The 57671-nt window shown below is 38.0% G+C and carries 60 protein-coding genes and 1 tRNA gene (2 of these 61 running past the window's edge); 45 read left to right on the top strand and 16 right to left on the bottom strand.

The features are described from left to right. The 15 genes from GO621_RS06060 to GO621_RS05990 form a co-directional block, all read left to right on the top strand. Window positions 1–689: the final stretch of a BatA domain-containing protein gene (locus GO621_RS06060; RefSeq protein ID WP_157565138.1), read on the top strand. 1372 nt of this gene lie to the left of the window's left edge; the window shows 689 of its 2061 coding nt (coding positions 1373–2061); the start codon falls outside the window, past its left edge; its stop codon occupies window positions 687–689. Window positions 690–718: 29 nt separating this feature from the next. Further along, window positions 719–1975, top strand: coding sequence for a dihydroorotase (locus tag GO621_RS06055; protein ID WP_157565137.1), 1257 nt, complete (start codon window positions 719–721; stop codon window positions 1973–1975). Between the two features lies 1 nt (window position 1976). After that, window positions 1977–2648: a hypothetical protein gene (locus tag GO621_RS06050; RefSeq protein WP_157565136.1), complete on the top strand. Its 672-nt coding sequence runs from the start codon at window positions 1977–1979 to the stop codon at window positions 2646–2648. Window positions 2649–2661: 13 nt separating this feature from the next. Continuing rightward, a complete protein-coding gene (locus tag GO621_RS06045; RefSeq protein WP_198170151.1) occupies window positions 2662–3246 on the top strand; it encodes a DUF4199 domain-containing protein in 585 nt (194 codons plus the stop codon). A 52-nt stretch (window positions 3247–3298) separates the two neighbouring features. Beyond that, entirely contained in the window at window positions 3299–4249 is a 951-nt protein-coding gene (locus GO621_RS06040) for a glycosyltransferase family 2 protein (protein ID WP_157565229.1), read from the top strand. 155 nt (window positions 4250–4404) lie between these two features. Continuing rightward, complete coding sequence (locus tag GO621_RS06035) at window positions 4405–4791, top strand: hypothetical protein (protein WP_157565134.1); 387 nt, start codon at window positions 4405–4407, stop codon at window positions 4789–4791. Then, window positions 4772–5290 carry a helix-turn-helix domain-containing protein gene (locus GO621_RS06030; RefSeq protein ID WP_157565133.1) on the top strand — a complete coding sequence of 173 codons (519 nt, stop codon included), beginning with the start codon at window positions 4772–4774 and terminating at the stop codon, window positions 5288–5290. Before GO621_RS06035 ends, GO621_RS06030 begins: the two co-directional genes overlap by 20 nt. A gap of 1 nt (window position 5291) precedes the next feature. Continuing rightward, window positions 5292–5789, top strand: a complete 498-nt coding sequence (locus GO621_RS06025) for a hypothetical protein (protein WP_157565132.1) — start codon at window positions 5292–5294, stop codon at window positions 5787–5789. Between the two features lie 146 nt (window positions 5790–5935). After that, entirely contained in the window at window positions 5936–6904 is a 969-nt protein-coding gene (locus GO621_RS06020; protein WP_157565131.1) for a glycosyltransferase, read from the top strand. A 3-nt stretch (window positions 6905–6907) separates the two neighbouring features. Beyond that, window positions 6908–7624: a hypothetical protein gene (locus GO621_RS06015; RefSeq protein WP_157565129.1), complete on the top strand. Its 717-nt coding sequence runs from the start codon at window positions 6908–6910 to the stop codon at window positions 7622–7624. Window positions 7625–7628: 4 nt separating this feature from the next. Beyond that, entirely contained in the window at window positions 7629–9131 is a 1503-nt protein-coding gene (locus GO621_RS06010) for a GH3 auxin-responsive promoter family protein (protein ID WP_157565127.1), read from the top strand. A 72-nt stretch (window positions 9132–9203) separates the two neighbouring features. Beyond that, window positions 9204–10364 (top strand): 1-deoxy-D-xylulose-5-phosphate reductoisomerase, encoded by a 1161-nt coding sequence (locus GO621_RS06005; protein WP_157565125.1) that lies wholly within the window; start codon window positions 9204–9206, stop codon window positions 10362–10364. A gap of 30 nt (window positions 10365–10394) precedes the next feature. Then, window positions 10395–11720 carry an RIP metalloprotease RseP gene (gene rseP / locus GO621_RS06000; protein WP_157565123.1) on the top strand — a complete coding sequence of 442 codons (1326 nt, stop codon included), beginning with the start codon at window positions 10395–10397 and terminating at the stop codon, window positions 11718–11720. 13 nt (window positions 11721–11733) lie between these two features. Continuing rightward, window positions 11734–12255: a Fe-S protein assembly co-chaperone HscB gene (hscB, locus tag GO621_RS05995; protein ID WP_157565121.1), complete on the top strand. Its 522-nt coding sequence runs from the start codon at window positions 11734–11736 to the stop codon at window positions 12253–12255. A 9-nt stretch (window positions 12256–12264) separates the two neighbouring features. Beyond that, window positions 12265–12344 (top strand) — tRNA-Leu (locus tag GO621_RS05990). 713 nt (window positions 12345–13057) lie between these two features. Here the strand turns inward: GO621_RS05990 and GO621_RS05985 are convergent. Next, complete coding sequence (locus GO621_RS05985) at window positions 13058–14134, bottom strand: YeiH family protein (protein ID WP_232335600.1); 1077 nt, start codon at window positions 14132–14134, stop codon at window positions 13058–13060. 1 nt (window position 14135) lies between these two features. Between GO621_RS05985 and GO621_RS19190 the strand changes: the two genes are divergently transcribed. Further along, complete coding sequence (locus tag GO621_RS19190) at window positions 14136–14261, top strand: hypothetical protein (protein WP_262884983.1); 126 nt, start codon at window positions 14136–14138, stop codon at window positions 14259–14261. Here the strand turns inward: GO621_RS19190 and GO621_RS05980 are convergent. Together GO621_RS05980 and GO621_RS05975 are read right to left on the bottom strand one after the other, a co-directional pair. Then, complete coding sequence (locus GO621_RS05980; RefSeq protein WP_157565119.1) at window positions 14247–15707, bottom strand: phytoene desaturase family protein; 1461 nt, start codon at window positions 15705–15707, stop codon at window positions 14247–14249. The genes GO621_RS19190 and GO621_RS05980 overlap by 15 nt on opposite strands. Window positions 15708–16212: 505 nt before the next feature. Next, window positions 16213–16581 (bottom strand): response regulator transcription factor, encoded by a 369-nt coding sequence (locus GO621_RS05975; RefSeq protein ID WP_157565117.1) that lies wholly within the window; start codon window positions 16579–16581, stop codon window positions 16213–16215. A 677-nt stretch (window positions 16582–17258) separates the two neighbouring features. Here GO621_RS05975 and GO621_RS05970 point away from each other — a divergent pair. After that, entirely contained in the window at window positions 17259–17441 is a 183-nt protein-coding gene (locus tag GO621_RS05970) for a CsbD family protein (RefSeq protein WP_157565115.1), read from the top strand. Window positions 17442–17497: 56 nt separating this feature from the next. Here the strand turns inward: GO621_RS05970 and GO621_RS05965 are convergent, their stop codons facing one another. Next, entirely contained in the window at window positions 17498–18055 is a 558-nt protein-coding gene (locus GO621_RS05965; protein WP_157565113.1) for a Uma2 family endonuclease, read from the bottom strand. A gap of 37 nt (window positions 18056–18092) precedes the next feature. Here GO621_RS05965 and surE point away from each other — a divergent pair, with 37 nt between their 5' ends. Further along, entirely contained in the window at window positions 18093–18869 is a 777-nt protein-coding gene (gene surE / locus GO621_RS05960) for a 5'/3'-nucleotidase SurE (protein WP_157565111.1), read from the top strand. 1 nt (window position 18870) lies between these two features. On the opposite strand, the gene GO621_RS05955 is transcribed toward surE, so the two are convergent. Next, on the bottom strand, window positions 18871–19437 hold the full coding sequence (locus GO621_RS05955) for a hypothetical protein (protein ID WP_157565110.1): 567 nt from the start codon (window positions 19435–19437) through the stop codon (window positions 18871–18873). Between the two features lie 75 nt (window positions 19438–19512). Here GO621_RS05955 and GO621_RS05950 point away from each other — a divergent pair, with 75 nt between their 5' ends. The 10 genes from GO621_RS05950 to GO621_RS05905 all read left to right on the top strand — a co-directional run bounded on the left by GO621_RS05950 (window position 19513) and on the right by GO621_RS05905 (window position 34283). After that, the gene (locus GO621_RS05950; protein WP_157565108.1) at window positions 19513–19776 is read left to right on the top strand and encodes a hypothetical protein; all 264 of its coding nucleotides are present in this window, start codon (window positions 19513–19515) and stop codon (window positions 19774–19776) included. A gap of 3 nt (window positions 19777–19779) precedes the next feature. Further along, entirely contained in the window at window positions 19780–20889 is a 1110-nt protein-coding gene (gene lpxB / locus GO621_RS05945) for a lipid-A-disaccharide synthase (protein WP_157565106.1), read from the top strand. 170 nt (window positions 20890–21059) lie between these two features. Continuing rightward, window positions 21060–23747 carry a TonB-dependent receptor gene (locus tag GO621_RS05940; protein WP_157565104.1) on the top strand — a complete coding sequence of 896 codons (2688 nt, stop codon included), beginning with the start codon at window positions 21060–21062 and terminating at the stop codon, window positions 23745–23747. A gap of 287 nt (window positions 23748–24034) precedes the next feature. Next, entirely contained in the window at window positions 24035–24616 is a 582-nt protein-coding gene (locus GO621_RS05935) for an RNA polymerase sigma factor (protein ID WP_157565102.1), read from the top strand. A gap of 101 nt (window positions 24617–24717) precedes the next feature. Beyond that, complete coding sequence (locus GO621_RS05930; protein ID WP_157565100.1) at window positions 24718–25764, top strand: FecR family protein; 1047 nt, start codon at window positions 24718–24720, stop codon at window positions 25762–25764. A 147-nt stretch (window positions 25765–25911) separates the two neighbouring features. Next, window positions 25912–29325: a SusC/RagA family TonB-linked outer membrane protein gene (locus GO621_RS05925; protein ID WP_198170150.1), complete on the top strand. Its 3414-nt coding sequence runs from the start codon at window positions 25912–25914 to the stop codon at window positions 29323–29325. Window positions 29326–29342: 17 nt separating this feature from the next. After that, entirely contained in the window at window positions 29343–30896 is a 1554-nt protein-coding gene (locus GO621_RS05920) for a RagB/SusD family nutrient uptake outer membrane protein (protein ID WP_157565099.1), read from the top strand. A 112-nt stretch (window positions 30897–31008) separates the two neighbouring features. Further along, window positions 31009–32085: a glycoside hydrolase family 43 protein gene (locus tag GO621_RS05915; RefSeq protein WP_157565097.1), complete on the top strand. Its 1077-nt coding sequence runs from the start codon at window positions 31009–31011 to the stop codon at window positions 32083–32085. Between the two features lie 19 nt (window positions 32086–32104). Further along, window positions 32105–33166: a glycoside hydrolase family 43 protein gene (locus tag GO621_RS05910; RefSeq protein WP_157565095.1), complete on the top strand. Its 1062-nt coding sequence runs from the start codon at window positions 32105–32107 to the stop codon at window positions 33164–33166. 37 nt (window positions 33167–33203) lie between these two features. After that, window positions 33204–34283, top strand: a complete 1080-nt coding sequence (locus GO621_RS05905) for a glycoside hydrolase 5 family protein (protein WP_232335599.1) — start codon at window positions 33204–33206, stop codon at window positions 34281–34283. A gap of 87 nt (window positions 34284–34370) precedes the next feature. On the opposite strand, the gene GO621_RS05900 is transcribed toward GO621_RS05905, so the two are convergent. From GO621_RS05900 to GO621_RS05855, 10 genes are all read right to left on the bottom strand, one after another. Further along, window positions 34371–34529, bottom strand: coding sequence for a hypothetical protein (locus tag GO621_RS05900; RefSeq protein WP_157565093.1), 159 nt, complete (start codon window positions 34527–34529; stop codon window positions 34371–34373). 24 nt (window positions 34530–34553) lie between these two features. Further along, window positions 34554–34748 (bottom strand): hypothetical protein, encoded by a 195-nt coding sequence (locus tag GO621_RS05895; RefSeq protein WP_157565091.1) that lies wholly within the window; start codon window positions 34746–34748, stop codon window positions 34554–34556. Window positions 34749–34939: 191 nt separating this feature from the next. Continuing rightward, window positions 34940–36148, bottom strand: coding sequence for an MFS transporter (locus GO621_RS05890; protein WP_198170149.1), 1209 nt, complete (start codon window positions 36146–36148; stop codon window positions 34940–34942). A gap of 126 nt (window positions 36149–36274) precedes the next feature. Beyond that, window positions 36275–38179 (bottom strand): DUF294 nucleotidyltransferase-like domain-containing protein, encoded by a 1905-nt coding sequence (locus GO621_RS05885; protein ID WP_317163395.1) that lies wholly within the window; start codon window positions 38177–38179, stop codon window positions 36275–36277. Beyond that, on the bottom strand, window positions 38166–38873 hold the full coding sequence (locus tag GO621_RS05880; protein WP_198170148.1) for a 3'-5' exonuclease: 708 nt from the start codon (window positions 38871–38873) through the stop codon (window positions 38166–38168). Before GO621_RS05880 ends, GO621_RS05885 begins: the two co-directional genes overlap by 14 nt. A gap of 260 nt (window positions 38874–39133) precedes the next feature. Beyond that, window positions 39134–39424, bottom strand: a complete 291-nt coding sequence (locus GO621_RS05875; protein ID WP_157565089.1) for a hypothetical protein — start codon at window positions 39422–39424, stop codon at window positions 39134–39136. 159 nt (window positions 39425–39583) lie between these two features. After that, window positions 39584–39889, bottom strand: a complete 306-nt coding sequence (locus tag GO621_RS05870; RefSeq protein WP_157565087.1) for a Dabb family protein — start codon at window positions 39887–39889, stop codon at window positions 39584–39586. A gap of 109 nt (window positions 39890–39998) precedes the next feature. Beyond that, entirely contained in the window at window positions 39999–40268 is a 270-nt protein-coding gene (locus GO621_RS05865) for a DUF5615 family PIN-like protein (RefSeq protein WP_198170147.1), read from the bottom strand. Further along, a complete protein-coding gene (locus GO621_RS05860; protein WP_157565085.1) occupies window positions 40265–40489 on the bottom strand; it encodes a DUF433 domain-containing protein in 225 nt (74 codons plus the stop codon). The genes GO621_RS05865 and GO621_RS05860 overlap by 4 nt, the downstream gene beginning before the upstream one ends. Window positions 40490–40525: 36 nt before the next feature. Next, window positions 40526–41998, bottom strand: a complete 1473-nt coding sequence (locus tag GO621_RS05855) for a glycine--tRNA ligase (protein ID WP_157565083.1) — start codon at window positions 41996–41998, stop codon at window positions 40526–40528. Between the two features lie 70 nt (window positions 41999–42068). Here GO621_RS05855 and GO621_RS05850 point away from each other — a divergent pair, with 70 nt between their 5' ends. From GO621_RS05850 to GO621_RS05805, 10 genes are all read left to right on the top strand, one after another. Further along, window positions 42069–42308, top strand: a complete 240-nt coding sequence (locus tag GO621_RS05850; RefSeq protein WP_157565082.1) for a DUF433 domain-containing protein — start codon at window positions 42069–42071, stop codon at window positions 42306–42308. Then, complete coding sequence (locus tag GO621_RS05845) at window positions 42305–42661, top strand: DUF5615 family PIN-like protein (RefSeq protein ID WP_157565080.1); 357 nt, start codon at window positions 42305–42307, stop codon at window positions 42659–42661. The genes GO621_RS05850 and GO621_RS05845 overlap by 4 nt, the downstream gene beginning before the upstream one ends. Window positions 42662–42754: 93 nt before the next feature. Continuing rightward, the gene (locus GO621_RS05840; RefSeq protein WP_157565078.1) at window positions 42755–43462 is read left to right on the top strand and encodes an ATP-binding cassette domain-containing protein; all 708 of its coding nucleotides are present in this window, start codon (window positions 42755–42757) and stop codon (window positions 43460–43462) included. Between the two features lie 220 nt (window positions 43463–43682). Continuing rightward, entirely contained in the window at window positions 43683–44135 is a 453-nt protein-coding gene (locus GO621_RS05835) for a hypothetical protein (protein ID WP_157565076.1), read from the top strand. A 99-nt stretch (window positions 44136–44234) separates the two neighbouring features. Then, window positions 44235–44957, top strand: coding sequence for a gliding motility-associated ABC transporter permease subunit GldF (gene gldF, locus GO621_RS05830; RefSeq protein ID WP_317163394.1), 723 nt, complete (start codon window positions 44235–44237; stop codon window positions 44955–44957). After that, window positions 44951–46642, top strand: a complete 1692-nt coding sequence (gene gldG, locus GO621_RS05825) for a gliding motility-associated ABC transporter substrate-binding protein GldG (protein WP_157565074.1) — start codon at window positions 44951–44953, stop codon at window positions 46640–46642. The genes gldF and gldG overlap by 7 nt, the downstream gene beginning before the upstream one ends. A gap of 36 nt (window positions 46643–46678) precedes the next feature. After that, on the top strand, window positions 46679–47803 hold the full coding sequence (gene dnaN, locus GO621_RS05820; RefSeq protein WP_157565072.1) for a DNA polymerase III subunit beta: 1125 nt from the start codon (window positions 46679–46681) through the stop codon (window positions 47801–47803). 79 nt (window positions 47804–47882) lie between these two features. Next, window positions 47883–48578 (top strand): DUF4397 domain-containing protein, encoded by a 696-nt coding sequence (locus GO621_RS05815; RefSeq protein ID WP_157565070.1) that lies wholly within the window; start codon window positions 47883–47885, stop codon window positions 48576–48578. A gap of 61 nt (window positions 48579–48639) precedes the next feature. Then, a complete protein-coding gene (locus GO621_RS05810; protein ID WP_157565069.1) occupies window positions 48640–49350 on the top strand; it encodes a DUF4397 domain-containing protein in 711 nt (236 codons plus the stop codon). A gap of 61 nt (window positions 49351–49411) precedes the next feature. Beyond that, a complete protein-coding gene (locus GO621_RS05805) occupies window positions 49412–50068 on the top strand; it encodes a DedA family protein (protein WP_157565067.1) in 657 nt (218 codons plus the stop codon). Window positions 50069–50193: 125 nt separating this feature from the next. Here GO621_RS05805 and GO621_RS05800 read toward each other — a convergent pair whose 3' ends face one another. Continuing rightward, complete coding sequence (locus GO621_RS05800) at window positions 50194–51156, bottom strand: zinc dependent phospholipase C family protein (RefSeq protein ID WP_157565066.1); 963 nt, start codon at window positions 51154–51156, stop codon at window positions 50194–50196. 220 nt (window positions 51157–51376) lie between these two features. Between GO621_RS05800 and GO621_RS05795 the strand changes: the two genes are divergently transcribed. The 7 genes from GO621_RS05795 to rny form a co-directional block, all read left to right on the top strand. Continuing rightward, window positions 51377–52069, top strand: a complete 693-nt coding sequence (locus tag GO621_RS05795) for a DUF4397 domain-containing protein (RefSeq protein ID WP_157565064.1) — start codon at window positions 51377–51379, stop codon at window positions 52067–52069. 117 nt (window positions 52070–52186) lie between these two features. Beyond that, window positions 52187–52441, top strand: coding sequence for a 30S ribosomal protein S20 (gene rpsT, locus GO621_RS05790; protein WP_157565062.1), 255 nt, complete (start codon window positions 52187–52189; stop codon window positions 52439–52441). A 101-nt stretch (window positions 52442–52542) separates the two neighbouring features. After that, window positions 52543–53241, top strand: a complete 699-nt coding sequence (gene radC / locus GO621_RS05785; protein ID WP_157565060.1) for a RadC family protein — start codon at window positions 52543–52545, stop codon at window positions 53239–53241. 122 nt (window positions 53242–53363) lie between these two features. After that, window positions 53364–55763 carry a phenylalanine--tRNA ligase subunit beta gene (gene pheT, locus GO621_RS05780; RefSeq protein WP_157565058.1) on the top strand — a complete coding sequence of 800 codons (2400 nt, stop codon included), beginning with the start codon at window positions 53364–53366 and terminating at the stop codon, window positions 55761–55763. Window positions 55764–55910: 147 nt separating this feature from the next. Then, on the top strand, window positions 55911–56201 hold the full coding sequence (locus tag GO621_RS05775) for a hypothetical protein (protein WP_157565056.1): 291 nt from the start codon (window positions 55911–55913) through the stop codon (window positions 56199–56201). Window positions 56202–56223: 22 nt separating this feature from the next. Continuing rightward, complete coding sequence (locus GO621_RS05770) at window positions 56224–56517, top strand: cell division protein ZapA (protein ID WP_157565054.1); 294 nt, start codon at window positions 56224–56226, stop codon at window positions 56515–56517. A gap of 193 nt (window positions 56518–56710) precedes the next feature. Next, a protein-coding gene (gene rny / locus GO621_RS05765; protein WP_157565052.1) for a ribonuclease Y crosses the window boundary here: on the top strand, window positions 56711–57671 show its 5' portion. 602 nt of this gene lie beyond the right edge of the window; only the first 961 of its 1563 coding nucleotides appear in the window; its start codon is at window positions 56711–56713; its stop codon lies off the right edge, out of view.

The raw sequence follows: 57671 nt of genomic DNA, 5'->3' as shown, positions 1-57671 counted from the left end.
TTAAAAAATACTACGAATTGAGTTCCAATCAGCGTAATTTGAGAAATAATTTGCTGGAATTGCCCGGAAGAACGGCTTTTTTAAGTGTTTACAACAGCGGCAAGGGCAAAGTTTACCTTGCTGCTGTTCCGCCGGATGAAAGTTTTAGCAACCTGCAACATCACGCGCTTTTTGTGCCTTTACTGTTCCGGATGGCTTTATTAAGTGGGCACAATCAGCCTTTGTTTTATACTTTAGGCGACAACGAACAGATGGAAATTGCACCGGTCACCAAAATAGACGAGCAGCCGTTGCACCTGCAAAAAGGACAAATTTCGCTTATTCCCGATGTTCGCCAGGTTAACGGAAATACGGTTCTTTATCTCGCAGACCAGGTTCGGGAAACAGGAAATTATCAACTGACAAGAAAAGACAGTGTGTTAGCGCAAATTGCTTTTAATGATAACCGGCAGGAATCAGACCTGGATTACCTGACGGACCAGGAACTGGGTAACTATTTTTCTGCCATAAAAACAGTATCGTATTTGCCTGCCGGAGGATTATCTTTAACAAAGCAAGTGGCAGAAGTAAATTCGGGCGTGCAGTTATGGAAACTTTGCCTAATTTTGGCGCTGCTGTTTCTGGCTGCCGAAGTGCTGCTGATCAGGTTTTATAAAGTAAACCGCCAACAAGCAAAGCTGGCAGTTTAGTTTTAAAATGTACACAAGCGTTAAAATCAATGAATCTGCTCTTTAAATCTGTTACAATTGCTGATCCGAATGCTGTTTTTAACAGACAAAAAACTGATGTTTTGGTAAAAGACGGAAAAATTGCCCGCATTGCAACGGATATTCAAACTGATGCAGAAATAATAGATGGAAAAGGTTGTTATTTGGCGCCAGGTTTTTTTGATTTAAACTGCAATTTCGGCGAATTAGGGCTGGAAACCAAAGAAGATATGCAAACCGGAACGCTTGCAGCATCAGCCGGTGGTTTTACCGGCGTAGCTTTAATGCCTAACATGCAGCCGGCTGTTCATTCTAAATCCGAAGTACAATATCTGCTCAACCAATCCCGCGGAAATTTGGTAAATGTATATCCGCTTGGCGCTATCTCTCATAAAACGGAGGGAAAAGATCTGGCAGAACTTTACGATATGTACAGTTCCGGAGCTTTGGCTTTTACAGATGGAAACCGGCCGGTACAAGATGCAGGTTTGATGGAACGTGCCTTATTATATGCACAAGGTTTTGAAGGTTTGATTTTTTCTTATCCTGAAGACCTTTCCATCGCTGGAAAAGCAAAAGTGCACGAAGGCGTCGTGAGCACTTTATTAGGAATGAAAGGTATTCCGGCATTGGCAGAAGAACTGATGATTTCCCGAGATTTATATCTGGCCGAATACACCAATTCCAAACTTCATTTTACAACCATTTCTACCGCGCAGGCAGTAGAACAAATTCGCAACGCAAAAGCAAAAGGGTTAAAAGTTACCTGCGATGTGGCCGCACATCATTTGGTTCTTACGGATGAAGCTTTAATGGGTTTTGATAGTTTATATAAGGTAAAACCACCTTTGCGTACCCAGGAAGATGTGGACGCGCTATTGCAAGGTTTGCGTGATGGAACGATAGATGCTATTGTTTCGCAGCATACGCCGCACGAAACAGAACTTAAAGAAGTAGAGTTTGAAGTAGCCGAATTTGGTATGATAGGTTTACAAACTACTTTTTCATTGGCGGTACAATCAGGTTTGGATTTGGAACTGATTGTGGAGAAAATGGCTATCAATCCGCGTAAAATTTTAGGCATAAAAGAAGCATCCGTCAACGAAGGAGAAACCGCAAATTTAGTTCTGCTTGATCCGGAAACAACATGGAATTATACACGGGAAAATAATTTATCAAAATCCTACAATTCTCCTTTTATTGGCAGCGAAATGAAGGGCAAAGTGTTACTTACTATCAACAATAATCAAATTTATAAATCTGCATAAAATGATCGACCCCAAAATAAAAAAGGCTTTTGAAGCTGCATTTAAATATATTAAACCTGTTAATCCTAACAACAGGGAAGCTGTTAAAGGTGAAATTTTAACTGTCTTTGAATCTGATCTTACGTTTTTGCAGAAAGTGAAAGCAATGGACGAGGTGTTTAATGCCAACCCAAAGCTGGACCATTTACGCGAAATCTTTTTTGATCTGTTGCTGGTTAATTTCTTTAGTGCGGATGTTAAAAAGCTGGACGATGATTATTTAGATTCGCCGGAATGGGAAAAGATTGAAGAAGAAACGCTTGACCGCGGCACCGAACTGCTCAACGTTTTGTTGTATTTGAATGAGTGCGAAGACGAAGAAATTGAGCCGGAGCTAAACGATTATTTAACCGAGTTTTTACTGGTTGATGAAGACGAGTTTCAGGATGAGCACCGCATTTACGAACCCATAATTGCCAACCAGATATTAATGGACAGCGGTTTGGAAGAAATAGGAAATGTTGCCAGGAACCTGCCCGATGACGAGGAAATAAAAGAATTGTTTTACCCGATCATGTGCTTCTTTTACGATACAAATCCTACAGAAGAAACTAAAAAAGAAGCTGCGGAAAATGCTGTTGAGCCAGATTTTGACCTTCCGGTCCTGGAGATCATGCTAAACTTTAATTCTTAAAATTAAATTTTTGATGCAGGATTTAAACCGGCAAATCAGGATAAAAGGTGCCATTTATGGAATTGTGCTGGGCGTAATTATTTTAGCGCTCAATCTTATTTCGTATTTTATAATGGTTAAGCTCAATACGCCCAAGTGGGTTACAGCTTTTAGTCAGCCTTTATTTACCAACGTTCTGCCGATAGTTGCCGCTGCCCTAATTTGTTTTCGCCTGAGAAAAAAAATAGGCGGATACTGGACTTTAAGGCAAGCTTCCTCCGGGATATTTGCCATGTTTTTAACCTCTTACCTTATCTTTTTTTTCGGGATGCTTTTGTATTCTAAAGTAATCGATCCGGCAATGGCACTTAATATCGAGAACAAAATAGAATCGGTAAAAGCAGCAATCAGGAAAGATCAGGGAGTTAGTCAGCAGCATATTGACGAGGAAACCAAAGGACTTCGGAAAGATTTTAACGAAAGAGAAAATACAAGCGTTTTAAGGTCAGTCCAGAGCTTTGGCATCGTCATCGTGCTGGTATTCTTAGCTTCGCTTATTTTTGCTGCGCTGTTTAAAAATGATCCGCCTGCTTATGTTGCACCCAACAAAAAACAATAATTTATACGATAAAAGAAGCATGGCAGTGCGAACTGCCGATTTGATTGAGAGAATGGATATTTCAGTAGTTGTACCTTTGTTTAATGAAGCCGAATCGTTGCCCGAATTGACGGATTGGATCAGGCGTGTAATGAAAGCAAATGGGTTTACGTACGAAATTATTTTGGTCGATGATGGCAGCAACGATGGGTCTTGGGAAGTGATTGGGCAATTGTACGAGCAAAACCCATTTATCAGAGGTATTAAGTTCCGTCGGAATTACGGAAAATCTGCCGCTTTAAATGTTGGTTTTGAAGCTACGCGCGGCGATGTTGTCATTACAATGGATGCCGATTTGCAGGATTCTCCGGAGGAAATCCCTGAACTGTACCGAAAAATCAAGGAAGAAAAATTTGATCTGGTTTCCGGATGGAAAGCAAAACGGTATGATCCGCTTAGCAAAACTATTCCTACAAAACTGTTTAACGCGGCAACCCGCAGCATGTCGGGCATTCATAATTTGCATGATTTTAATTGTGGATTAAAAGCTTACAGAAAAGAAGTTGTTAAAAACATAGAAGTTTACGGCGAAATGCACCGTTATATTCCGGTGCTGGCAAAATGGGCTGGTTTTACTAAAATAACAGAACAAGTTGTAGAACATCGTTCCCGAAAATATGGCGTTACTAAATTTGGTTTCAGCAGGTTTATTAATGGTTTTCTGGATTTGCTTTCGATATTTTTTGTTGGCAAGTTCTCGAAACGGCCAATGCACTTTTTCGGCACATTAGGTACGCTTTGTTTTTTGACCGGTTTAGGTATTATCGTATGGCTGATTGGTTCTAAATTGTATGATATTGCTAACCATGTTAAATACCGAAATGTAACCGATAATACCTTGTTTTACATTGCTTTGGTTGCCGTAATTTTAGGTTCTCAATTGTTTTTAACTGGTTTTGTTGCTGAGATGATCTCCAGGAATTCTCCTGAAAGAAACCATTACCAGATTGATAAAACGATATAAGAATTAAGGATGCTTCTTTTATCGCCTAAAATCAGACTAATTTGCCTAAACTTATCTTGGATAAGTAATTCTTTAAAGTTTATAATATTAAGTTTAGCGACATTAAAATGTTGTAACTATTTTATTTGACATTGGTTAACCTATAGCTTAATTTTGTGAAAAGAAAATGTATTATTTATAAGTCTTCTGAAAGATTTAACAGGCATATAGCTATCGATTTTGAAGAAGCGAAAGAAATAATAGATTTTTTAGAAGATGTGAAGTGTAATAAAAAGTTTGAATATATTTCTGATAGGATTTTAGAACAAGCATCTATGTATTATGATGATTATGAACAGATAGAAAGTAACATTACATGTATGAGATTTTTTCCAAATGGTATCAATGCAAGAATATATTGTCAAGAGGTTACTATTCATGGTGAGATATTTTGCATAGTAATGTCTAAATATCTACTTAAAAAATCAAATAGTATAAATAAATTTATTCAATCAAAAATTGACGCTTTAAAAAGTTATGAGTATGAAATCGAATATTGCTAAAGAAGAAATCAAAAACAGACTTCAATCATTAAAAATCTCAAAGACAGAAGAACAGCTAATTGAACGTGACTCTTTGATTTTACAAGCAAATTATTTATCTGAAATAGAACGCATATCAAAAGAAAACGGGTTTAATAGGAAAGACCTTGCAATTAAAATTAAGACATCCCCAAGTTATTTAACCCAAGTTTTTAGAGGTGATAAACCATTAAACTTTTTGACTTTAGCAAAAATTAAAAGGGCATTAAATTTAAAGTTTGAAGTAAAAGCAGAATTGATTGCTGAACAAAAAACTCAAATTATTAGTGATTTTAGTATCTTGTCTTCAATTAAAGAAAATAATTTGACCACAATAAACATTAATGTTATACAACAGTATAGTTCACAAAAAGAATCAGTAGTTATGGAAGATTTTATACCTATTAATTACAAAGATGTACAAACTCCCAGCTACGAGATGACACTACAAAAGTTTCAAATTACAAAGCAAATAGCTTAATATGACAACCGAAGAACTCCCGCCTTTTCAGTTTAGCATAATGAGAATCTTAGATTGTGGGTTTATGATTGAAGAGGCTATAAGCCCAGAAAATAACAATATCCAAATCGGTTATGGAATGAGTTTTACTTTTGACACTCAAAATGATTGGATTGAATATCTTATACGAACAGATTTTAGAGAAAAAGACTCAAATATAAAATTCCTGTCTGGAACAGTATTAACTAGATTTAATATAGCCAATTTAGTAAGTTTCGTTGATGAAAATCAAAAAATAAATTTCCCAGATGGTTCATTAGAAATCTTATTTGGTATAGCGTTTGGTCACATGAGGGCAATAGTGTCAAAAAATATAGCAGGAAGTAGGTTTAGCCATTTTATAATTCCGATTATTAATCAGCAAAGTCTATTTAAAGAATTATTAGAAGCCAATATAGAAAGAGTAAAAAAAATTAGAGAGACCGAACTTATTAAAAAAGAAGATAAGATAAGGAATTAAATGCTTCTCGAATTTTCTCTTGTCCCAACTTATAGACAGTTATACTTATAGACAGTTATAGTTAGCCTGTGAAGGAGTTAGGAGGATTATAAGCAGAGTTAATTATAAATGAATACTTTCTAACCCTCGCTGTCTTTAACCAAATAATGTTTTTTTCGATTATCATTCCGCTTTACAATCGTCCGCAAGAAATCCGCGAACTGTTGGAAACATTAGTGCTTCAAACTTATAAAGCGTTTGAAGTTTTGGTGATTGAAGACGGATCAAAACTGGATGCAGCAGCCGTAATGGAAGATTTTAAAGATCGCCTCGACTTAAAATATTATGTTAAACCAAACAGCGGACAAGGTTTTAGCCGGAATTTTGGTTTTGAAAGAGCAAACGGAGATTACTTTATCATTTTTGATTCTGATTGTTTAATTCCTCCTGATTACTTAGAAATTGTAAACCGGGAAATTATTGCACAACATCTCGATGCTTACGGTGGCCCGGATGCTTCCCATGATTCGTTTTCGCCCGTACAAAAAGCAATCAGCTATTCCATGACTTCGCCTTTTACTACAGGAGGCATCCGTGGCGGAGAAAAACGGATTGGCGATTTCCATCCGCGCAGCTTTAACATGGGTTTATCGCGGAAAGTTTACGAGAAAACAGGCGGTTTCATTATCACACGTTTGGGAGAAGACATTGAACTAAGCATCCGGATACATCAATTAGGTTTTAAAACAGGCTTAATCCCCGAAGCAAAAGTTTACCATAAACGGCGCACCAGCTTTTTTCAGTTCTACAAACAAATCCATTTTTTTGGCCGTGCGCGCATCAATATTTATAAGTTTTTTCCTTCGGGATTAAAACCAGTCCACTTTTTTCCGGCCGTATTTACTTTAGGATTGATCTTTTCTTTAATTGCAAATTTGCTCAACTGGCCCATTGCAGGGCTTTGTAATTTTTTGTTGGCACTATTTATTTTGTTAATATTTTTTCATTCCTGGATGAGGAATAAATCAGCAAAAGTTGCATTTTTGAGCATATTTGCCGCGTTTATTCAGCTAACCGCTTACGGGCTTGGTTTTATGCAGGATTTCTGGAAAAGGATAATATTAAACAACTCATAAGCTATGTATCACCCGTTTTCCATCGCAGAAACTTTTAAAACTGCATGGGATGTTACTAAAAAAAATTTTCTCACCATCATCATTTATACTGCAATTGTTACCGTTGTGCTGGGCACTGTGCAGTTTTTTAATGCTTTTGTAGATGTTAGCAATGATGCTTTTGCAGAATTCCTGGTGTTTTTGATCCTGATGATCATTCAAACTTATGCCACTTTGGGTTTGTATAAATTGATTTTTACGTTAATTGATAACGAATATTATGAGTTTGAATTTGCGCAATTAGTACCCACTATTAAAATGGTGTTTAGCTTTATTGCCATTTGCCTTTTCCTTGCTTTTGCCATTGTAACGTTAAACTTGCTTATTGAAAAAGGGCTGCAAAGTTATCCGGAAAACGTAACAAAAGTTGTACAGGTGTTGGAAGTAATGCTGATTTTATATGCAGCATTGCGTTATATGTTTTGCGCTTGTTTTATTGTGGATGATAACTCCGGCCCGATCGAGTCTTTACGCCAAAGCAGATTGCTTACTAAGTCGCACATGCTGCATTTGCTGGCTTTGTTAGGGATTATGGTTTTGGTAATTGCCATTGGGTTTTTCCTCATTGGTAAAGCCATCCTTATTTTATACCCGTTTGTTAACGTAATCGTAATTGTTACTTACCGTAAGTTAGTTTACAGTAACCTGGATGTGGACGATGACGTAGCCGAAACGCACTGATTTTATGGGCATAAAAGCAGCATTAAGCAAACCTTTTGCCTTTTTAATTTCTTTGCAGATCAATAAGCTGCGTAAAAACGCGGTGAAGTTTCAGGAGAAGATTTTTGCTGATCTGATAAAAACAGGTGTAAAAACAGCATTCGGGAAAGATCATTATTTCGATAAAATCAACAATTACGAAGATTTTAAAAAGCATGTTCCAATTCGGGATTACGAAGAATTAAAACCCTATATCGAACGGGTAATACACGGAGAAGAAAACGTGCTTTGGCCGGGCAAACCTGCTTATCTTGCTAAAACTTCGGGCACAACTTCCGGTGTAAAATATATTCCGATTTCTAAAGATTCCATGCCCGAACATATCCGTGCTGCCAGAAATGCTTTATTAAATTACCTTCACGAAACCGGCAATGCTTCTTTTACCGATGGAAAAATGATATTTTTACAGGGAAGCCCGGAATTACAAACCAAAGCCGGAATACCTGTTGGAAGGTTATCCGGAATTGTTGCGCATCATGTTCCTGGTTATCTTTTGAAAAACCGGATGCCAGGTGATTCCGTAAACCGGATTGAAGACTGGGAAGCAAAAGTAGATGCGATAGTTGCCGAAACGATAAAAGAAGATATGACTTTGATATCAGGAATTCCGCCCTGGTGCCAGATGTATTTTGATCGTTTAACCGAAAAATCAGGCGGGAAAAAGATCAAAGACATCTTTCCAAACTTCAAACTTTTTGTTTACGGCGGCGTAAATTATCAGCCTTATAAAGCAAAAATTGAAGAAAGTATAGGTTTTCCGATTGATTCTATTGAAACTTATCCCGCTTCTGAAGGCTTTATCGCTTACCAGGATTCGCAAAAAACCCATGATTTATTGCTTTTAGCTGATGCCGGAATGTTCTTCGAATTTATTCCGACAGAAACTTATTTTGATGAAAAACCGGTCCGTCTCAGCTTAAAAGAAGTAGAATTAGATAAAAATTATGCTTTAATTTTAAATACAAATGCCGGTTTATGGGGCTATAGTATTGACGATACAATTAAATTTACTTCCCTCAATCCGTACAAAATTGTTGTAACAGGAAGGATTAAACATTTTATTTCTGCTTTTGGTGAACATGTGATCGGAGAGGAAGTAGAGCAGGCGCTGATGCAGGTTGCCGCAGAAGAAGGTGTAGAAATTACAGAATTTACAGTTGCGCCGCAGGTAAATCCTTCCGCAGGAGAATTTCCATTTCATGAATGGTTTATTGAATTCGGCAAAGAACCAAAAAATCTTATTGATTTCAGCAAAAAAGTAGATGAAGTAATGCAGCAAAAAAATATTTATTATGCTGATTTGATCGAAGGAAATATTTTGCAACCGCTTAAAATCCGTCAATTAAAAAAGAACGCTTTTATTGATTACATGAGAACTCAAGGCAAACTGGGCGGACAAAATAAAGTCCCGCGATTGTCAAATGACCGTACAATTGCAGAAGTGTTGGAAAGTTATATTTTAATGTAGATTTTTGTAGCTTAATAAAACTATTTTTCGTATTTATTCTTCAAAAATAAAACCCTTACAAAACCAACACATTTGAAAAGTATTGCCATTTTAGGTTCAACCGGCAGCATTGGTACGCAAACTTTGCAAGTGGTTCGGGAAAATCCTGAACTTTTTCGCGCCTGTTTGCTTACGGCACAATCAAACGCAGATTTACTGATTAAGCAAGCGCTGGAGTTTTTACCAGAATATGTAGTTGTTGGTCAGGACAACTTATTTTATACGGTAAAAGAAGCATTGCGGCATACTTCAATACAAGTTCTTGCCGGAAGTAAGGCAATTACTGATATGGTTACCGCTCCGGAAATTGATTTGGTTTTAACTGCGCTGGTTGGTTTTGCAGGTTTACAGCCTACCATTGCTGCAATAAAAGCAGGAAAAGACATCGCGTTAGCAAACAAAGAAACGCTGGTTGTTGCAGGAGAACTGGTGATGAAACTGGCTAAAGAACATAACGTTTCTATTTTGCCTGTTGATTCTGAACATTCTGCCATCTTTCAATGTTTGGTTGGAGAAGAACCACAATCCATAGAAAAAATTATTTTAACCGCTTCCGGCGGCCCTTTTCGTGGAAAAGATATTGAATTTCTCTCCGCAGTAACAAAAAGTCAGGCTTTAAAACATCCGAACTGGGTGATGGGAGCAAAGATCACCATTGATTCTGCTTCGCTGATGAACAAAGGCTTGGAAGTGATTGAAGCTAAATGGTTGTTTGATTTGCGGGCTGATCAAATTGATGTAATCGTTCATCCGCAATCTATCATTCATTCGCTTGTTCAATTTAAAGACAGTTCCGTAAAAGCACAAATGGGTTTGCCGGATATGAAATTGCCAATTCAATACGCGCTGACTTATCCGCAGAGAATAAAAAATAATTTTACACGTTTCAGTTTTGCAGATTTTCCGTATCTTACTTTTGAGCAACCGGATCTGAAAACTTTCCGTAACCTTGCACTGGCTTTTGCAGCTTTGGATACGGGCGGGAACATGCCTTGCATTGTTAACGCTGCCAACGAAGTTGCAGTAGCTGGTTTTTTAAAAGAACAAGTAACATTTTTGGGAATGAGTGATCTGATTGAAGAATGTACGCAGCGGATTTCGTTGCATAAAGAACCCGGACTGGAAGATTATTTAAATACCGATCTGGAAACAAGAACTTTAGCCCAAAATTTAATATTTAAAAAAGGTGCATAAAAACAGCATCAACAAACTGAAAGATTTTATATGAACGTTTTAATTATGATTGGCCAGCTAATTGCCGGCTTATCGATCCTGGTGATTTTGCATGAAGCAGGTCACTTTTTTGCAGCCCGCGCTTTTGGTATCAAGGTAGAAAAATTTTATCTTTTTTTTGATGCCTGGAACATCAGCTTGTTTAAATACACATACAAAGGCGTAGAATATGGTATTGGCTGGCTGCCTTTAGGTGGTTACGTAAAAATTGCCGGTATGATTGATGAATCTATGGATACCGAACAATTAGCAGGCCCGCCACAACCCTGGGAGTTTCGTTCTAAACCAGCGTGGCAACGTTTAATTGTAATGCTGGCCGGCATATTCGTAAACATTGTACTTGGAATATTTATTTTCTGGATGTTAACCATTAAATATGGCGAAAGCTATATTCCAAACCAAAGTGTAAAATATGGTATTGTTCCGGGAAAAATTGGACGTGAAATCGGTTTAAAAGCAGGAGATAAAATTACTGCTGTTAACGGCAAAAAGATTGTTCGTTTTGAAGAGTTGATCAGTTCTAAAGTATTGCTTGGCAATTCTCAGCTTACCGTTGATCGTGATAACCAAATACTTAACCTAAGCGTTCCCGGAAATATTTATAATGAAGTTGCAGATTATGGTATTGGCGAATTTATACAGCTACGCAGTAAGTTTATGGTAGATTCTGTTGTTGCAGGCAGTAATGCACAAAAAGCAGGCTTGCAAAAAGGCGACAGCATCAAAGCAGTTAACCAGCATCCTGTTGTTTTCTTTGATCAGTTTCAAACATTAATTAAAGCAAATAAGGACAAACAGATTAACCTGGAAGTCAAAAGAAATAACCAGTTATTGCAAATTCCGGCTACCGTAAATGCACAAGGTACGCTTGGTTTTGCTGCAAAAGGGGACGAACCGGTTATCGAAAAAGAAAAATTCGGCTTTCTGTCTTCATTACCGGTTGGCGCTTCTAAAGCCTGGAGTACTTTTTCTGATAATGCCAAAGGAATTGGCCGTGTGGCAACCGGACAAATTAAAGCGAACCGTGCTTTTGCCGGTCCGGTAACGATGGCAACTATGTTTGGAAGTCATTTTGATGTCGGCAAATTCTGGAGCCTGGTTGGTTTATTATCCATGGCTTTAGCGCTGATGAATTTGCTGCCAATTCCGGCTTTAGATGGCGGACATGCCATGTTTTTAATTATCGAAATGATTAAAGGCAAACCGTTAAGTGATAAATTTATGGAGAAAGCACAAATTGTAGGTTTCTGTATCCTGATTGCTTTAATGGTTTTTGTTTACGGAAACGATATTTTGCGCCACGTAATCAACAAATAATTCAATATTAACCATGGATTACTTTGAATTTTACGGTTTGCCCGAATCTTTTGAGTTAGATGCCGCCCAACTGAAAAAAAAGTTTTACGAATTGAGCAAAAAGTACCATCCTGATTTTTATACAGCAGAAAGTGCAGAAAAACAGGAAGAAGTTTTGCAGTTATCAACCTTAAACAATAAAGCGTACCAGGTTCTGTCTGACCCAAACAAAAGGGTTGACTACATTTTACGCCAGCACCATTTGTTAGCCGAAGGAGATAAATATCCTTTAGCGCCTGATTTTTTAATGGAGATGATGGAGCTGAACGAGCAGTTAACGGATGCCGGAGATGAAGCAACTTTCAATCAAATAAAAACATCGGTAAAAGAAGCATCAGATGCTTTAGAAGCCGAACTGGCACAGCAAACAAAGGGTTTCAGCAGTAAAACAAAAGCCGAGCAAGATGCCGCGTTAAAAAAAGTATTGGATATATATTATCGTAAAAAATATTTGTTGCGAATACAGGAGAGTTTGAATACATTTGCAACCCGCTAACAAAGCAATGCCCAGCTGGCGGAATTGGTAGACGCGCTGGTCTCAAACACCTGTGGGAAACCGTGCCGGTTCGACTCCGGCGCTGGGTACAAAGCCGGATTTAGCTCACACTTGTGTTCTAATCCGGTTTTTTTATGCCTTAATCACTAATAATCTTAGAGATTAGGTTAGCAGATTTTTTAACTTCTGCTGTTCAGTTTTCTATTCCTTCAAAAATTTATTTTCAGAAAAGAGCAGGCCAGTTTCCCTTTTAGCTTTAATATTTGGATTATTCGGGCTCAATGTTATCACTTAACAAAAATCTTTTGTTAGCGATTTTCATTTTCTGTAATTTCTAATTCAGAGATTACTCAACGGCTTGAAGTTCGATTTCCAACCTCGATCAAATCGAAATTGTTTAATCAGCAGAAATCAAAATAAACAATTAAACAATGCAATCAAAACAAAGCAACGGGATCAGTAGGTTGATAATATTAAAAATTTAAAATGAGAGCTTTACTTTATGGGCTATTTAAATTGTGTTCAATTTATTTTCTATGCTTCTTTTATCACTTAAAAATTGGTAAATTTTTAGTTTTTGATTTTGAAGTTGTTTAAACTTTTTTTCTGGCCCTCTTTTTTTGAGCCGATGCTTCTTTTATCACCTAAAAAATGTTAACCATTCACTAAAGACCTACAAGGTTTTCAAAACCTTATAGGTCTTTAGTGATTAAATGTAAAAACCAATTTTATCCGGTAAAAGAAGCATCGGCACCAAACCTGGGCATGCCGAAGGATCAAATTGAAATTGGTACCAAAAAGTTTAAACTCCCTCTTTATTTAAATTCTGCAAACACCAATTTTTAGGTGATAAAAGAAGCATTGTTTTTTTCTTGCTTACGGTTTTAGCTGTTTCAGGGGAAATCAGGAATGAGAAAGCAAGTGATGCACCGATAAAGCCTAAAACAAATTTAGGGAAACGCTCCCAGATTACTTTTAAAGTTGGTTTTTGCTCCGCATTTTGGGCAGCCGGGTTTTTAGTATAAGTCCAGTAAACAGAAATGGCAAAAGCAGCAACTCCTAACAATACATTTTGCGAAAACTTAACAATTGTACTGATTTTTAAAGCTGCTTCTCCCACCAAACTTCCCGAAGCAACTACGGCACCTGTTGTATCGATACTTCCGCCCAGCCATGCGCCGGTAACTTCCTGCGAAAAGTGAAAATAATGGGCGATGATCGGCATAAAGATCATCATCGGAATGGCGGTGATCAAAACCATCGAAATAACATAAGATAATTTTTTTGAATCGCCTTTGATAGCGCCGGAAGTAGCAATCGCTGCAGAAACGCCGCAGATGGAAACGGCACTGGAAATCATCATCGTGGTTTCATCATCTACTTTTAGTTTTTTGCAAGTCCAGAAAGCAAAGTACCAAACAGAAATTACAACGACTAAAGATTGCATCAAACCTAAAGAACCGGCCTTTAAAATATCAGAAAAGATGATGGTTGTGCCCAGCAAGACCAATCCGATTTTTACAAAAAGCCCGGTAGAAAGCGAAGCGCGCAGCCACTTGGGCAGGTTTAAAAAATTACTGATAATTAACCCGAGCGACAGGCTGATGATAACGGCTTCCAGGTTTAAACCTTTAACTGTACTGTTGCCAGCCAGGACCAAAGCAAAAATAGTAAGCAGGAAAACCACAGGAAAACCGGTTAAGGCAGAACGCAAATTTTTACCGGTAAAAGAAGCACCAAGCGCAGCAATTATCAGTACGAATACAAATTGTTCGGCCAGGACCAACAGGTTTTGGGGCGATAATACTTTGCTAAAAAGATCGCTGCTATCTTTCCAGCCAAAAACCGGAACAGAAAGCAAAAAACTAATGAGTGACAAAATGATGATAAGCGAACCGAGAAGTACAACGGTTCAGTCTTCGTGTATGGTAAAACGGGTTTGGGTTGAAGTCATGTTAGAAATGGTAGATTTTAGGTGGATAAAAACAGTATCAGTGGTAGCTTAAGGGAGATGCTTTCAATCCGAATACTTCTTTTAATGCCCTTTTTGCTGCGTAGTAACCGCACATACCATGTACGCCGCCGCCCGGAGGTGTGGAAGATGAACAGATATACAAGCCTTTGGCAGAGGTTTTATAAGGCGACCAGCGCAAAGCCGGGCGCGTAAACAGTTGTTTAATATCGATAATGCCACCGTTAATATCACCACCAATATAATTGGCGTTGTAAGCTTCAATTTGGGCAGTATTCATGGTGTTTCTTGCCAGGATCGTATCACGAAAACCGGGCGCAAAACGTTCTACCTGTTTTTCAATAATTGCTGTCATATCAGTTTTGCTTCCGTTAGGTACATGGCAATATGCCCAGGCCGTATGCTTTCCTTCTGGGGCACGTGTTGCATCAAAAAGACTTTGCTGGGCCAGCAGGATAAAAGGTTTTTCTACCAGTTTTCCCTGCGATGCTTGTTTTTCTCCTTCAGCAATTTCCTCCAAAGTATTACCTAAATGGATGGTTCCTGCTTGCCGGCATTCTTCCGCAGTAAACGGAATTGGCGCGTCTAAAGCCCAGTCAATTTTAAAAACACCCATGCCGTACCGGTATTTTTCGAGCTGCCATTTGTAGATATTAGAAAAACGGTGGCCAGCAATTTTAAGCAGTTGCTTAGGTGTAATATCAAACAAAACGGTTTTAGAAGAAGGAAGCTGATCTAATGATTTCACCTCAAAATCAGTCTCAATTTTCCCTCCCAAAAAAACAAAATAAGCGGCAAGTGCATCTGCAATTTTGCAGGAACCGCCTTTTGGCAGAGGCCATCCTTTCAAGTGTCCGTTAGCCATCAAAACCAGCCCAATTGCCGATGTAGTTAAGTTAGATAAAGGCTGAATACTATGCGCTGCCATCCCGGCCCAAAGTCCGCGTGCTTCTTTTGTCTTGAATTTTTTAGCTGTTTGTAAAGCAGAAGGCAAAGCATCCAAACCAAAACGGGCCAGGTTAAAAGGATGTTTGGGAAAATGAAGCGGACCTAACACATCCGGCGCTAATCCAGGCCAGTAGCGTACCAAAGGTTTAATTAATTTAGAATAAGCTTTTGCATCGATGCCTAATTTAACAGCCGTTTGTTCTGTAGTTCCATACAGGGCAGCAGCTGTTCCATCATCAAAAGGATGTGCTGCAGCAATTGGCGGGTTAATATATTCCAAACCAAAATCAGCAAGCGGCAAAGTTTTAAAAAACGGAGAACCAGCAGCCAGGGGATGGATAGCTGAACAAATATCATGTACGAAACCAGGCAAAGTAACTTCTGCAGAACGTAAACCTCCACCGATTTTCGATTTTGCTTCCAGCACTAAAACGGATAAACCTTGCTGCTGCAAAGTAATAGCAGCAGCAAGTCCATTCGGGCCAGAACCAATTACGATAGCATCAAAATCTTTTTTATTTTCTAAACTCATTTGCTTCTTTTAGCAGTGTTTTTCTCCTGCAAAGGTCTTATTTTTCAACCTTAATATTGGCCGGCCTGCAACTTACTTTCCGATAATAACGGCTTCCGGTTAGATTTATCGAGTACAATATAAAGAGAGTCGCGCTTATTAGTAACGCCGGTTAATACAATATGATTTCCATCAATCAAAAACAGTACGTGGTTTGTGGTATCGGCGTCGTAATAAAAAGCACGCCGGCCACTGCCTGTACCCTGATGCCCAAACTGCTTTAAACATTAAAAGACGAAGATGTGGGCCAAACACACTCAGGACAAAAAAAGCTATAATTAAAAAGAAGCGGCTGTTGGCTGGATCATCCCTATCAGCAGTATGAAACTGAACAAAAGAATTTCATATTTCTATTACCTCAGAAAAAAAGTAATTTATTAATAAGTTTCCCTCCGGTTTTATGCCTTATTTTTTTACTTGTCTGACTGAATGGGATAAGAAGGTTGTGGCAAGTATCTAAATTAATTTAACATTTAAACTGCTTGTTTACTGTATCTACTAAATGAAATATATCAAAAGGTTTACTGATAAACCCATCAGGATGACAAAAGTTGTTTAAGGAATCCTGCAGGTTATGACTGGCAGAAACCATAATTACCGGTATGTTTTTAACTTCTGTTGTACTCTGTTTAATATCCCTGCAAATATCCCTGCCATCAATGCCGTTATCCAGCATTACATCTAAAAGGATCAGGTCGGGGTGTAGCTTTTTAATAAAAAGAATAGCGTCTTTTCCAGTCATCCTTACCGTTGTTTGATAGCCTTCCATCTCCAAAATATCACTCATCACTTCGCATATCGGCGCATTGTCATCTACAATCAGTATATGTTTCATTTTTCAAAAATTAAACAGAGGCTTTCCTTCGCCCATTATTTTTTTAGCTAACAGGAATTTGGATGCATGCATTTAACAGCAGGAGAGTGCAATTTCATATCATCAGCCTTACAGATTCCGTTTACTGCTGTTTGTTATACGCACCGGATTGAAATAAGATTTAGGTTTAACGGATAAGGAATAAAGCCGGTGCCCTGCATTGTTTTACAATAAATGCAAGTAAATCATACTTTTTTTGCTGGTGCAGAATGGGCATGCTTCTTTTATCGGATAAAAACTTGTACAGGTATAAATTGAAATACCCGCAAATTTTGGGGTGATAAAAGAAGTATCAATGGTTTTTGGATAGATTTGAAACAGCTTATGCTGTTGTACAGACAGTTTAAATTAAACCAGAAATGTTAAGCCAAAGGCAAATTAAACTAAAAGGTACTTCCTTGTCCTGGTTAGCTTTCCTCATCTATTTTACCATGATGGAGATAATTTTTGCACAAAAATATAAACCGGTACCGATGCCAGAAACAGTTTGAGTGAATTGCGTTCCTGCGCGATAAACCGTTCAACTATTTACCAATCTTTGAAGCTAAAATTGTTTGAGGAATTTAAACAGGGCCTAAAAATGAAAACCAAAAGCGGTTTATAACGTTGTAGCTGTAAATTACTTAATTATCAGAATTATGGGACTCGATTTAAAAGGTAACTGGAACCAGTTAAAAGGTAAGGTAAAACAAGCTTACGGCGATTTAACTGACGATGATTTAAAGCACGAAGAAGGTAAAGATGATGAACTGCTGGGCAAGCTGCAAACCAAAACCGGCAAAACCCGTGACGAAGTTGTAAAATGGCTGGAAAGCTTGTAGATACTTCTTTTATCACATAAAAATTAAAAGGAAGCTTGATTTTCAGGCTTCCTTTTTTATTGCTCAAAAATATCTTTTAAATCAACAGAAAAGCCGTTTAAAATGGTGGAATGGAATGATTCTGGTTGCTTAACCTTTTGATCGAGCGTATAAGCATCATCTTTCAACACATAAACTTCAACGTTTTGCTGAATGGGGTCAATGATGATATACTCAGTAACACCATACTTTTCATATATATCTTTCTTCTGCCGTAAATCATAATAAGCGTTGGACGGAGAAAGTATTTCTACCACTAAATCCGGCGCACCTTCTATCCTTTCTTTTACAATTTCCGCTTTTCTTTCTTCTGAAATATAAATTAAATCTGGTTGAAGGACGTTGCCGTCGTTAAAATAAACATCAAGTGGTGCAGCAGCAGCATAACCTTTGTTTTTTGTTGATTTTAAAAAGATGTTTAATAAAGTAGAAAGTTCAAATGATATTTTTTGGTGATATGGGTTTGGTGAAGGAGACATAATCAAATCATAATTTATTAATTGAAAAGGCGCACCTTCTTCCAAAAGCATGTAATCTTCTACTATATATCTTGTTTTTTTCTCAGCAGTTACCATATATCAAATATAAAAATCTTATTTATAATTTTGCGGCATGGCAAAAGCAATAAAACCAACTATTTTGGTTGTAAATGATGATGGTATTACAGCACCAGGCATTAAAGCATTAATTGAAGTAATGCAGGAAATAGGGCAGGTAATTGTAGTTGCGCCCGATAGTCCGCAATCCGGAATGGGACATGCCATTACCATTGGCAAACCACTGCGTTTGGATAAAGTTGATTTGTACGAAGGTGTGGAAATGTACAAATGTTCCGGTACGCCGGTAGATTGTGTAAAGCTTGCCGTAAATGTTGTTTTTCAGGGAAAAAAACCTGATCTGTGCGTTTCCGGCATCAACCACGGTTTAAATAATTCGATTAATGTTTTGTATTCCGGAACGATGTCGGCAGCGGTAGAAGGCGCCATTGAAAGTATTCCTTCCATCGGTTTTTCTTTGGATGATTTTACTTTGGAGGCTGATTTTTCTGCTACAAAAAAATACATCAGGCAAATTGCAGAACAGGTTTTGAACCATGGCTTGCCGCAGGCCACGTTGCTTAACGTAAACTTTCCGAATACAAAAGATATAAAAGGGATCAAAATCTGCCGACAGGCAAACGCCAAATGGGCGGAAGAATTTGATGAAAGATTAGATCCGCATAAACGCAAATATTACTGGTTAACAGGTGTTTTTCAGGTGAACGATCAGGGCGAAGATACGGATGTTTGGGCTTTAGAACATCAGTATGCTTCGGTAGTCCCTGTTCAGTTTGATATGACGGCACATCACGCAATGTCATTTTTAAACAGCTGGAAGTTTAACGATTAAGCTATTCCTTGATGCTGTTTAAAGTTAAATCTATTCCCTGCTGGCCGCCTTTCAATTTATAAATTAATGGAAAATCAGGATTATTCAATATCCATAATTTTGTTTTTCCTTTAGCTGTTTCTGCGTAAAAAATATCAGCTTCTTTATCGTTAATTTTGTAAGAAGTGGTATCGGCGATAACGTTAAAAGTTTGTCCGTTCAACTCAAAAGTTTTGTTAGTGATTAAGTTATTGAACGTATTTTTAGAAAGTACAGCAAGCGTTTCATCGTCCTTTAATTTAGTTACGCCATCTGTTTGCGGTTCTTTTAAAGCCATTTTTTTGCCGCTTGTAATGGCTTTTTCCGACATTTCAAAAGTGCCAGTACCTAATTGCGGAATGTTGTATTGCATTTGAACAGGCGCAGTAATGCTGGTAATAGTAAGCGTTAATGGAATATCCTGACCGAAAGCATTAGAATGCGCGGTGTAATTAAGAACAGTACCGTTTTTAAATTGCGGTACATATTTTTGTGCAAAAGCTGTTGCTGTAAAGCAAAGCATTAAGGCAAAAGCATAAATTATTTTCATATTTAAAGCTGCAGTTTTTTAGGTGATAAAAAAAGTATGTATCAATATTTCTACCATTCTTGTAATTTTGGATTGATGGCTGTTAAAAATAATATTGTTACAGGTGCGCTTGTTGGGCTAATACTTCCTTTACTGGCTTATTTTATTGCTGAAATTCTTTTTAAAGATCAGCTTATTCCTGATAAACCGGGCGTTCCTTACCTGATTGCAATTGGCATCAACCTTATCCTTCTAAAATTCATTTTTAAAGCTGACAAAGATAAAGCGGGAATCGGCTTATTGGTGGTTACCTTTATTGTCTTGATATTAGCTTTTATCTTCAAAATAAAACTCCGCTAAAGCATGAAATATTATTTAATAGCCGGAGAAGCTTCGGGCGATTTGCACGGCGCGAACTTAATAGCTGCTTTAAAATTAAGAGATCCGAAAGCTGAATTTAGGTTTTACGGCGGAGATTTAATGAAAGCTGAAGGCGGAACGCTGGTGAAACATTATGCCGAAATGGCTTATATGGGTTTTGTAGAAGTTGCTTTAAACCTCCGCAAAATCCTTAAAAACATGAAAAGCTGCAAGGAGGATATTGCAGCCTGGAATCCCGATGTGATAATTCCGATTGATTTTCCTGGCTTCAACCTAAAAATTGCAGCTTATTGTAAAGAAAAAGGTTTCCCGGTTTTTTATTATATCTCGCCAAAGGTTTGGGCCTGGAACCAGAAACGGGTTTTAAAAATCAAAAAGGTGGTTGATAAAATGTTCTGTATCCTGCCTTTTGAGGTTGATTTTTATCAGTCCTGGGATATGAAGGTGGATTATATTGGCAATCCTTTACTCGATGCTGTTTTTAACCATAAAAAAAATGAAGCTTTTCTCACACAAAATAACCTCAGCCAAAAACCAATTATAGCTTTATTGCCCGGAAGCCGGAAGCAGGAACTGAAAGGAATTTTGCCGGATATGATGCAAGTTGTTGATCAATTTCCTGATTATCAGTTTATTATTGCCGGTGCGCCTTCTTTCGATCAAAACCATTATGCTTCTTTTATCGGTGAAAAAAATGTACCCGTCGTTTTCAATCAAACTTATGATCTATTGGGAAACGCTACAGCCGCTTTGGTAGCTTCTGGCACGGCAACTTTAGAAACAGCTTTGTTTCATGTTCCCCAAGTTGTACTTTACAAAGGAAACGCGATAACCATTGCTATTGCACGTGCTTTAATCAAAATCCGTTTTATTTCTCTGGTGAATTTAATTATGGACAGGGAAATTGTAAAAGAATTGATCCAGAACGATTGTACGCCGGAAAAGATCAGCAAAGAGTTAGACCGTTTGCTGCACAATCAATCCTACCGAAAAACGATGCTCGATAATTATGATTTGCTGGATGAAAGAATGGACGAAGCCGGCGCATCTGCAAAAACTGCTGATCTGATGATCGGCTATCTTAAAAAATGAAGTTGTTGAAAAACAGGTGCTAAAAGAAGCATTTATATTTTATTGATAATCAGGTTTAAACATATAATTTTTTTGAAAATACTTCTTTTATCTGTCAAAATAAATTACTTTTTTTGCTGAAACTTATTTAACCAATAGTTTCAATTTCTACTTAAAACTAATATCATTTTATGAATAAAATTTTTACACACAGTATTTGTGCGTTTATTTTTATCATTTTTTTGGTAGCAAAATTATCCGCACAACAAACAACAATATCAGGTACTGTTTCTGATAAAACCTCTAAAGAAAAATTAGCCGGTGTAACGGTAACGGTAAGGGGAGGACAGGCCACTTCTACAGATGCTTATGGACATTTCAGCTTTAAAACCACACGCCAAAAACCTTTTACGCTGGTTATTTCTTACGTCGGTTATCAAACCCTTGAGCAACAAATTACAGGTTCTTCCACTGATCTTAGTTTTGAACTGCAGCAACAGGGGATTTTAGGCCAGGAAGTTGTTGTTGCTGCTTCGCGTACACCGGAAAGAATTTTGGAATCGCCGGTTTCGATTGAAAGGGTAAGTGCCACTGCCATTCAGCAAGCCGCTGCACCTTCTTTTTATGAAGCTTTGGCAAACTTAAAAGGCGTGGAAATGAGCACGCAAAGTTTAACTTTTCAATCCATCAATACGCGTGGCTTTAATACTAATGGCAACGAACGTTTTAACCAATTTGTGGATGGAATGGACAATCAGGCGCCTGGTTTAAATTTTTCTATTGCAAATATCGTTGGGCTTACCGAATTGGATATAGATAATGCAGAATTATTGCCCGGCGCTTCTTCTGCCTTGTACGGTTCTGGTGGTATTAACGGAACTTTGCTCATGACTTCTAAAAGTCCGTTTACTTATCAGGGTTTAAGCGTTCAGTTAAAAACCGGCCTTAATCACGTAAACGATCCTCAGCAAAAAGCATCTGTTTATAATGATTATAGTATGCGTTATGCCAAAGCTTTTAACAATCGCTTTGCTTTTAAGGTTGATTTTTCTTACTTAAAAGCTAACGACTGGCAAGCCAGAAATTATACAGATTATGATCGCTTAAATAACGTTACAAAAGCTGGCACACGTACAACAGATCCAAACTATGACGGCGTTAATGTTTATGGCGATGAAATTAATACCACTTTTGGTGCTACCGCAGGCTTTTTAAACGGTCAAACCGTTTCGCGTACCGGATATAACGAAAATGCTTTGGTTGATTATGGAACTAAATCCATTAAAACTTTAGGTGCGTTACATTATAAGTTTAATGATAATTTAGAGGCAATAGCACAAGCTGATTATGGTATCGGAACTTCTGTTTATACCGGTTCTGATCGTTATTCTTTAAAAAATTTTACTTTAGGTCAGTATAAATTAGAGGTAAAAGGAACTGATTTCTTTTTGCGGGGATATACTACACAAGAGCGTTCTGGCGATGCTTACAATGCAACTGCTTTGGGTACTTTAATTAATGAGGAATGGAAACCGTCAACCACGTGGTTTACACAATATGCCACTGCTTATAATGTTGCACGATTAGGCGGACAAACAGATGCGGCTGCACAACAAATTGCCCGTTCTACTGCAGATGCTGGCCGTCCGCAACCTGGTTCAACTGCTTTTCAGGCATTAAAAGATGATGTTACCAGTAAAACAATTGGCCCGGGCGGCGGCGCAAAGTTTAATGATAAATCCAATTTGTATAATGCCGAAGGTATGTACAACTTCTCGAAATTGTTAAATAATGTGGTAGATATTTTAGTAGGGGCAAATTATCGGATTTACAAATTGCATTCTGATGGAACATTGTTTGATGATTTAACGAGAAGTATCAACATTAACGAAGTTGGCGCTTATGCCCAAATCAATAAAAAGTTATTTGATGATAAATTAAAACTTACCGGTTCTATCCGTTATGATAAAAACCAGAATTTTGATGGGAAATTTACGCCACGTATTTCCGGTGTTTATACAATAGCGCCAAATAATAATATCAGAGTTTCTTATCAAACCGGTTATCGTAATCCAACTACTCAAAACCAGTATATAGATTTATTGGTACGCACAAATACACGTATTATTGGTGGTTTGCCAGAGTTGCTTGATAAATATAATTTAAATACCAATAAAGGTTACACTTTGCAAAGTTTCCAGCAGTTTAGTGCAACTGGCAACCCTGCTGTTTTACAACCTTATACTTTTGGCAAGTTTAATCCGGAAAGCGTTCAAGCTTACGAAGTTGGGTATAAAGGTTTGATAACCAATAAGCTTTTAATAGATGCCTATTATTATTATAACCAGTATAAAAACTTTATTTCAAACATCATTCTCATTCAAAATCCAACACCTGGAAATCCGGTCGGCTTGGCTAATTACCAGGTTTTTTCAACTTATGCCAATAATCCTGCAAAAGTAAAAACTGATGGTTTTGCTGTAGGCTTAGATTATCAGTTATATAAATTAAATTTAACCGGAAACGTATCTTATAATAAGTTAAGCAGTGCAAGCAACGGTTACATCAATCAGTACAATACACCCGAATACAGATATAATTTAGGTATCAACAGCAGTAATATTTATAAAAATATCGGCTTTAATGTGCAGTATCGCTGGCAGGAACAATTTCTTTGGGAATCTCCTTTTGCAACCGGAACAGTCCCTGCTTTTGGTACGGTTGATGCGCAGGTTTCTTACAAAATCAATCCGGCAAAATGTACGGTTAAAGTTGGCGGATCCAATATCCTGAACAAATATTATGTTACTTCTTATGGCAATCCGCAAATTGGCGCCGTTTATTATGTTTCTTTATTATTTGATCAGCTTTTAAAATAATGTTGAGAATAGATGTTATTCAAACCTCCACTAGCAACAATGGAGGTTTTTTTATGCTTCTTTTAGCACCTAAAAATCAGCGTTTAATTTTTTTATTGATCAGGAATTGAGAAACCTGATTTTAAAGAAAAGAATTGCTGCAAGCAGGAAGATAATTTTGAGGTATGCAAACATATTGCTAACTATGCTTATTATTTGTGAATTAGTTTTCTGCTGATTCTGAACCAATTTATAGCTTAACTAACCGTACTGATTTAGCCCGATGATTAAAGTCTAACTGATTGAATATGGCGTATTCTTTACTTTCTGATGAAGAGTTGGTTTTGCGTTTAAAAGCAGGTGATGCTGATGCTGTAAAGGAAATATACAACCGTTACTGGAAAGAGATTTTGCTCACCTATCATCGTAAATTACACGACCAGGAACTGGCGGAAGAACTCACACAAAACCTTTTTATCAGTTTGTGGGAGAAAAGAAATTCTGCAGAGATCAAACATTTACGTTTTTATTTATTCGGAGCGGTTAAATACAGCATTATCAATTATCATAAAGCTTTAAGTATTAAAAATAAGCATCTCGATTATTACCGTCTGGATAAGCAGGAGCAGGAAAACGTTACCGAGAAGCAGGTTTTACTACACGATCTTTCATTAGCTATTGAAAAAGGAATTGAGCTTTTGCCGGTAAAAACCAAACAGGTTTTCAGGTTGAGCCGGATGCAGCACCATTCCGTAAAAGAAATATCATCCGATTTAAATATCTCGGAAAAAGCGGTAGAATATCACATTTCCCGGTCGGTAAAAGTTTTAAAGCTTTATCTCAAAGAATATCTGCTTACGCTAACCCTGATGCTTCTTTTACTGCACTAAATTTTGTGCCGATAAAATTCTTTAAAAAATATTTTTAAAAAGGTTAGGGATAGGCATACCGGGAATTTACTTCTCTATATAAACCAAGCCAACTACCTTTCATGAGCCGCAAAAACTTCCACGATTTATTAGCCAGGTACCTGGAAGGGAAATGTACTGCCGAAGAAAATGAAACCGTAGAGCAGTGGTATAAAATGCTGGACGATGAAAAGGTTGGTTTTACAAGAGAAGAATTATCAAGCGTTGAAAACCGGTTATGGACAAAAATAAGCAGTCAGTTTAAAGAAATTCCTGATCAGCCTGAAGCTACTTTGCCTGTTTACCAGTTTTTTGCCGGTAAAAGAAGCATGGTTGGCCGGGCAGCAGCGCTTGCCGGCTTTGTTGTTGCAATTAGCATGTTGTTTTTCTACTCCAAACAAAAAAATCCTGATTTTAACGTAGCCGTTAAAAATGAATCTGTTGTTCATTTTATAAATAAATCTGCCACACCTGAACCAATTTATTTGCAGGATGGAAGCTATGTTTTGTTAAAACCAGGTTCTGCACTTACTTATCCTAAACATTTTGCCCGGCAAAAACGAGAAGTTTATTTAACGGGAGAAGGTTATTTCCTCATCAGTAAAAATCCTGCAAGGCCGTTCCTGGTTTATAACAACAATACCATAACGCGTGTGGTGGGCACCAGTTTTATTATCAGTAGTGATGCCGAAACACACAAAACAGAAGTTTCGGTACAAACCGGGCGGGTAATTGTAACAGAAAATATCGAAGAAAACCTGATTAAAACGGTATTGGGCAAAAAGGCAGAAGTGATCCTGACGCCAAATCAAAAAACGACTTATAATTCTGAGCAGCAACGTTTTACAACTACGCTTGTTGCCGCACCATTACCAGTGTTAAAACATAATGAAACCTTAAATAAAGCTGATTTTGTATTTAATGAAGCACCGGTTTCAACTGTTTTAAAAGCTTTGGAAAAAATGTATGCCATAGAAATTATTGCCGCAAAAGAAGTAAACGAAGCAACTTTTACAGGTGATATTAACGGGATGGACTTATACAGTAAACTGGATTTGATTTGCCAATCGATACATGCTGGTTATCAGATTTCGGGAACTAAAATTTACATTAATAAAAGCATCAATTAACCAATTAATCTAAAAATATGAACAAAAGTATTTACATCTGAACCTGAAAATAAAAAACCGGCAATGTGGGGACATTGCCGGCATAACAAACCTTTACAGGTATTTCGTCCGGTTATATTCCATTTTACGAACAAAACTTTTCAAGTTATGAAAAAAAAACGATTTGTTGGCTATTTAAAAACAACAATGAAAATTACAATTACGCAACTTTTTCTTTTTGCTTTGTTTACCTGTGCAAGCATGGCCAGGCATGTTGCTGCACAAAAGATTTTAAACCAACCGGTTTCATTAAATCTAAACCAAACCGAAATAAAAGAAGTACTTAAAGAAATACAACAGCAAACCCATGTAGTATTTGTTTACAGTCCTTCGGCCATTGAAGCCAACAGAAAAACCTCGGTTAAAATAGAAAATATGAAGCTGGGCGATGTATTGGAAAACACATTTAAACCATTAGATATTAATTACAAAGTATATAAAAACAAAATTTTACTCTATAAAGAAAGCACGCTTCCGAAACAGGAATCCTTTAATGATAATCAATTGGAGGCAGGCCCGGCCGATTTAATTGTTCAGCAAAACATTAGCGGAAGGGTAACAGATAATAAAGGCGCACCATTACCCGGTGTTAGTGTACAATTAAAAGGTACAACAATTGGTGTAGCTACAGATTTAGATGGCCGGTTTGTAATTAATTCGCCGCAGGAAAGCGGAACATTGGTATTTACGTTTGTGGGTTTTGTAACCAGAGAGGTTGGTTTTAGCGGCCATACACCAATAAATATACAATTGTTAGAAGAAGCTAAAGAGCTGAATGAGGTTGTAGTTATCGGTTACCAATCAGTTAGAAAACGGGATTTAACCGGTGCAGTATCTGTTATTAGTCCTGAAGAATCAAACCGGGTTACTACCAGTTCAGTTGGGGAATCATTACAAGGCTTGTCACCGGGCGTAACTGTGCGAAACAGTGGTGCGCCCGGTGCAAATTCAGAAGTTGAAATACGCGGTATAGGCAGTTATCTGTCATCTGCACCCTTGTATGTAATAGATGGAATGCTATCTGATGCTAACGTTACTATCAATAATGATGATATTGCATCTATCCAGGTACTTAAAGATGCTTCTGCCGCGGCCATTTACGGTTCACGTGCTGCCAATGGTGTAATCATCATCACTACAAAACAAGGCAAAAGCGGGCCTCCCAAAATAACAGTCTCTGCTAAATTTGGACAGCAGCATCTTCCAAAACAATGGGATGTAATGAATAGTACCCAGTACGCAGCAATAAAGAGGCAGCAATATATTAGTGCCGGATTATCCGTTCCGCCAAGTATTGCTTCCGCAACCTTTAACCCTTCTATAAATACCAACTGGCAAGACCTGGATGAACGGACAGGCAATGACCAGAATTATAACATCACTTTATCAGGGGGCACAAACTATTCTAAATACCTCATTTCGGCAAGTTATTATGATAATCAGAGCGTTTTACTGGCAAATTCTTTTAACCGTGCCAGCTTCCGCATCAATACGGAAACAAAAAAGGGCATACTTACTTTTGGTGAAAATGCCTTATTAACGAACACCAATACTCGTGTGCCTAATATTGGTAATCCTTTTTTTGATTTACCTACCTCATTACCAACCATTCCTGTACAAAGTAATATGTGGATCACGTCAACAAATTTGCAGGGATTTACAAACGGTACTAATGATCCGGCTGGTGGTCCGCAGGACATAAGCTATGCTAACAACATTCTTGCAGGTAATATTACTAACAGTTCCTACACGAACAACGCAAAATTGGTTGGTAATGGTTATGCCCAGTTACAGCTAACTAACTGGCTTTATTATAAGTTTAATATAGGTTTAGAAACCAGCTTCGATTATAATCGTGGTCTTTTTAATGGCACTCCTATAAGATATGGTACTCCAGCCGCAGCAAGTACTGTAGGTGAAACCAGGGGCCAATTTAGCAACCTGTTAATGGAGCATACGCTTAATTTTAATAAAACGCTTGGCGTGCATAATATTAATGGTGTATTTGGTTATACCCAACAGCGGGAGCTTGATACCTATACAGGCGGAGGCCGTACCGGCCTAACGTATATTAATGGCCAATATTTAACATCTATCAATTCAGCAAATGGCTCTCCAACAGCAGCAGGCGGAACAAATACAGACTGGAAAATAATAAGCTATCTGGGCCGTGTTAACTATGGCTTTAACGATAAATATTTACTTACAGCAACCGGCCGTGTTGACCAAGACTCCAGATTTGGGCCTAATGACCGTACCGGTTTCTTTCCATCTGTAGCAGCCGCATGGCGTATAAATAAGGAGAGCTTTTTTAAAGCTGATTGGGTAAATGATTTAAAACTTAACGCATCATACGGTATTTTGGGTGTTAATACTATACCTCAATTTTCAAACCAGGGTTATATTAATAATGCACCCCGTGCAGTATTAAACGGTGTAGTGCAGAATGGCGCTTACCAGGCATCACTTTTTAATCCTGATGTGCATTGGGAAAGCAGGCACGAAACCAACATTGGGTTGGATGCCAGTATCTTAAATGACAGGGTAAGTATATCGGCTGCAGTTTATAGAAATGTATCTAAAGATGCTTTACTAATTGAGCAATTGCCTCAATACCTTGGAGCCAACAATAATCCATATATAAATGCAGGATCGATCAGTAATAAAGGTATAGAGTTTGCTGCTACTTACCGCAACAATGATCATAACTTCAAATGGAGCATATCTGGTAATGTTACTACTATAAAAAATGAAGTATTAAGCGTAGGTAACCAAGGCGGCGCTAATTATCTGGTACAAAATCCTGATATAACGCGTGCACAAATTGGGCATCCAATCGGGTCATGGTTCGTATTAAAAGATGAAGGCTTGTTTCAGAGCCAGGCCGAAATAAACGCTTATAAAAGGAGTAATGGCGATTTAATAGAACCTTTTGCAAAACCTGGTGACGTTAAATTTTATGCAAATCCAAATGGCACAGGACCGATCAACAATAATGACCGTGTTTTTGATGGTACTTCGCTGCCGAATTTGCAAACAGGGTTACAGTTTAATGGGGCATACAAACAATTCAGTATCAATATACAATTAGTGGGTATATTTGGCTCTACTATATTTGACGCTGTAAGAGAATCTTTAGACAGTTACCAAAATAACAATTTTCGCACGGCTATTAGCCCCTGGACACCCAGCAACACAAATACTTCAGACCCTCGTTTAGGCTTTGCTACCGATCAGGGAATTGCCAATAACAATACTTATGCAAGTTCACGCTGGTTAGAGAATGGCTCTTATGGCCGTATTAGAAACCTGGAAATCGGCTATGCGCTTCCAAAAGCTTTAGTAACTAAATGGAATGTTGATAATGCCCGGATATTTATCAGCGGACAAAACCTGTTGACCATAACCAAATACAAAGGTTTGGACCCTGATGTAGCTGGTAATCTTTTACAGCCTGGTTATGATAACGGTGGTTGGCCACCAAGCCGTGTATTTTCCTTAGGAATTAATTTTGGATTTTAATTTAAAGGTTTAAAATAATGAAAAAAGTTATTATATTATTTGTAGCAGCTATGACATTAGCAAGCTGTCAGAAATCATTAAATATTGTTAACCCCGATGCAGTAGCAACACAGGAATTTTGGAAAACTGCAAATGATGCACAATTAGGTGTTAACGCTATTTACAGCACTTTACACCGTGAAGGTTTATCACGCTGGAACTTTTTTGCAACCATCATTCGTGCCGATGAAGGCTGGAGTAAAAGTGGTGACCCTACCATTACATCTAACTACGACCAGTTTGTTGTTTCTGATTATAACTACGGCAGTGTTTACAACAATTTATGGGGCGACAATTATTTCGGAATTAACCGGGCCAACCAGGTTTTAGATAATGTGCCCAATATTGCTATGGACGCTACCCTTAAAGCCCAGTATTTGGGCGAAGCCAGATTTATGCGTGCCTTATTTTATTATCAACTGGCTATCTTTTTTGGCAATGTACCAATTCAATTAAAATCCTCATCACCTGCTGATAAACCGGCAACTTCGTCTCAGGCCCAGGTATTTGCACAGGTTGAACAAGATTGCATTGCCGCTGCCGCTGCATTGCCTACAAGTTATACAGGCAATAGTGTAGGGCGTGCCACCAAAGGATCTGCCAACGCATTGTTAGCAAAAGCTTATATGCAGCAAAAAAACTACCAGGCTGCATTAGCTCCGTTACAAGCAGTTGTACAAAGTGGTCTTTATTCTTTAATGCCAAATTATCAGGATAATTTTCTAACAACCACCCCAAATAACCAGGAGTCGGTATTTGAATTTGGTAATGCGCTTAATCCAAACGATACCCATGATGATGATACGAATCAAGCTGCTGAAGACAATTTGAACTATGGTTCATCCTTGCCGCCATTCTTTGCACCGCCACAACTTGGATTTACAGATGGGGAAGCAAGGCGCTGGCCAATAGCCGAATTTGAAAAAGAAAAAACTACTACCGGCGGCAGGGACCCGCGCTTGCCTGTTACCTTCTTATTTGATTCGGCAGATGTACGCGGGCCAAATTTCACACAGATATATGGTCAAACCTTTGCATCCAGATATGGCACAACAAATGTTTCTAATGATAATTACGTGTGGTTCGCTAAATTACTTGATTATAATAATGGTACCGCTGCCGCTCCCGGTAATTTTGAAATTTTTCACTCACCTAATGATTACAGGTTTATACGTTATGCAGATGTATTGCTAATGTATGCAGAATGTTTAAATGCTACAGGGGCAACTTTTAATGCTTATCAGTATGTAGATATGGTAAGGAAAAGGGCGGGTCTTGCAACTTTATCGAGTGTAATGCCGGGATTAAACCCAGCACAGTTTCTTACTCAGTTAAAACATGAAAGAATAACAGAATTAACAGGCGAAGGCCATCGCTGGGATGATTTGGCACGCTGGGGTGACTTAGGTCCGGGTTTAGCTTCGAGAGATGCCGGATTTAAAAACTTTGTAGTAGGCAAAAATGAATTCTTCCCTATTCCGCAAAGAGAGATCGATGTAAACCCAAACCTTAAACAAAATCCGGGATATTAATCTCTATCGGGCAATGCTTCTTTTATCGGTATAAAAATAGCTGAATTATTTGCAGGAATAACATAAAGTTATTCCTGCGTTTTTAAAGATATACCTATTATTCAAACATTATATGAAAATTATAAACCGATATTTATCAGGGGTACTTTTATCCATCTTAGTAATTTCCTGCAGTAAGAAAACAGATACCGGTGTTATCAATAATGGTGGTAACACAAATCCGCCTGTCGTTACCGTTGCTACCTTTAGCAATCCGTTGTTATCCAGCGGCCCCGATCCCTGGGTTGTACAAAAAGATGGTGTTTATTATTTTACCCGGACTTTCGGAGATCGTATTTCTATCTATCCCACAACAAAAATGTCTGCTTTGGGCAATGCTTTGGCTCAAACCGTTTATACGCCGCCTTCTGCCGGTATAGCTTATTCAAGAGATATCTGGGCGCCAGAAATCCATTACCTGCAAGGCAAGTGGTATATTTATTTTGCTGCAGATGATGGCAACGATGTAAACCACCGCATGTATGTGCTCGAAAGTAGTGCAGCAACTCCTGTTTCAACTTATACTTTTAAAGGCCAGTTAAAACCAACTACAGATAAATGGGCAATTGACGGAACGGTTTTAAATTACAACAATCAGCTTTACCTGATCTGGTCTGGCTGGCAAGGCGATAATACGCCGGGCACGCAACAACTTTATATTGCTAAAATGAGTGATCCTTATACTATTTCCGGTGATCGTGTCATGATTTCTCAGGCTGATTATGCATGGGAAAAATCAGGAAGCAGCGTAAATGAAGCACCCGAAGTTTTAACAAATCCGCAGGGAAAAGTTTTCCTGACTTATTCGGCCAGCAGTTGTTTTACAGATAATTATGCTTTGGGATTGCTCACTTTAAAAGATGCTTCCGACCCGATGGTTGCTGCTAACTGGACAAAATCTGCAACGCCTGTTTTTAGTACAAATGCTACTAATGGTGCTTACGGCCCTGGCCATAACGGTTTTTTTACTTCTCCGGATGGTACCGAAAACTGGATTATTTATCATGCTAATTCTTCTGCGGGACAAGGTTGCGGCGATACACGAAACCCAAGGATGCAAAAGTTTACCTGGAACGCAGATGGTACACCAAACTTTGGTACACCGATAAGTATTTATGTTAAAACAGCAGTACCGGCAGGCGAACAGTAAATTATTAGCATCTACATAAATGAAAAGAAAACTTCTGTTATTGATACTGTTTTTACCGATACTTTTTAGGGTTTGTTCAGCACAGAAACAGCAAACTTTTACCAATCCACTGTTGCCTTCAGGGGCAGATCCTTACAGCTTTTATAAAAACGGTTATTACTATTACACCAATACATTACAAGACAGTTTGGTATTATGGAAAACTAAAACCCTGGCTGATTTAAAGACAGCCGAACATAAAACGATTTGGGTCCCGCCTGCCGGAACTGCTTATTCTAAAGAGATATGGGCGCCCGAATTTCATTTTATTAAAGGGAAATGGTACGCTTATTTTGCTGCGGATGACGGCAATAATAACCATCACCGTACTTATGTTTTAGAAAATGCCTCTGCCGATCCTTTCAAAGGAAAATGGGTTTTTAAAGGAAAAGTAGCTGCTCCTTCTGATAAATGGTCTATTGATAGTGATGTGTTTTTCCAAAACGGACAGCAATTCATGGTTTGGGCAGGATGGGAAGGCGATGTAAACGGACAGCAAAATATTTACATTGCTAAAATGAAAAACCCGTTGACAATTAGCGGAAAGCGGGTGAAAATCTCCTCTCCCCAATATTCCTGGGAAGAAAACGGTGATTTACATGATCCCAATAATCCGCCTCATGTTAATGTAAATGAAGGCCCACAGTATCTTAAACATGGTCATAAAATTTTTATCATTTATTCTGCAAGCGGTTGCTGGACAGATTTTTATGCTTTAGGAATGCTTACTGCTTCTGCAAAAAGTAATCTTTTAAATCCGGCTTCCTGGAAAAAATCTCCGAAACCAGTTTTTAAGCAATCTCCGGAAAACGGAGTTTATGCGCCCGGTCACAATTCTTTTTTTAAATCTCCGGATGGAACAGAAGATTGGATTTTGTACCACGCCAATTCAGAACCTAATCAAGGTTGCGGGCGGGACCGCTCTCCCCGTGCGCAAAAATTTACATGGACTAAAACCGGAATGCCTTACTTTGGATTGCCTGTAAAAACAGGAGTGCCTATTCCAATTCCATCCGAAAAGAAAATTAAAAAACACAGATAAAATAGATCAACCCTAATTTTTATACGATAAAAACAGCATGAGCATCAAGAAACACCTGATTATTTTATTCCTGCTTTTTGCCGGGATGCAGTTATCTGCACAAAATGTACCGGTAAAAACAGCACCGGTTTGGCCGGCAGCAAAAGCAAACAGTTGGTATGCCCAGCATAAATGGCTTTCGGGCGCTGATTATATTCCGGCAACTGCTATCAACCAACTGGAAATGTGGCAGGCAGATACTTTCGATCCAAAAACTATCGATAAAGAATTAGGTTGGGCCGAAGGAATTGGCTTTAATACCATGCGCGTTTTTTTACATAGTTTGGCGTGGAAACAAGATCCGGAAGGCTTTAAAAAGCGGGTTGACCAGTTTTTAACCATTGCCGAAAAACATCATATTCAGCCTTTATTTGTATTTTTTGATGATTGCTGGAACAAAGTCCCTCAAATTGGTAAACAGCCAGAGCCGAAAACCGGTATCCATAATTCTGGCTGGGTGCAAGATCCTGGTCAACCGGCATCAGAAAATGCGGCTAACTTCCCCGGACTCGAAAAATATGTAAAAGATGTAATGACGCATTTTGCCCATGATAAGCGCATTTTGTTGTGGGATTTGTATAACGAGCCAGGCAATTCTAACAAAGGCGAATTATCACTTCCATTGCTAACCCAAATTTTTACCTGGGCAAAAGAAGTAAATCCCGATCAGCCGGTTACTGCCGGGATTTGGGCTTGGGATTTTGAAAAATTAAATGCTTTCCAGATTACACATTCTGATGTAATTACTTACCATGATTATGAGGAACCTGCCTGGCATTTAAGAGTGATACAATTGCTTAAATCTTTTGGCCGGCCGGTTATTTGTACAGAATATATGGCGCGTACAAGCAACAGCCGTTTTGCCAACATTATGCCGATGCTTAAAAAAGAAAATGTAGGGGCAATTAATTGGGGGTTTGTTGCCGGTAAAACCAATACTATTTATGCCTGGGATACACCAATGGTTAATGGCGGAGAACCGATAGAATGGTTCCATGAAATTTTTCGTCAGGATGGTCTGCCATACCGGCAAGACGAAGTGGATTTGATTAAGAAGTTAAACGGTGTTATAAAATAACCGGTTTTGTTATCTTTAAAACAAAAACAAGAAAGTCCTGCTTTTTAAAAGCAGGACTTTCTTGTTTTTACGTTTGTTAATGCAAGATTAAGCAATCATTAACTGATTGTTATCTAAAGGATTAATATTTTTTACTAATGCTTTGCTTGCTACACGTGCAACTTTTAAATCGGTAAGTAATAGATTTCTTAATTCTTTATCAAAATTTTTGATCATTTTGTTTATGGAAGTGGTATTTTTTTTCATGTCTAAATTTTTTTATGGTTAGTGTTAATTATTATCAGTTTTTTTAGGTTTGTCGATGTGGTCTTTTTCTGTTAAATTATTTTTTCTTCTTTTGGCCTCGTTTACCTGGCGGGTAAATTGCTCCTCGTCTCTGCTATCACTCGGATTTTCCGGATCTAATGGATTTTCCCAGTCTTTTTCCTGACTGTTTTTATCGGGAATGCTGTTTTTAATAATCATATTTCCATTTTTTCTGTAAACCCTGTTTCTAATATGATGCCAGAGCAATTATTACAAAACAGATTGTTTATAACTTTTAATTTTTTTTGCAGGAAATAACTGGAAACCAGCAGGAAAAAAAGTTTAATTGCTGTAAGAAAAATTTTCGTGTTGAAAATAACAGACAGCCTGTTGCTTATGCTGTTCAGAAATTAATTCAGTTTCAGATTTAACCGTACAGTTTTTCGGTACGAGAAGTGTACAAATAAAGCAGCAACAGATAAAACGATGCCTATACCTGCTACACCGTGCCAATGCCAGGTATTCCAAACACGGCTGGCTAAAAAAGTACCCCCAGCACCGCCTAAAAAATAAGTAACCATATAAACAGTGTTTAAACGGTTTCGTGCTTCTGCAGAAAGGGAAAAAATGGTAGTTTGATTAGAAATATGCGTAGCCTGAACGCCCAGATCGAGTAAAATTACACCGATGATTAAACCGGTAAGGCTGCTGTCTGAAAAAAAGAAAACGATAAAGGATACAATAATCAGCAAAATAGACAAAGTAGTAACCGTGTAAGGGTTCGTTTTATCGCTGACCCTGCCCATCAAAGCAGCACCTAAAGCACCAAAAGCGCCTACTAAGCCAAATAGTCCGGCTGCTTCGCTGCCTAAATTAAACTGTGGTTGCCGAAGCAGGAAAACCAGGGTTGTCCAGAAAGCGCCGAAACAGGCGTAACACAAAGCGCCGCGTAAAGCTGCAAGCCTTAACAAAGGTTCTGTTTGGATGAGGGTAATAAGCGAGCGCATCAATTCCGGGTAGTTTCCTTTATATTGAGGTTCTATCTCCGGGAAAAGAAAATAAATTATTACCCATAAAAGAAGCATCAGCCCGGCGGCAATCATATACATAACATGCCAGCCAAAGAGTTGGCCAATATAACCACTAATTGTTCTCGAAAGTAAAATACCAATCAGTAAGCCGCTCATTACAAAGCCTACAGTTTTTCCTCTTTCATTTGGTTTGGAAAGATGGGCTGCCATCGGGATAATCAGTTGAGGTATAACTGATGTAAAGCCAATCAGGAAACTAGCTATCAGCATAACCGTGAAACTCGGTGCAAATGCTGCAAGCAGTAAAGAAATGATAATCAGGCTAAAATCAATCATGATCAATTTTTTACGTTTCAACATATCTCCAAGCGGAACAATCAGCAGCATACCAAAGGCGTAGCCCATTTGTGTTAGCATGGCGCTACTGCCGGCTTCGCCACTGCTTACATGATAGGTCCGCGCAATATCGCTTAGCAGAGGTTGACCGTAATAAAGGTTAGCTACTACCAGGCCTGTAGTAACCGTCATTACCCATAAAGTTATTTTGTTGATACCCGTGTTTGCTTTAGATGTATTCGTATTACTCATGGCAGGTTAACCAATGATCTGCCATGAAGTTTTTTTAAACAGACTGATAAAACCTATTAAAGATTTTTGCCTGCTAAAAGAAGCATCAGGTTAAAAAAAACAGAAATGGGAGAGGGCTGAACCTGGTTAGTTTAACAAACGATTGGTAAAACGGACTTTGATGCCTAATTGAAAATTTTTAATGATCTTGAAAATCTCTATCAAGGTTGCCTCTTCAATACTGGTAAGTTTATCAATATGGATGTAATTATCAGGAGAAGATTTATCGTGGATGATCTGATTTGCCTGGTTTTTCAATCGCATGCTCATCAGGAAATAGTAGGATTGGGTAAGTTCCTGTAGTTCTGTTTCTGTAAAAACGCCTTTTTGCTGTAAAGCTTTTAACCGTTCGCCGGTGTTAACTTCAAAAATCCTGTTTTTTAATGCATAAATCCGTACAAGGTCAACAATGGGTGTCATCGCTTTTTTAATGTCAAAAACTTCTTGTTTGTCGCGCGTTATAGTTCTGATATTTCTAAAAAAAGTAAGCGGCGGTTCGTATTGCAATGCGTTGTTTGCCATGTGAAAAAACACTTTTTCCATTGGTTTTTTCAAAGCTTCATCTAAAAACGATTTCAGGTCGTTCATGATAGAAACTTCACCATAAATAAAACGGCAGTCAAAAAAAGTAGAAAAATTAATAATGGTTTCCGGTACAGATTCTTCCATCCATTCGGTGTAATTGCGTTTCCAGTGGGATAAAGAATGCGTCCACTTCGGATTTTTCGCCATGAAGCCACCTGTACAAAATATAAAACCAATGGTATTTAAACGTTCGGAAACAATATCAGCAAAAGTTAAAAAATATTCGCGCACCAGTTCGCGGTGTTCGTTTGCTTTATCTTCATAAACAATGGCATTGTCCTGGTCTGTTTTTAAAGTCTGTTCTTTGCGGCCCTCGCTTCCTAAAGCCATAAAAACAAATTTTGCCGGCGGTTTGCCAAGTTCAGCAATAACAGATTCGATCACTTTAAGCGCAATAGTATCTGCAATTGTGGTAATTACCTGGTTTACAATTTCTGCATTTACGCCCCGGTCTAACAACTGGATCACAAACATAGGCACGCGCTGCCATTTCTCTTTCAGTTCCGTTACAGATGATGCTGATTTTACAGATTGAATAAACACTAATGGTGATTGCGCCTGCTCGCTCAGCAACTTGTTCCGGCTTAAAAACCCCACATATTTTCCGTTGTCTTCGGTAAGCAAATACCTGGTTTTTGTGCGGAACATCATCAGGATAGCTTCATAAACATAAGCTTGAACGCTAATGGAAATGATAGGGTTATCCATAACGCTGCTTATTGGCATGGCTGCATCAATTTGTTTGGCCACCACATTATCCCTGATGGTAATATCGGTAACATAACCAACTATTTTTTCGTTTCCGTCCCGAATAAAAAGGCAGCTTACTTTAGCCTGCGCCATTTGTGTTGCTGCAAGGTAAATAGGCGTATCATAACTGCAGGAAACAATGTCCCGCTGTTCTATATCCGTAATTTTTTTGGAATAAAGCTGATCGGATGCGCCGTGGCTTTCTGCAAATGAAGCCGGATTTTTAAAGAAGTTTGCAAACTCCTCGTTCATCATCCTTCTGCCAAAATCAATAGTAAAAAACTGGAAAAAATTCTCAAAAGTCTGGCAAAGCGCTTTAAAAGTTTTTCGGGGGAGAAAATAAACAACCGTTCCTTCTTTAGCGATAACGGTACGCAAAGAACGGTTCCGGTTTAGCAAAATAGATTGCCCGCCAAAGGTAAAACCTTCGCGATGGCTTTCTACCAGCCGCATGTTGTGGAGGTTATCGTAAATGAAAGATTCATACTCTCCCGAAACAATAATATCAACACCTTTCATTTTACTAATTTCCTGCTGATAAATTACAGTTTCTTTACTGTAGGTTACTTTTTGCAGTTGTGCTGCGGTACTTGCTAAAGTTTCGGGAGGCAGTAAATTAAACGGTGCTACCTTTTTAAGAAATTCAAGTTGTTCCACGATAAGTTAATAAAATGATCAGTAAAAGAAGTAGTATCAATATTACAACTGCCCAGCCAATAAAACGATTAAACGGATGTTCGTAACTTTTAAGGGATTGTTGTTTTAAAATATATTCCTCATCAATTTCGCCTCTTTTAATTAGTTCAAAATAGCATTCTGCTGTTGCCGCAGCATCTGTTAAAGCATTATGCTGGTGCAATAACGGTGTTTTAAATAATAGCTGATACAAATCGCCCAGGCGTAAATACTTGTGCTGCGTATTATCGGCCAATCGTTTGGTGGCAATCATGGTGCAAAACATTTTCATGTTGCTGATTGGGTTTTCTACACCGGAACGAAAAAAATCTGCACTAAGCACATGAAAATCAAGTTCCATAAAATGCCCGATCATTAAAGGCCGGTATAGTTCCATATCCTTTGCCAGCAGTTCCATTACTTCATGCCGCAACTCGCCATGCTCATTTAAAAATTCGCGTGTAATGCCATGAATATCTTGTGCAGCAGGCGAAATTTTAAAATCGTTGTCCTTAATGTAATGGTCTTCCTGCTTAATTAAATTACCATTACGATTGTAAATTAACCAGGAGATCTGGACGGAGAACGGCCAGTTATTAACTTTAGAATAAGGTGCGTTCCATTTTTTAGGTAACCCGGAAGCTTCAGTATCAATAAACAGGAGGTTATCTATCACAACTTAAAATCAATCTCATGGTAATTTATTTGGCGATTTAAAATTACAATGATTTATGGATTTGAAGAATATTTTTTAGCCGTAAAAACAGTATCAGCGGTTTTTGAAGAAAATAAATCGGGTAAAAAAAAGCTATGCAAAACCCTAACATACTTTGTATGCTAACGCTGTTTTGTTAAAAGCATATTTTATTTAGTATTTTTAGGAATACTAAGGCTATAAAACAGGGCAAATACGAAACCTAAGTATGTTCGATACTTTTAATCAGCATTTACGGCTTTACGGGCGCCGGTAGCATAAGTTGTATCTGTGCTGGTGTTATAATAGGTAGTCCTTGTACCGGTTTTATAAAAATCGATAGGTTCTTCCTGGTGTTCTGCATTTGCAGCAGGGGATTTTATATGGGTTTGAACCAGGAACACAACAAAACTAAATACACTCGAAAAAGCGATTAAACCAGCCATCATCCAAAAATAATTTATAAAACCATAAACAATCAGAGCAAGCATTCCTAAGAGTAAAGAAGCATAGAAATAATTTGATCTTTTCATTAACTTTTAATGTAATGCAGGTTATACGAATGCAATTAAAGTTGGTTGCATTGGTTTTAAAAAAATCAGTTATTAAAAAACGATGCCTGTTACAACAAAAAAATCCGCGTTCATTTTTAACAGAACGCGGATTTTTAGCCGATAAAAGAAGCATCGCTTTTATGCTACATCCACCGAATCATAAATGGTAACTTTTTCCCAAAGGTGCTGGCAGTTTCTAACAAATTCCTGATGTAAGGGGTGCACCTGATAACTTTCCTGGTCTTCCAAATTGTTAAATATGAGCAATAAAGAAAAATCATAAGTCGTATCAATAACCGGACGGTTTGTGCTTGCTTTAACACCAATATGGATCATTATTTTAGGTCCTATAGCGGCTAAACTTTGCAGTCCGTTTAATAAATCTTCTCTGTCTGCATTGTTGCTTTTATTTTTAAGCCAGAAAAAAACGTGGTGTGTAAACATGGTTTTTAGAGGTTATATAGATATTTTATTTAATCAATATTAAAATCACTTATTTCTACAATTGGTTCCTTAAGTTGAAGGAGTTGCAGTGTTTGATTTAAGTTTTGTTCTAAATTCTGCAAAAGTTAGCATTTGATGTATTGCCACAAGTTATCCAAATAATTTGCGGAGGAATACCATATTTTTCTGATAGGATTAGAAAATCTGCATCCTTACTCATAATAACAGCATTTTCTAATCTGGCTTTCATAAATATTTCATAGTCCGTTGCTTTCAACAGTCCTAATGCACGTACAGATTTGGCTTCTGCATTAGTATAATTGCGATTAATCCAAGCAGCAATTGAAGGTGAAAGCTGTGCATCAATCCAAATTGTCATGCCGCAATAACTGGGTGATCCATTTTATTACGTGCATACTTTAAAGCAGCTTGTACATCTGCTATTTCCAGATCAGGAAATTCTTCTAAAACTTGTATTTGATTAATACCGGAAGCAAGTAGATCAAGAATATCAATTACCCTTATCCGCATTCCGCGAATACAAGGATGGCCACCACATTGGTCAGGATTAATTGTGATCCGTGCTTTCCAGTTTTCCATTGGTTTGTTGCTTTATAACAAATATACCAATTACAATTATGCCAGCACCTTTTTCCAGCTAACCAGGTCGCCGATTATTTTTTCAAGGTCATCAGCATTTACACGTTCCTGAATCATGGTATCGCGTTCGCGGATGGTAACAGTATTATCTTCTAAAGTCTGATGGTCAACCGTAATACAAAAAGGTGTCCCAATGGCATCCTGGCGACGGTAACGTTTGCCGATAGAATCTTTTTCGTCGTACTGCAAATTGAAATCCAGTTTCAGCTTATCCATAATATCGCGCGCTTTTTCCGGCAAACCATCTTTCTTTGTTAAAGGAAGAATAGTTGCTTTAATAGGAGCAAGGGCAGGAGGAAACTTCAATACCACACGACTATCTTTTTTATCGCCTTCGCTTAGATCCTGTTCTTCGTAAGCATTGATCAGCGTGAGCAAAAACATGCGGTCTAAGCCGATAGAAGTTTCAATTACGTAAGGCACATAGCTTTGTTTTTCTTTATCGGTTTCCTGCGGATCGAAGAAACGCAGCTTTTTGCCCGAGTATTTTTCGTGCTGGGAAAGATCAAAATCAGTACGGCTATGGATGCCTTCCACTTCTTTAAATCCAAACGGAAATTCAAACTCGATGTCTGTCGCGGCGTTGGCATAGTGCGCCAGTTTGGTATGATCGTGAAAGCGGTATTTTTCGGTAGATGTTCCTAAAGCCAAATGCCATTTTAAGCGCGCTTCTTTCCAATGTGCAAACCATTCCATTTCAGTTCCTGGTTTAATGAAAAACTGCATTTCCATCTGCTCAAATTCTCGCATGCGCAAAATAAACTGACGCGCGATTACTTCGTTCCTGAAAGCTTTGCCAATTTGTGCAATGCCGAAAGGGATTTTCATCCGGCCGGATTTCTGCACATTTAAAAAGTTTACAAAGATGCCCTGTGCCGTTTCCGGCCGTAAATAAACTTCGTCTGATCCTTCTGCCATCGCACCAAATTGGGTGGAGAACATCAGGTTAAACTGGCGGACTTCTGTCCAGTTGCGCGTTCCCGAAACCGGATCGGCAATTTCATGCTCTTCTATGAGTTCTTTTAAGCGCGAAAAATCTTCGGCTTTTAAAGCATCGTCCATCGCTGTTTGTAACGCTTCCGCTTTAGCAGTTTTGCCGTCTTTTTCGTATTTCGCAATTTTATCTTCCAGCAACTGGTCCGCGCGATACCTTTTTTTAGAATCCTTGTTATCAATCATCGGATCGTTAAAACCGGCAACGTGCCCGCTGGCTTCCCAGATTTTTGGGTGCATAAAAATAGCAGAATCAATACCTACAATATTCTCGTTTAGCTGTACCATCGCTTTCCACCAATACGTTTTGATGTTGTTTTTCAGTTCGGCACCGTATTGTCCGTAATCATAAACAGCACTTAGTCCGTCGTAAATTTCACTGGATTGGAACACAAAACCATATTCTTTGGCGTGGGCGATTACATTTTTAAAAAGCTCGTCGTTGTTTTTGCTCATAACGAGGGCAAAGATGTGTAAAAATGTGTATTAATGTATATTTTTGTTGTAGTATCTAATCCGCAGAAACATGACTGAAAAACAGCTTTTAAGCAGAATAACCATCAATCCAGAAATTTGCCATGGTAAACCAACGATCCGTAACAGAAGATATCCTGTTGAGTTGATTTTGGATTTGCTATCGTCCGGAATGACCAATCAGGAGATCTTAGAAGATTATTCTGAATTGCAAGAGGAGGATATTTTAGCCTGTTTGGCTTTTGCCGCAAAATTGCTTCGGGTAAAATTTGTTTCAGCAGTTCTTGCATGAAATTTTTAATTGATGCACAGATTTCGCCATTATTATGTGATATATTGAAGCAAAAAGGTTATGATACCAAACATGTAAGAGAACTAATGATCGGAACGCTTACCTCAGACAGTATTATTATGGATTCAGCTGATCAGGAAAATCGTGTAATGATTACTAAAGATTATGACTTTTATTATGCTCATTTCATGTACAAAAAACCGTCAAAACTCTTACTGATAACATTAGGTAATACTAAAAATCGTATATTATTTGATTCAATCAGAGATAATATAGCTTTGATAGAATCACTTTTTGAAAATTATGATTTTTTGGAACTGAATTCTGAAGGAGTTGTAATTCGTGAAATCTAAATCAAACACAAAGTTCTTTTTAAATTTGAAGAAGATTTCTCCTATCGTCGAAATGACAGCTGATAGCCGAAAGCTGATTGCTAAAAGCCATTCATGAGCATCCAAGTCCAAAACCTATCTAAAACCTACGGCACACAAAAAGCCATTGATGCTATTTCCTTCTCCGCAGAACCCGGAAAAGTGTTAGGATTTCTCGGCCCAAACGGCGCAGGAAAATCTACCACGATGAAAATCCTGACTTGCTTTATTCCGCAAACTTCCGGCACGGCAACAGTTAATGGTTTTGATACGGTAAAAGAAGCATTGCAAGTGCGGCAGCAAATTGGTTATCTGCCCGAAAGCAATGCTTTGTATCCCGATTTATATATAAAAGAAGCATTAACCTTTATTGCTTCTGTCCATAAAATCCATCACCCGGAAAAAAGAATTGCCGAAGTTATTGAAGAAACAGGTTTAGGGCCGGAACAGCAAAAAAAAATCGGACAGCTTTCTAAAGGCTACAAACAACGTGTAGGGTTAGCGCAAGCAATTTTACACAATCCGCAGGTTTTGATTTTGGATGAACCAACTTCCGGCCTCGACCCAAATCAGTTGATCGGGATCAGGGCTTTAATAAAAGAACTCGGTAAAACTAAAACGGTAATTTTATCGACCCATATTATGCAGGAAGTGGAAGCTGTTTGCGATCAGGTGATCATCATTAACAAAGGAAAAATTGTGGCCAATGAAACTTTAGCCCAATTGCATCAACAGCATCAAAATCAATCACTGGAACAGATTTTTATCAAATTAACCCACTGATTTTTAACCAATAGGAAAACTGTATGCTGTTTTTAGCAAACAATGAAGTAGTTTCGGCATTTCAGAAACATTATTTTATCTAAATTTATAAAAAAGAATAAAAAAAATATTCTTAATAACTGCCTTATTTGGTGCAACTGTTTTTACAAAAGTATCGGCACAAAAAAGAACGACAGCAATATCTCCTTCGTTTAGTGTTGGACTGGAAGCAGCAGCGCCAATGGGCGACGCTAAAGATGTGTACAGTTTTGGATTTGGTGGTTCCGGAAAAATTGAAATCCCGGCAACAAAATCTTTTTTCATAACAGTAACAGCAGGTTATACCAGCTTTTATTTAAAAGATAACATTAAAAATACATTAACTGCTTTTGGCGGATCAACCAATCCAGCTGGTTATGTTCCTTTAAAAGCAGGTGGTAAATATTATATTATTCCGTTATTTTATGTAGAAGGAGAGATTGGCGCAGCAATTGGTGTACAAAAATTATCGCCTTTTCTTATTACAAATAATACTCTGAGCGGCCGTGGTACTGCATTTGCTTATGCGCCCGGTGTTGGCGTTTCCATTCCTTTAATTGGTAAATCTGCAATTGATGCAGGCGTACGTTACGAAGGCTGGTCGCAAAACGGACAATTAGGGCAGTTGGCTTTACGCGTAGCCTACAAATTCTAAGCTTCTTTTAGCACCTTAAAATAAAGGTTCTGCTCTTATTGGGCAGAACCTTTTTGCTTTGCGGTAAATTGTATAATTTCGGCTTTCACATTACATCAGGTGTTAACAATTCTTCAAAAAGAAATTACTTCTTACCTCAGTTCGCTGGTTGCTTACGTAACTATCGGTGTGTTTTTATTAGTTCTGGGTTTGTTTTTATGGGTTTTCCCGGATACCAGCATTTTAGATTATGGTTATGCTGATCTGGGAAACATGTTCAGCACAATTCCTTATTTATTTATGTTCCTCATTCCGGCAATTACCATGCGTTCTTTAGCAGAAGAAAAAAAGGAAGGGACATTTGAATTACTGGCAACTCGGCCAATTACCGACTGGCAAATTGTGTTGGGCAAATACTTTGCTTGTTTATTGCTGGTTTTGCTGGCCTTGCTGCCCACATTAGTTTACGTTTATTCCGTTCATCAGTTAGGAAACCCAATTGGTAATCTGGATGTTGGCGCTGTAATTGGTTCTTATATCGGTTTATTTTTGTTGGGAGGGACTTTTGTTGCCATCGGTATTTTTGCTTCTTCCATCACCAAAAACCAGATTATTGCCTTTACGCTGGCTGTTTTTATGTGCTTTTTTATGTTCAGCGGCTTTGATTCGCTTAGCGGGTTATTGTCTTTTCAAAATTCTGAAATACAAAATCTTGGCATCAACGAACATTACGGGGCAATAAGCCGCGGTGTTTTAGATACGCGCGATTTGGTTTATTTTCTAAGTATGATCGGCCTGTTTTTATTGTTCACAAAAACAGTATTGGGAGGAAGAAAATGGTAAGTTTCCGCAAAAAGAAAGATTTATTGCAGGTTGCCATCGTGCTGGTGATGCTTCTTTTACTGAACATTTTTTCGGAATATGCTTTTACACGGTTTGATTTTACGACCGAAAAACGTTTTACACTTTCGCCAATCACCAGAAATATAATGGACAGCCTGCAAAAGCCGGTTACTGTAACTGTTTTTTTGCAGGGCGATTTTCCTTCGGGATTTAAACGTTTACAACGCGCAACAAGGGATTTGCTGAACGATTACAATGCATTTGGACATGATAAGCTTAAAGTAGAATTTGTTGATCCGTTGGCAGGGGCAAATACAGAACAGCAAACGCAGATTTTGCAGGATTTACAAAGTCAGGGCATCGAACCAACCAACCTCAGCGTAAAAACGGAAGATGGCATGACACAAAAAATCATCTTTCCGGCAGCTTTGGTAAAATGCAAGGGAAGGCAAATTCCGGTTAAACTTTTACAAACACGAATTGGTTTATCTCCGGAAGAAGTATTAAATAATTCGATCCAAAACCTGGAATACGCCTTTTCTTCTGCCATAAAAAAAGTAACCAGCGGCGGAAAACCACGTATCGGTTTTACAGAAGGCCATCATGAATTAAGCGATTTACAGTTGAACGATGCGATGCGTTCTCTTTCAGATGGTTTTGAAGTTGGCCGTGTTAACTTAAAAACTATTCCTTTTTCGGGAGTAGAAAAACTAAGTTTATTAATCGTTCCAAAACCTGATCAACCTTTTACCGAACTTGAAAAATTTAAAATAGACCAGTACTTAATGCGTGGCGGAAAGATTTTGTGGACGATTGATCCGGTTACAGCAGAATTAGACAGTTTGCGCGGACACGGCGGCGAGCAACTGGCTTTTAACAAACAGCTTAATTTAGATGATCAGCTTTTTAGTTACGGAATCCGCCTTAATTTTGATCTGATTGCTGATATGAATTGCGCTCAAATTCCGATTAATGTAGGAAACGTAGCTGGACAAGTGCAAATTCAAATGCTGCCTTGGCTATTTTATCCAATTCTTGTTCCGGTTTCCAAACATCCTTTGGTTAAAAATTTAGACGGAATCAGAAGCGAGTTTATCAGTTCGATAGATACCATTGGTGTTCCTGGCATTAAAAAAACGGTTTTGCTTGCTTCTTCTCCCTTCAATCAAAAAATTAATACGCCATATTTGCTTTCGTTGCAAATGGTGGAGCAGGAGCCGGATCCGCGTACTTTTCGCAGCGCGCCAAAAACAGTTGGTGTTTTGCTGGAAGGCAGGTTTAAATCTGATTTTAAAAACCGCCCTGTGCCCGAAGGCTTTACAGAGAAAATTGACGTGTTGCCGGAAAGCAGGTTCACCAGAATGATTGTGATTAGTGACGGCGACATTTTAAAGAACCAGATCAATGAAGCAGATGGTTCGCCTTTCCCTTTAGGTTTTGACCGATATACACAGCAAACCTATGGCAATAAAAACTTTTTGCTGAATGTTGCCGATTACATGACGGATGATTCTGGTTTAATCAACCTTAGGAACAAAGAAATTAAGATCAGGTTACTGGACCATGCACAAATTAAGGCCACAAAATTATATTGGCAAATTTTAAACAACGTGCTGCCACTGGCGATGCTTCTTTTATTCGGTATTTTTCAACAATATTTCCGCAGAAGAAAGTATGCGGCTTAAAATTTCTACTTTTGGTAGATCAAGATTTATATTTATATGAGATTTATTGTTTCTACATCAACCTTGCTAAAACAGTTGCAGGCAGTTAGCGGGGCGCTGAGCAGTAGCACGGTTTTACCAATATTAGAGAACTTTTTATTCCAGATCAAAGACGGAAATTTAACTATTTCTGCAACAGATCTGCAAACCAGCATGACCACTTCTTTACCGGTAGAAACGGATGAAAATGGTCGTATTGCTATTCCTTCGCGTATTTTGCTGGATACTTTAAAATCATTGCCAGAACAACCGGTTACATTTTCGGTGGATGATAAAACGTTTGCGGTAGAAATTAAAGCAGGAGATGGCAGTTATAAATTAAGCGGAGAAAACGGCGAAGATTTTCCGAAAATCCCGGTGGTAGAAAATGCTTCATCAGTAAGTTTACCAGCTTCCGTTTTGGCAGAAGCTATCAACAAAACCATTTTTGCTGTAAGTAATGATGAGCTGCGCCCGGCCATGACAGGTGTTTATTGTCAGCTTTCGCCACAGCATTTTACTTTTGTTGCTACAGATGCACATAAGCTGGTTCGTTACCGCAGGAAAGATGCGCATTCTGAAACGGCTACTTCTTTTATCATGCCAAAAAAAGCATTGAACTTGTTAAAGTCATCGCTGCCTTCAGAAGATGTAAATGTATCGGTAGAATATAACAGCACGAGTGCTTTCTTCAAATTTGGCAATATCAATCTGGTTTGCCGTTTAATTGATGAACGTTACCCGGATTATGATGCGGTTATCCCAACCAATAATCCTAATAAATTAACGATAGACCGTTTGTCTTTTCTGGGTTCTTTAAGCCGTGTTGCTATTTATGCCAATAAAACAACGCACCAGGTAAGGTTGAAAATTGAGGGAAATGAGCTTAATATTTCATCAGAAGATATAGATTTCTCCAACGAAGCGCACGAAAAATTGAATTGCCAGTACGAAGGCGAGGATATGGAAATCGGTTTTAACGCCCGTTTCTTAATTGAAATGCTTAAAAATTTAAGCTGTGAAGAAGTTTCTTTAGAAATGTCAACACCAAACCGGGCAGGCTTATTATTGCCGCAGGGCGGTGATGAAAATGAAGATGTATTGATGCTGGTAATGCCGGTGATGCTGAACAGTTACGCCTGATCGCCTTTCTTTTCGTTAGATTTTCCTGTAACTAACCGCTTGATTGTCCGTAAACTTTATACAATCAGGCGGTTTTATTATGGAAGCAAACTATCAATTTTATAAGCTAAGCGGATTATCTGTAATTGTAATAATTATGCTGCTTTTTTCTTCCTGTAAAGATAATGCAGCAACCGACACTTCTTTAGGAAATTCCCATTTACTTTTAGTAAACAGCGCTGCCAGTTCTTTTGCAATAAATTTATATTGGACAGGCAATAAGTTAAATCCAGTTCCGCTTTTTTATGGCAGCACTACAGGGTATAAAAACTTAACATCAGGCGTAAGGGACGTTCAAATCAAAGCTAATAGTAACGGTGCTTTGTTAACTACAAACACGGTTCATTTAGTCCGTGATTCGAGTTATACCTTTTTTGTGTACGAAACCAATAATACAACTACAACTGTTATAACTGAAGATGATTTGAGTATTCCTTCTTTCGGAAACGCTAAGGTTAGGTTTACTAACTTGTCGGCTGGTTTGTCTTCCGCAGATCTTGTTATCAGCAACGGCCCAGTCATTGCTTCCAGTGTAAGTTTTGGTACAATTGGCAGTTATACAGAGTTAAAAGCAGGAACTTATAACTTCGCTTTAGTTGTACATGGCAGTAATTCTGTGCTGTTAAATATCCCGAATGTACGGATGGACAATGGAAAAACTTATACCATCTGGAGTGGTGGAAAAGTGAATGGTACAGGTTCAACGGCTTTGTCTGTACAAACTTTTATCCAGTAAAAGAAGCATTTGTTTTATTACAAAAAACATCAGTCGGTTTAAAAAAATGTAGTTTTGCATCATGAAAAAACTACGTTTGTTTTTAGGCCGATTAATGGTTGCCTGCATTGGCCTGATCGTTTTTTCGTGCAATAATTCAGGTGTTAGTCCTACCAATTATTCCCGGTTACAGGTAATTAATACATTAGCAGGTAGTACGCCTATTAATTTCTCCCTTAATTCTACTAAAAAAAATTCTACGAGCATTACTTTTCCCGGAACATCAGGTTATGTAACCACAACTCCCGGAATGCCTTATTTACAAATTGCACTTGCAACAACACCAGGTGTTTACTTTTACAACGCTACATTAAACTTAAAAACGGATAGCAGTTATTCGGTATTTATTACCGGAACCACCCAGCCGCAAGCTTACACATCTGTTTTTACCTGGGATGATCTGTCTTCTCCCTCAATCGGAAAAGCAAAAGTGCGGTTTGTTAATGCTTCTTTAAGCAGTACAAATTTGGATGTTACCATTAATGCTGTTGCCGGTTTTACCAATGTTGCCTTTAAAGGGGTCGGGAAATTTGTTGAAGTTCCGGCAGGCACGTATGAATTTAGGGCTTATTCAACCGGATCAACAAGCAGCAGTTTGGCAATTTTATCCAACCAGGTACTTGCAGATGGTAAAGTTTATACCCTATATGCACAAGGTGTTGTAGGCAATACCGCAACAACTTCTGCTTTTGGGTTGAGTTTGATTTCAAATTTGCTGCCTAACACAAAGTAACCTGGCAATTGTACTGCTTTTATACAAATATTTCTATTTTTGAAGACATAAACACCGCATTTTGGAACTCATCAAAACCATTATAGATTTCATTCTACATATTGATAAACATTTAATCGAGATTACACAGCAGTATCAGGGCTGGACCTATCTCATTCTTTTCTTTATCATATTTGCCGAAACCGGTTTTGTAGTTACGCCTTTTTTACCGGGAGATTCTTTGCTTTTTGCAGCCGGCGCACTCATTGCCCATGGAAACTCCGGCTTAAATATTTATTTATTACTATTGATTTTAATTGCTGCTGCCATTGCCGGAAACACAACCAATTACGAACTCGGAAAATTTTTTGGTGTGAAAGTGTTTAAGCCTGAAAATAAAATCCTGAAACTTGATTATTACCTCAAAACCAAAGCTTTTTTTGATACGCATGGCGGTAAAGCAGTTATTTTCAGTCGCTTTCTGCCTATTTTCAGGACTGTTGCGCCTTTTGTTGCCGGCGTAGGCAAAATGCCTTTAGGAAAATATACCTTGTATAATTTTATTGGCGGAGCAGCATGGATCACCTTGTTTTTGTTTTTAGGTTATTTCTTTGGAGGGATTCCGGTAGTTAAAAGAAACTTTACAATTGTAGTGGTCTTGATTATTTTAGTTTCTGTTATTCCGCCAATATTTGCTGCAATCATGAGCCGTTCTGGTACTGCTGTAAAAAATGTTTAATGATTTTTAGGTGATAAAAGAAGCATCGTTGTCATCTCGACGATAGGAGAAATCTTCTCCAAGCGAAAGAGAAACTTTATATTCTTCGAAGATTTCTCTTGTCGTTGGAAATGACAAAAGTCTATCTACAAATCTTCCCTGCCTAAAATCTTCCCGTTTTGAAAACGGTATTCTTCCAGTGCTTCCTTCATTTTTTCTTCTGCGGATAATTCCCTTTTAACCATGCCTTTTAAATTCGGTTGCCCGGCATCAACCCAAGCCGAAAACCAGTAACTTCCGATAGCTAAAACAGAAGCGCGCATTTGTTTCTCTACCATCCCGTTCAGCAAATCGTGATATTTACTTGCATAAGGCTCAGCATAATTCCTGATCAGTTTGTTGCTATTTTTGATGAAAGTGTATTTCTGGCTTACAGGAAATGCTTGTAACTTCCTTTCCATAACTAAAACAGAATCCAATTCTTTATAAGTAGTCCGACAAATCTTCCAGGCATTTTTTAAAGGATCGTCAATATAAACTGCTTTACCTGTAAAAAAGTTATACCGATCAGCAAAAAGCTCTGGCAACCGGCTTTCCCAAAAAGCATGAATACCAATCTGGTTGGTTTTTTGTCCATTATAATTGCTGGTCATGTGTAATGGCACATGTGCATCTGCAACATAATGGCCTAAATCAGCAGAATATTTCAGGATTTTAATAGAATCCAGGTCTTTAAAAGCCTGCACTAAATGATAGTAATTGCGTTGGATGGTCCATGGCACAGTTCCGTATTTATTTAAAGTATCAGCAGAATATTTATCAACAGCTTCGTTCCATTGCTGCGGGATACTGTCAAAAGGAAAACTACCATAATAATCTGCATCAAGAAAGTGACGTGGTGCTTCTATTGGGTCAACATATCTGCGTTTATCAGGATCAACAGCATGATCGGTTAAATAATTAATATTGTTCTTATAAAAACCAATCATCCCTTTCGGCAGAATAAAAACTGCCGAATGATTAATGGATTTATGCGCGAAAAAGCCCCAGCTGCTGCAAAAAAGCAACAGTATGGCCAATAAACAAAATAGGTAAAGCCTGTTTTTCATAAGTTTAGGCAGATGAAGGTTTTGGTTGATGTAAATTAAAACCGAAAAAACGAAACCTAAAAAAGTACGATAAAAACAGTATCGGTTTTCTTAAAGATTAAATATTTGAATTAAAGGTAATTAGAAAAAAGCAGATAGTTTTAAAAAAACTGGCAGATTATTATTGAAAGAAAAGAGGCAACTTTGTGGTCAAGTTAATTTATCTATCAATTTTTTATTTATGTTCATTCAAAGTTTTTTTAACCGGTTTTGCTGCTTTGCTGTTTTAGCGATTGCCATTGCCGGAATTTCATCCTGTAAAAGCAGCACTACTGCAACTGCTTCTGTACGGGTAATTAATGTAAGCCCTGATGCTGGCCCTGTTAATTTTTATTTATCCGGCAGCCTTAAAACTACAGCACCAGTAACTTATGGTAATTCTTTCGGTTATTTTTCTGCTATTGCCGGTAGCCAGACGGCTGAAGTAAAATCTTCAACATCCGCATCAACCCTTGTATCTTCACCTGTTAACATAACAAAAGATGCAAATTACTCCGTTTTTGTATGTGGACTGGCAACAACAAACAGTGTAAATACAATTGTTGCACAGGATATTTTAACAATGCCATCACCGGGTAAAGCTAAAGTGCGTTTTGTTCATGCGGTTGCAGGCGCGCCGCAGGTAAACCTGTCGGTTAACTCAGGCGTATTATTTTTAGGGGTAGGTTATAAATCAGTAACCGATTATACAGAAATAACAGCAGGAACTTACAGCATCAAAGCTATTTCTACAGATGTATCTGCTGTTGGCGTTACCACAGCATTTAACCAAACTTTTGAAAACGGTAAAATTTATACCATTTATTTTAAAGGTTTAGTTGGGGCAAATACCGATGCTTTAAAGCTTAATCTGGGTGTAATAGCCACCAATTAAATAGTTGTTTTTTAAATTGGCGTAGCGCTGTAAAATTTATTAAAATTGCATTTGATATATCAAAATATCAAACTATATTTGCATCCTTAAAATCAAAGAAGAAATAGTCGCTAAAAAATGGCAAATCATAAATCATCAATCAAACGGATCAGGGCTAACGCCGCAAAGCGTTTACGTAATAGATACCAGGCTAAAACAACCAGAAATGCAATTAAAACATTAAGAAACACAACTGTTAAAACAGAAGCTGTTGAATTGTTGCCAAGGGTAATTTCTATGTTAGACCGTTTGGCTAAGAAAAATGTGATCCACAAGAACAAAGCTTCCAACAATAAGTCAAAACTGACTAAATTAGTTAATGCTTTAGCATAAGTACAATATTTTATAAGGTAAAAAGAGCAGGTAATTTATTATCTGCTCTTTTTTTGTTTTAATATTTTCTTTATAATTAAATGTTTTTCCATTTTTATAGTATGGAAAATTATGAAGCTAAAATCAGTATTAAATCTTGGGCAGAAGAAGACCGGCCGAGGGAAAAACTGCTTGCCCAGGGCAGAAGGGTTTTGAGTGATGCCGAATTGATTGCTATTCTGATTGGTTCCGGCAGTATTAACGAATCTGCTGTTGATCTTAGCAAACGTATCCTGATTCATTATGCCGGCGATTTAAATATGCTTGGAAAAGGTTCCGTAAATGATCTTTCCAAGTTTAAAGGTATCGGCGAAGCCAAAGCAATTACCATTATTGCTGCTTTAGAATTAGGCAGAAGGCGCAAAGAAACCGAACATAAAGAAGCTGAAAAAATTGGCAGCAGCAAAGATATTTTCCATTTGATGCACCGTCATTTCGCTGATCTAAACCATGAAGAGTTTTGGATCATCCTGTTAAACAGGGCAAATAAAGTACTTTCAAAACATTTGATTAGTAAAGGCGGACAAGCAGGAACCATTGCTGACCCAAAAATTATTTTTCAAACAGCGCTTGAAAATCATGCTGCTTCAATTATTCTGGCGCATAACCATCCTTCAGGAAACCTCAAACCAAGTCAGGCGGATATTGATCTCACCAGAAAGCTTCGTAATGCCGGTTCTTTCCTGGATATTGCAATTCCGGATCATTTAATTTTTACCGATACAAAATATTACAGCTTTGCGGATGAAGGAATGATGTGAGGAAAGGCGGAAAGGTGAAAGGATAGAGGCGCTTTCCGCCTTTCCCCTTTCAACCCTTCGCCTTTCCCCTTTCCCCTTTCCGCCTCTTTTTCTATCTTTGTGCCTTTTCGTCAATAACAGGCATGAAGATTTCTTATAACTGGCTTAAACAATGCATCAATATAACACAAACACCGGAAGAAATTTCGCAGATTTTAACGGGAATTGGTCTGGAGGTAGAATCGCTTGAAAAAGTGCTTGCTGTACCCGGCGGACTGGAAGGTTTGTTAATTGGCTATGTAAAAGAATGTGTACAACATCCAAACGCTGACCGGTTGCGCGTTACTAAAGTTGATGCAGGCGGAGAGGAACTACAAATTGTTTGCGGTGCAGCTAATGTAGCAGCCGGACAAAAAGTGGTAGTTGCTACCGTTGGAACAACAGTTTATCCAACAGCAGGCGGACCATTTAAAATCAACAAATCAAAAATCAGGGGAGAAGTTTCTGAAGGGATGATCTGTGCCGAAGATGAAATCGGACTGGGAACAGATCATGCCGGAATTATGGTTTTGGATGAAAATGCTGAAATTGGTTCGCTTGCTAAAGATTACTTTAAGCTGGAAGATGATTACGTTTTTGAAATCGGCTTAACACCAAACCGTGCCGATGCAGCTTCTCATTTAGGCACAGCCCGCGATTTGGCTGCTTATCTCAAAACCAAAATCATTTTGCCGGATGTTGCTTCTTTTACCGTGCAAAATAATGCGTTGCCTGTTCAGGTTGAAGTTTTGGATGCTGCTGCTTGTCCGCGTTATTCCAGCGTAACTGTTTCTGGTATCGAAGTAAAAGAATCTCCGGAATGGTTAAAGCAAAAACTGGGCGTAATCGGGCTTCGTCCAATCAACAACATCGTTGATGTAACCAATTACGTTTTGCATTCAATTGGCCAACCTATGCACGCTTTTGATGCTGATACGATTAAAGGAAATAAAGTAATTGTAAAAACCTGTGCGGCAGGAACGCCTTTTACCACTTTAGACGGAATTGAACGCAAATTATCAGCAGAAGATCTGATGATTTGTAATGCCGAAGAACCAATGACAATTGCAGGCGTTTTTGGAGGAATTAATTCCGGAGTTACCAATCAAACCAAAAATATTTTCTTGGAAAGTGCTTATTTTGATGCAGTTTCTGTTCGTAAAACTGCTAAACGTCATGGTTTAAAAACTGATGCTTCTTTTCGTTATGAAAGAGGAACAGATCCGGAAATAACCGTTTGCGCTTTAAAATATGCAGCTTTATTAATTCAACAATTGGCTGGCGGAACGGTTTCTTCTGAGATTTCTGATTTCTATTCAAAACCGAATGCTTCTTTTACCGTGCAAATTTCTTATAAACATGTTCATCGCTTAATTGGAAAGGCAATTTCTGTAGAAGAAATCAAATCGATTATCACCGCATTGGATATTCAAATTACTGCGGAAACAGAAGAAGGGCTTTCTTTGGAAGTTCCTCCATACCGGGTAGATGTAACGCGTGAAGTGGATGTGATTGAAGAAATTTTGCGAATTTACGGTTACAATAACATTGAAATTTCAACACAAATTCGAGCATCTTTAAATAATGCTGCAAAACCTGATAAAGATGCCGTACAAAACATGCTTGCTGATTTGCTTACTGCTAACGGTTTTAATGAAATTTTAGCCAATTCGCTTACTAAATCTGCTTACTCAAGCAATCTGGAAACGGCAGTTAAAATTTTAAATCCTTTAAGCAGTGATTTGGATGTAATGCGGCAAACGTTGTTGTTTTCGGGTTTAGAAGTAATCAGCTACAATCAAAACCGAAGATATCCGAATTTGAAGTTGTATGAATTTGGAAAGATTTATCATCAGTATCAGGAAAAATTTGAAGAAAAGCATCGTTTATCATTGTTTTTAAGCGGAAACGATCAGCCTGAACAATGGAACCAGAAAGAGCAGCCTGTTACTTTTTATCAGCTAAAAGCAGCAGTTGATACATTGCTTCAAAAGTCTGGTGTTAAAGATTTTGTTGTAGAAGATACGGAAATAGGTTTTCTGGATTATGGACTGAGCTACAAACTTGGAAATAAAAGCTTGGTTTATTTTGGTGCAGTTGCAAAAAAGGAACTCAAAAAAGCCGACGTTAACCAGCCTGTTTTTTATGCTGATTTTGATTTTGATTTATTGCTGAAACAGATCAGCAGGAATAAGATTGTTTATCAGGAAGTTTCTAAATTTCCATCTGTAAGAAGAGATTTATCATTATTGGTTGATGAACATGTAACTTTTAATCAGTTAAAACAAACCGCTTTAAAAAGCGAACGTAAACTGATTAAAGAAGTGAATGTGTTTGATGTTTACAAAGGCGATAAAATCTCCGAAGGAAAAAAATCTTACGCATTAAGTTTTGTATTACTGGACGAAGAAAAAACGCTTACCGATAAAGCAATAGATGCAGCCATGCAAAAAGTGGTTTTCAATCTGCAAAAAGAAGCAGGAGCAGAAGTAAGAAAACAGTGATCAGAAATTAAGTTTTGTTTAGCCGCAGCGGATTTTATAATCAACTAATAATAAATGTAACTTTGATATTTTGCTGAGCAGCTTAATAACGCAAGATTTTTAATTAACTAATATTAACTTTAACACTTAATTTTTTATTCTCGAACAATGTCTGTAGTTGCCGAACAATTAGTAAAAGTTGTTGAAAAAACAGAGCGGTTAATTGAGCTTTGCGCGGCATTGCAGGAAGAAAATGAGCTGTTAAAACTTGAAAACCAATCGATAACCAATTCTATAAACATAAGCAAGGAAAAAAACAAGGAACTGGAAGAGAAGCTTCGTGTATTGAAGCTGGCAAAGTCTTTTTCGGAAACGAATGAAAAAACGCTTGATATCAAGCAAAAAATTAACGAATTTGTGCGGGAAATTGATAAGTGTATTGTGTTGCTAAAAAAGTAACAATTAACGTGAAACAAGCTTAATGGGAGATATTTCCATAAAAATAAATATTGCCGACCGCGTTTATCCCTTAAAGGTGAATACGGAGGAAGAGGAGATTATACGGCGTGCAGCAAAACTGATCAATGATCGCATAAAAGAATACCAGGAAAATTATGCGGTTAAAGATAAACAGGACTTGCTTTCAATGTGTGTATTGCATTATGCAACCACTACATTAAAAGCAGAGAAAAAGGTAATGGTAGAAGATACGGAAGTGTCAGATAAAGTTTATCAGCTCGACCAGCTATTATCAAACTTCTTCTCCGGGCAATAATTTCTATTATAAAAAGAGCATTAAATTTAACCGTAGTTAAATTTAAGTTTTACTATTAGCAATAACACTGCAATTAAACTGATTTTTACAGGTCATGTTGATCTGTTTAAACCAGTATTTGCACGTTTCTGTTATGGGAACTTAAATTGAATTACGGTTTTTTATTTTGACATATACTTAAATACAATAAATGATGGATGTACTATATATTATAATTGGACTATTGCTGGGCATTGGCCTGGGCATTGTGATTGGCCGCTACCTGCTCCGTAAATTATTTACCAGCCAGGAAGTTGCGGCGCAAACTAAGGTTAAAAAAATACTGAAAGATGCAGAAAACAATGCTGAATTACTGAAAAAAAATAAGCTGCTGGAAGCAAAAGAGAAATTTTTGCAGCTTAAAGCAGAACACGAACAAGAGGTAACGACAAAAAATAATGGTATCAATCAGCGTGAAAACTCGCTTAAACAAAAGGAACAATCACTTAACCAAAAGCTCGAAAATGCAAACCGCAAAGACCAGGAGCTGGAAAACGTTCGTAAAAACTTAGAAAAACAAACCGAAGCTGCCCTAAAAAAGCAGGAAGAAGTAGAGCAATTGAAAGTGCAGCATGTACAGCAACTGGAATCTATTGCAGGGCTTTCTGCGGAAGAAGCAAAAAACCAATTGGTAGATAATCTGCGTGAAGAAGCGCGTACCAAAGCGATGAGCCAGATCAAAGATATTGTGGACGAAGCAAAATTAACGGCATCAAAAGAAGCTAAAAAAATTGTGATCCAAACCATACAGCGTACCGCTACAGAAAGTGCTATTGAGAATACGGTTTCCATTTTCAACATCGAAAATGATGAAATTAAAGGAAGGATTATTGGCCGCGAAGGCCGTAACATTCGTGCATTGGAAGCAGCAACCGGAATTGAAATTATTGTAGATGACACACCGGAAGCCATAATTTTATCAGGATTTGATCCGGTGAGAAGGGAAATTGCCCGTTTAGCAATGCACAGATTGGTTACTGACGGAAGGATCCACCCAGCACGTATTGAAGAAGTGGTTGCCAAAACACGCAAGCAAATTGAAGAAGAAATTGTAGAAATTGGCGAACGGACCGTAATTGATCTGGGCATTCATGGTTTACATCCTGAACTGATCA

The organism is Mucilaginibacter arboris (genome assembly GCF_009754915.1).
Lineage (GTDB): Bacteria > Bacteroidota > Bacteroidia > Sphingobacteriales > Sphingobacteriaceae > Mucilaginibacter_A > Mucilaginibacter_A arboris.
The sequence above is the reverse complement of the archived record's forward strand: the minus strand, read 5'-3'. Positions and strand labels throughout refer to the sequence as shown.

Excerpts from the sequence above, each read along its gene's own strand:
- GO621_RS05810 (WP_157565069.1), top strand. The coding sequence starts at position 48,640 with ATGAAAAAACTACGTTTGTTTTTAGGCCGATTAATGGTTGCCTGCATT.
- radC (WP_157565060.1), top strand. The coding sequence starts at position 52,543 with ATGGAAAATTATGAAGCTAAAATCAGTATTAAATCTTGGGCAGAAGAA.
- GO621_RS05815 (WP_157565070.1), top strand. The coding sequence starts at position 47,883 with ATGGAAGCAAACTATCAATTTTATAAGCTAAGCGGATTATCTGTAATT.
- GO621_RS05795 (WP_157565064.1), top strand. The coding sequence starts at position 51,377 with ATGTTCATTCAAAGTTTTTTTAACCGGTTTTGCTGCTTTGCTGTTTTA.
- GO621_RS06015 (WP_157565129.1), top strand. The coding sequence starts at position 6,908 with ATGTATCACCCGTTTTCCATCGCAGAAACTTTTAAAACTGCATGGGAT.
- GO621_RS19190 (WP_262884983.1), top strand. The coding sequence starts at position 14,136 with ATGATGATAAGCGAACCGAGAAGTACAACGGTTCAGTCTTCGTGTATG.
- hscB (WP_157565121.1), top strand. The coding sequence starts at position 11,734 with ATGGATTACTTTGAATTTTACGGTTTGCCCGAATCTTTTGAGTTAGAT.
- GO621_RS05930 (WP_157565100.1), top strand. The coding sequence starts at position 24,718 with ATGAGCCGCAAAAACTTCCACGATTTATTAGCCAGGTACCTGGAAGGG.
- GO621_RS06055 (WP_157565137.1), top strand. The coding sequence starts at position 719 with ATGAATCTGCTCTTTAAATCTGTTACAATTGCTGATCCGAATGCTGTT.
- GO621_RS05965 (WP_157565113.1), bottom strand. The coding sequence starts at position 18,055 with ATGGTAACTGCTGAGAAAAAAACAAGATATATAGTAGAAGATTACATG.
- GO621_RS05895 (WP_157565091.1), bottom strand. The coding sequence starts at position 34,748 with ATGATTATTAAAAACAGCATTCCCGATAAAAACAGTCAGGAAAAAGAC.
- GO621_RS05840 (WP_157565078.1), top strand. The coding sequence starts at position 42,755 with ATGAGCATCCAAGTCCAAAACCTATCTAAAACCTACGGCACACAAAAA.
- GO621_RS05905 (WP_232335599.1), top strand. The coding sequence starts at position 33,204 with ATGAGCATCAAGAAACACCTGATTATTTTATTCCTGCTTTTTGCCGGG.
- GO621_RS05845 (WP_157565080.1), top strand. The coding sequence starts at position 42,305 with ATGAAATTTTTAATTGATGCACAGATTTCGCCATTATTATGTGATATA.
- GO621_RS05870 (WP_157565087.1), bottom strand. The coding sequence starts at position 39,889 with ATGTTTACACACCACGTTTTTTTCTGGCTTAAAAATAAAAGCAACAAT.
- GO621_RS06025 (WP_157565132.1), top strand. The coding sequence starts at position 5,292 with ATGACAACCGAAGAACTCCCGCCTTTTCAGTTTAGCATAATGAGAATC.
- GO621_RS05835 (WP_157565076.1), top strand. The coding sequence starts at position 43,683 with ATGGGCGACGCTAAAGATGTGTACAGTTTTGGATTTGGTGGTTCCGGA.
- GO621_RS05875 (WP_157565089.1), bottom strand. The coding sequence starts at position 39,424 with ATGAAAAGATCAAATTATTTCTATGCTTCTTTACTCTTAGGAATGCTT.
- GO621_RS05915 (WP_157565097.1), top strand. The coding sequence starts at position 31,009 with ATGAAAATTATAAACCGATATTTATCAGGGGTACTTTTATCCATCTTA.
- GO621_RS05950 (WP_157565108.1), top strand. The coding sequence starts at position 19,513 with ATGGCTGTTAAAAATAATATTGTTACAGGTGCGCTTGTTGGGCTAATA.
- GO621_RS06045 (WP_198170151.1), top strand. The coding sequence starts at position 2,662 with ATGCAGGATTTAAACCGGCAAATCAGGATAAAAGGTGCCATTTATGGA.
- GO621_RS05900 (WP_157565093.1), bottom strand. The coding sequence starts at position 34,529 with ATGAAAAAAAATACCACTTCCATAAACAAAATGATCAAAAATTTTGAT.
- GO621_RS05975 (WP_157565117.1), bottom strand. The coding sequence starts at position 16,581 with ATGAAACATATACTGATTGTAGATGACAATGCGCCGATATGCGAAGTG.
- GO621_RS05935 (WP_157565102.1), top strand. The coding sequence starts at position 24,035 with ATGGCGTATTCTTTACTTTCTGATGAAGAGTTGGTTTTGCGTTTAAAA.
- GO621_RS05770 (WP_157565054.1), top strand. The coding sequence starts at position 56,224 with ATGGGAGATATTTCCATAAAAATAAATATTGCCGACCGCGTTTATCCC.
- GO621_RS05920 (WP_157565099.1), top strand. The coding sequence starts at position 29,343 with ATGAAAAAAGTTATTATATTATTTGTAGCAGCTATGACATTAGCAAGC.
- gldG (WP_157565074.1), top strand. The coding sequence starts at position 44,951 with ATGGTAAGTTTCCGCAAAAAGAAAGATTTATTGCAGGTTGCCATCGTG.
- GO621_RS05850 (WP_157565082.1), top strand. The coding sequence starts at position 42,069 with ATGACTGAAAAACAGCTTTTAAGCAGAATAACCATCAATCCAGAAATT.
- rseP (WP_157565123.1), top strand. The coding sequence starts at position 10,395 with ATGAACGTTTTAATTATGATTGGCCAGCTAATTGCCGGCTTATCGATC.
- lpxB (WP_157565106.1), top strand. The coding sequence starts at position 19,780 with ATGAAATATTATTTAATAGCCGGAGAAGCTTCGGGCGATTTGCACGGC.
- GO621_RS05800 (WP_157565066.1), bottom strand. The coding sequence starts at position 51,156 with ATGAAAAACAGGCTTTACCTATTTTGTTTATTGGCCATACTGTTGCTT.
- GO621_RS05925 (WP_198170150.1), top strand. The coding sequence starts at position 25,912 with ATGAAAAAAAAACGATTTGTTGGCTATTTAAAAACAACAATGAAAATT.
- GO621_RS05865 (WP_198170147.1), bottom strand. The coding sequence starts at position 40,268 with ATGACAATTTGGATTGATGCACAGCTTTCACCTTCAATTGCTGCTTGG.
- GO621_RS05860 (WP_157565085.1), bottom strand. The coding sequence starts at position 40,489 with ATGGAAAACTGGAAAGCACGGATCACAATTAATCCTGACCAATGTGGT.
- GO621_RS05855 (WP_157565083.1), bottom strand. The coding sequence starts at position 41,998 with ATGAGCAAAAACAACGACGAGCTTTTTAAAAATGTAATCGCCCACGCC.
- GO621_RS06050 (WP_157565136.1), top strand. The coding sequence starts at position 1,977 with ATGATCGACCCCAAAATAAAAAAGGCTTTTGAAGCTGCATTTAAATAT.
- GO621_RS05910 (WP_157565095.1), top strand. The coding sequence starts at position 32,105 with ATGAAAAGAAAACTTCTGTTATTGATACTGTTTTTACCGATACTTTTT.
- GO621_RS05970 (WP_157565115.1), top strand. The coding sequence starts at position 17,259 with ATGGGACTCGATTTAAAAGGTAACTGGAACCAGTTAAAAGGTAAGGTA.
- rpsT (WP_157565062.1), top strand. The coding sequence starts at position 52,187 with ATGGCAAATCATAAATCATCAATCAAACGGATCAGGGCTAACGCCGCA.
- pheT (WP_157565058.1), top strand. The coding sequence starts at position 53,364 with ATGAAGATTTCTTATAACTGGCTTAAACAATGCATCAATATAACACAA.
- GO621_RS05980 (WP_157565119.1), bottom strand. The coding sequence starts at position 15,707 with ATGAGTTTAGAAAATAAAAAAGATTTTGATGCTATCGTAATTGGTTCT.
- GO621_RS06020 (WP_157565131.1), top strand. The coding sequence starts at position 5,936 with ATGTTTTTTTCGATTATCATTCCGCTTTACAATCGTCCGCAAGAAATC.
- dnaN (WP_157565072.1), top strand. The coding sequence starts at position 46,679 with ATGAGATTTATTGTTTCTACATCAACCTTGCTAAAACAGTTGCAGGCA.
- GO621_RS06040 (WP_157565229.1), top strand. The coding sequence starts at position 3,299 with ATGGATATTTCAGTAGTTGTACCTTTGTTTAATGAAGCCGAATCGTTG.
- GO621_RS05890 (WP_198170149.1), bottom strand. The coding sequence starts at position 36,148 with ATGAGTAATACGAATACATCTAAAGCAAACACGGGTATCAACAAAATA.
- GO621_RS05940 (WP_157565104.1), top strand. The coding sequence starts at position 21,060 with ATGAATAAAATTTTTACACACAGTATTTGTGCGTTTATTTTTATCATT.
- GO621_RS05955 (WP_157565110.1), bottom strand. The coding sequence starts at position 19,437 with ATGAAAATAATTTATGCTTTTGCCTTAATGCTTTGCTTTACAGCAACA.
- surE (WP_157565111.1), top strand. The coding sequence starts at position 18,093 with ATGGCAAAAGCAATAAAACCAACTATTTTGGTTGTAAATGATGATGGT.
- GO621_RS06010 (WP_157565127.1), top strand. The coding sequence starts at position 7,629 with ATGGGCATAAAAGCAGCATTAAGCAAACCTTTTGCCTTTTTAATTTCT.
- GO621_RS06030 (WP_157565133.1), top strand. The coding sequence starts at position 4,772 with ATGAAATCGAATATTGCTAAAGAAGAAATCAAAAACAGACTTCAATCA.
- GO621_RS05775 (WP_157565056.1), top strand. The coding sequence starts at position 55,911 with ATGTCTGTAGTTGCCGAACAATTAGTAAAAGTTGTTGAAAAAACAGAG.